General features: G+C 28.9%; 44 protein-coding genes, 2 tRNA genes and 1 other RNA gene (1 of these 47 cut by a window edge). 16 read left to right on the forward strand and 31 right to left on the reverse strand.

Annotation, left to right across the window (positions count from 1 at the left end; genetic code table 11):
• Positions 1-51: 51 nt before the first annotated feature.
• Positions 52-756: a fibronectin type III domain-containing protein gene (locus tag BX611_RS06535; RefSeq protein WP_115879397.1), complete on the reverse strand. Its 705-nt coding sequence runs from the start codon at positions 754-756 to the stop codon at positions 52-54.
• Between the two features lie 2 nt (positions 757-758).
• The gene (locus BX611_RS06540) at positions 759-4,043 is read right to left on the reverse strand and encodes a thrombospondin type 3 repeat-containing protein (protein WP_115879399.1); all 3,285 of its coding nucleotides are present in this window, start codon (positions 4,041-4,043) and stop codon (positions 759-761) included.
• Positions 4,044-4,733: 690 nt separating this feature from the next.
• Between BX611_RS06540 and BX611_RS06545 the strand changes: the two genes are divergently transcribed.
• The 7 genes from BX611_RS06545 to BX611_RS06575 all read left to right on the forward strand — a co-directional run bounded on the left by BX611_RS06545 (position 4,734) and on the right by BX611_RS06575 (position 10,166).
• Positions 4,734-5,414, forward strand: coding sequence for a DUF6799 domain-containing protein (locus tag BX611_RS06545; RefSeq protein WP_115879401.1), 681 nt, complete (start codon positions 4,734-4,736; stop codon positions 5,412-5,414).
• A gap of 157 nt (positions 5,415-5,571) precedes the next feature.
• A complete protein-coding gene (locus tag BX611_RS06550; RefSeq protein ID WP_115879403.1) occupies positions 5,572-6,420 on the forward strand; it encodes a hypothetical protein in 849 nt (282 codons plus the stop codon).
• A gap of 111 nt (positions 6,421-6,531) precedes the next feature.
• Complete coding sequence (smpB, locus tag BX611_RS06555) at positions 6,532-6,990, forward strand: SsrA-binding protein SmpB (RefSeq protein WP_115879405.1); 459 nt, start codon at positions 6,532-6,534, stop codon at positions 6,988-6,990.
• A 4-nt stretch (positions 6,991-6,994) separates the two neighbouring features.
• Entirely contained in the window at positions 6,995-7,903 is a 909-nt protein-coding gene (locus BX611_RS06560; RefSeq protein ID WP_115879407.1) for a geranylgeranylglycerol-phosphate geranylgeranyltransferase, read from the forward strand.
• A gap of 1 nt (position 7,904) precedes the next feature.
• Positions 7,905-8,486, forward strand: coding sequence for a Maf family nucleotide pyrophosphatase (locus BX611_RS06565; RefSeq protein ID WP_115879409.1), 582 nt, complete (start codon positions 7,905-7,907; stop codon positions 8,484-8,486).
• Positions 8,487-8,538: 52 nt separating this feature from the next.
• Positions 8,539-9,492, forward strand: a complete 954-nt coding sequence (locus BX611_RS06570) for a transketolase family protein (protein WP_115879411.1) — start codon at positions 8,539-8,541, stop codon at positions 9,490-9,492.
• A gap of 53 nt (positions 9,493-9,545) precedes the next feature.
• Positions 9,546-10,166: a porin family protein gene (locus BX611_RS06575; protein ID WP_115879413.1), complete on the forward strand. Its 621-nt coding sequence runs from the start codon at positions 9,546-9,548 to the stop codon at positions 10,164-10,166.
• Positions 10,167-10,272: 106 nt separating this feature from the next.
• On the opposite strand, the gene BX611_RS06580 is transcribed toward BX611_RS06575, so the two are convergent.
• Positions 10,273-11,106: an FKBP-type peptidyl-prolyl cis-trans isomerase gene (locus BX611_RS06580; RefSeq protein ID WP_115879415.1), complete on the reverse strand. Its 834-nt coding sequence runs from the start codon at positions 11,104-11,106 to the stop codon at positions 10,273-10,275.
• An 88-nt stretch (positions 11,107-11,194) separates the two neighbouring features.
• Here BX611_RS06580 and BX611_RS06585 point away from each other — a divergent pair, with 88 nt between their 5' ends.
• From BX611_RS06585 to BX611_RS06595, 3 genes are read left to right on the forward strand one after another with little or no spacing between them, the layout of a single operon-like run.
• Complete coding sequence (locus BX611_RS06585; protein ID WP_115879417.1) at positions 11,195-11,560, forward strand: RNA-binding S4 domain-containing protein; 366 nt, start codon at positions 11,195-11,197, stop codon at positions 11,558-11,560.
• A complete protein-coding gene (locus tag BX611_RS06590) occupies positions 11,541-12,143 on the forward strand; it encodes a class I SAM-dependent methyltransferase (protein ID WP_115879419.1) in 603 nt (200 codons plus the stop codon). Before BX611_RS06585 ends, BX611_RS06590 begins: the two co-directional genes overlap by 20 nt.
• 5 nt (positions 12,144-12,148) lie before the next feature.
• Positions 12,149-12,646 (forward strand): phosphoribosyltransferase family protein, encoded by a 498-nt coding sequence (locus BX611_RS06595; RefSeq protein ID WP_115879421.1) that lies wholly within the window; start codon positions 12,149-12,151, stop codon positions 12,644-12,646.
• Here BX611_RS06595 and BX611_RS06600 read toward each other — a convergent pair.
• Entirely contained in the window at positions 12,638-13,147 is a 510-nt protein-coding gene (locus tag BX611_RS06600; protein ID WP_115879423.1) for a shikimate kinase, read from the reverse strand. The genes BX611_RS06595 and BX611_RS06600 overlap by 9 nt on opposite strands.
• Before the next feature lie 118 nt (positions 13,148-13,265).
• On the opposite strand from BX611_RS06600, the gene BX611_RS06605 reads away from it, so the two are divergent.
• The 4 genes from BX611_RS06605 (at position 13,266) to BX611_RS06620 (ending at position 15,235) form a co-directional block, all read left to right on the forward strand.
• Positions 13,266-13,338, forward strand: a tRNA-Lys gene (locus BX611_RS06605).
• 46 nt (positions 13,339-13,384) lie between these two features.
• A tRNA-Leu gene (locus tag BX611_RS06610) sits at positions 13,385-13,469 on the forward strand.
• 100 nt (positions 13,470-13,569) lie between these two features.
• Positions 13,570-14,265, forward strand: coding sequence for a glycoside hydrolase family 78 protein (locus tag BX611_RS06615; RefSeq protein WP_115879425.1), 696 nt, complete (start codon positions 13,570-13,572; stop codon positions 14,263-14,265).
• Between the two features lie 145 nt (positions 14,266-14,410).
• On the forward strand, positions 14,411-15,235 hold the full coding sequence (locus BX611_RS06620) for a carboxypeptidase-like regulatory domain-containing protein (protein ID WP_115879427.1): 825 nt from the start codon (positions 14,411-14,413) through the stop codon (positions 15,233-15,235).
• Positions 15,236-15,294: 59 nt separating this feature from the next.
• Here the strand turns inward: BX611_RS06620 and BX611_RS15035 are convergent, their stop codons facing one another.
• The 7 genes from BX611_RS15035 to BX611_RS06655 all read right to left on the reverse strand — a co-directional run bounded on the left by BX611_RS15035 (position 15,295) and on the right by BX611_RS06655 (position 22,436).
• Entirely contained in the window at positions 15,295-16,167 is an 873-nt protein-coding gene (locus BX611_RS15035; RefSeq protein WP_162879983.1) for an ester cyclase, read from the reverse strand.
• A gap of 18 nt (positions 16,168-16,185) precedes the next feature.
• Complete coding sequence (locus BX611_RS06630) at positions 16,186-17,526, reverse strand: MFS transporter (protein ID WP_115879429.1); 1,341 nt, start codon at positions 17,524-17,526, stop codon at positions 16,186-16,188.
• A gap of 80 nt (positions 17,527-17,606) precedes the next feature.
• Positions 17,607-18,344: a hypothetical protein gene (locus BX611_RS06635; protein ID WP_115879431.1), complete on the reverse strand. Its 738-nt coding sequence runs from the start codon at positions 18,342-18,344 to the stop codon at positions 17,607-17,609.
• Between the two features lie 46 nt (positions 18,345-18,390).
• The gene (locus tag BX611_RS06640; RefSeq protein WP_115879433.1) at positions 18,391-19,725 is read right to left on the reverse strand and encodes an APC family permease; all 1,335 of its coding nucleotides are present in this window, start codon (positions 19,723-19,725) and stop codon (positions 18,391-18,393) included.
• A gap of 96 nt (positions 19,726-19,821) precedes the next feature.
• Positions 19,822-20,763, reverse strand: a complete 942-nt coding sequence (locus BX611_RS06645; protein WP_115879435.1) for a nuclear transport factor 2 family protein — start codon at positions 20,761-20,763, stop codon at positions 19,822-19,824.
• A gap of 334 nt (positions 20,764-21,097) precedes the next feature.
• A complete protein-coding gene (locus BX611_RS06650) occupies positions 21,098-21,862 on the reverse strand; it encodes a hypothetical protein (RefSeq protein ID WP_115879437.1) in 765 nt (254 codons plus the stop codon).
• A gap of 58 nt (positions 21,863-21,920) precedes the next feature.
• On the reverse strand, positions 21,921-22,436 hold the full coding sequence (locus tag BX611_RS06655) for an ester cyclase (protein WP_162879984.1): 516 nt from the start codon (positions 22,434-22,436) through the stop codon (positions 21,921-21,923).
• A 169-nt stretch (positions 22,437-22,605) separates the two neighbouring features.
• Between BX611_RS06655 and BX611_RS06660 the strand changes: the two genes are divergently transcribed.
• Positions 22,606-24,552 carry a sensor histidine kinase gene (locus BX611_RS06660; RefSeq protein WP_115879441.1) on the forward strand — a complete coding sequence of 649 codons (1,947 nt, stop codon included), beginning with the start codon at positions 22,606-22,608 and terminating at the stop codon, positions 24,550-24,552.
• A gap of 15 nt (positions 24,553-24,567) precedes the next feature.
• On the opposite strand, the gene BX611_RS06665 is transcribed toward BX611_RS06660, so the two are convergent.
• The 7 genes from BX611_RS06665 to fabG form a co-directional block, all read right to left on the reverse strand.
• On the reverse strand, positions 24,568-25,311 hold the full coding sequence (locus tag BX611_RS06665) for a LytR/AlgR family response regulator transcription factor (protein WP_115879443.1): 744 nt from the start codon (positions 25,309-25,311) through the stop codon (positions 24,568-24,570).
• A 187-nt stretch (positions 25,312-25,498) separates the two neighbouring features.
• The gene (locus BX611_RS06670) at positions 25,499-26,326 is read right to left on the reverse strand and encodes a prohibitin family protein (protein ID WP_115879445.1); all 828 of its coding nucleotides are present in this window, start codon (positions 26,324-26,326) and stop codon (positions 25,499-25,501) included.
• A 78-nt stretch (positions 26,327-26,404) separates the two neighbouring features.
• The gene (locus BX611_RS06675; protein WP_115879447.1) at positions 26,405-27,544 is read right to left on the reverse strand and encodes an efflux RND transporter periplasmic adaptor subunit; all 1,140 of its coding nucleotides are present in this window, start codon (positions 27,542-27,544) and stop codon (positions 26,405-26,407) included.
• Between the two features lie 2 nt (positions 27,545-27,546).
• Positions 27,547-31,875, reverse strand: coding sequence for a CusA/CzcA family heavy metal efflux RND transporter (locus tag BX611_RS06680; protein WP_115879449.1), 4,329 nt, complete (start codon positions 31,873-31,875; stop codon positions 27,547-27,549).
• Between the two features lie 71 nt (positions 31,876-31,946).
• Entirely contained in the window at positions 31,947-32,336 is a 390-nt protein-coding gene (locus BX611_RS06685) for a hypothetical protein (protein WP_115879451.1), read from the reverse strand.
• A 107-nt stretch (positions 32,337-32,443) separates the two neighbouring features.
• A complete protein-coding gene (locus BX611_RS06690) occupies positions 32,444-34,471 on the reverse strand; it encodes a VWA domain-containing protein (RefSeq protein ID WP_147296404.1) in 2,028 nt (675 codons plus the stop codon).
• A 13-nt stretch (positions 34,472-34,484) separates the two neighbouring features.
• Positions 34,485-35,231, reverse strand: a complete 747-nt coding sequence (gene fabG, locus BX611_RS06695) for a 3-oxoacyl-[acyl-carrier-protein] reductase (RefSeq protein ID WP_115879455.1) — start codon at positions 35,229-35,231, stop codon at positions 34,485-34,487.
• Positions 35,232-35,574: 343 nt separating this feature from the next.
• Here fabG and BX611_RS06700 point away from each other — a divergent pair, with 343 nt between their 5' ends.
• A complete protein-coding gene (locus BX611_RS06700) occupies positions 35,575-38,445 on the forward strand; it encodes a TonB-dependent receptor (protein WP_115879457.1) in 2,871 nt (956 codons plus the stop codon).
• Between the two features lie 57 nt (positions 38,446-38,502).
• Here BX611_RS06700 and BX611_RS06705 read toward each other — a convergent pair whose 3' ends face one another.
• The 13 genes from BX611_RS06705 to BX611_RS06765 form a co-directional block, all read right to left on the reverse strand.
• Positions 38,503-40,902 (reverse strand): glycoside hydrolase family 31 protein, encoded by a 2,400-nt coding sequence (locus BX611_RS06705; protein ID WP_115879459.1) that lies wholly within the window; start codon positions 40,900-40,902, stop codon positions 38,503-38,505.
• A 139-nt stretch (positions 40,903-41,041) separates the two neighbouring features.
• Positions 41,042-42,949, reverse strand: coding sequence for a 1,4-alpha-glucan branching protein GlgB (glgB, locus tag BX611_RS06710; RefSeq protein WP_115879461.1), 1,908 nt, complete (start codon positions 42,947-42,949; stop codon positions 41,042-41,044).
• A gap of 3 nt (positions 42,950-42,952) precedes the next feature.
• Entirely contained in the window at positions 42,953-44,581 is a 1,629-nt protein-coding gene (locus tag BX611_RS06715) for a trehalose synthase (protein ID WP_115879463.1), read from the reverse strand.
• A gap of 2 nt (positions 44,582-44,583) precedes the next feature.
• Positions 44,584-46,524: an alpha-1,4-glucan--maltose-1-phosphate maltosyltransferase gene (locus BX611_RS06720; protein WP_115879465.1), complete on the reverse strand. Its 1,941-nt coding sequence runs from the start codon at positions 46,522-46,524 to the stop codon at positions 44,584-44,586.
• Positions 46,525-46,546: 22 nt separating this feature from the next.
• Positions 46,547-47,809, reverse strand: a complete 1,263-nt coding sequence (locus BX611_RS06725) for a glucose-1-phosphate adenylyltransferase (protein WP_115879467.1) — start codon at positions 47,807-47,809, stop codon at positions 46,547-46,549.
• Positions 47,810-47,921: 112 nt separating this feature from the next.
• Entirely contained in the window at positions 47,922-49,124 is a 1,203-nt protein-coding gene (gene glgA, locus BX611_RS06730) for a glycogen synthase (protein ID WP_115879469.1), read from the reverse strand.
• 389 nt (positions 49,125-49,513) lie between these two features.
• Positions 49,514-51,775 (reverse strand): aconitate hydratase, encoded by a 2,262-nt coding sequence (locus BX611_RS06735; RefSeq protein WP_115879471.1) that lies wholly within the window; start codon positions 51,773-51,775, stop codon positions 49,514-49,516.
• 179 nt (positions 51,776-51,954) lie between these two features.
• Positions 51,955-52,255: RNase P RNA component class A (gene rnpB / locus BX611_RS06740), an RNA gene on the reverse strand.
• Positions 52,256-52,414: 159 nt separating this feature from the next.
• Positions 52,415-53,554 (reverse strand): molecular chaperone DnaJ, encoded by a 1,140-nt coding sequence (dnaJ, locus tag BX611_RS06745; RefSeq protein WP_115879473.1) that lies wholly within the window; start codon positions 53,552-53,554, stop codon positions 52,415-52,417.
• Between the two features lie 54 nt (positions 53,555-53,608).
• Positions 53,609-54,136 carry a nucleotide exchange factor GrpE gene (locus tag BX611_RS06750; protein ID WP_115879475.1) on the reverse strand — a complete coding sequence of 176 codons (528 nt, stop codon included), beginning with the start codon at positions 54,134-54,136 and terminating at the stop codon, positions 53,609-53,611.
• Positions 54,137-54,260: 124 nt separating this feature from the next.
• A complete protein-coding gene (gene murA, locus BX611_RS06755; protein ID WP_115879477.1) occupies positions 54,261-55,568 on the reverse strand; it encodes a UDP-N-acetylglucosamine 1-carboxyvinyltransferase in 1,308 nt (435 codons plus the stop codon).
• A gap of 11 nt (positions 55,569-55,579) precedes the next feature.
• Positions 55,580-56,212: a DUF4290 domain-containing protein gene (locus BX611_RS06760; protein ID WP_115879479.1), complete on the reverse strand. Its 633-nt coding sequence runs from the start codon at positions 56,210-56,212 to the stop codon at positions 55,580-55,582.
• A 64-nt stretch (positions 56,213-56,276) separates the two neighbouring features.
• On the reverse strand, positions 56,277-57,671 hold the 3' portion of the coding sequence (locus tag BX611_RS06765) for an ATP-dependent helicase (RefSeq protein ID WP_115879481.1). 933 nt of this gene lie beyond the right edge of the window; 1,395 of the gene's 2,328 nt are visible here — the last part of the coding sequence; the start codon falls outside the window, past its right edge; it ends in the stop codon at positions 56,277-56,279.

Raw genomic sequence — 57,671 nt, forward strand, 5'->3', positions numbered from 1 at the left:
TATAGAAGAATTAGATAATGTTTTCTATTGGATGGTAGGAATATAATTCAGTTAATCCGTTTTAAAACACCAAACTTGACCAATAGTTTCTCCACCTTTATCATCTTTTACTACCACCTTCCAATAATAATTTTTTGATGATTCTAAGGTCTGATTTAAATTAGTCTCTGAAAGATTTTCTACAACTTTTGTAGTAGGCGGATTTATATTATCTAAAAATACATCAAATAAAAGTGTATCATTTGAATCTACATCACTTGCAGTCCACTCTAAAGTAACTATCGCATCTTGTTCAATTGAATTTAGTTTAGGATTAACTATTACTGGTAAAAATGGCAAATGATTAGATTCTCCATCTCCTTCTGTGTAAAAACTAAAAGTAGAAGAATACATACTTGTTAATCCTTTACTATCTTTTGCTAGTACCCTCCAATAATATGCTACTCCTTTGTTTAAAGTAACAGAAATTGTTGTGCTTGAGCTAGTCTTAGTTAGTAAATTTTGTGTAAACTGATTATCTGTTGCTATTTGCATCTCATAACTAACAGTGTCACCGTCTGGGTCTGAAGCTGCATTCCATTGAAAATCTACCACATAATCAATACACAATTGATTGTTTAAAGGTGTTGTTTGTACCGGAGTACTTGGTGCTTTATTTATTACAGGTGTTGGTTCTGGTACTGGGTAATCTTCTCCACTGCCTCCACAAGAACAAAGCATAAGACTAAAAGCCGTTATAAAAAAAATATTTTTCATGGCTATTTTTTAATTATTTTAAGTGTAATTACGTTTTCAACCAATATTTTTGCTAGATAAACACCAACTGATTTATTTGTTAAATCTAATTGTACCTTTCCATTAGTAATAGGATAAGTTCTTCTTGAAATCAATTGAGAACTATTGTTATACAATTCAATAGTAACTTCTTTAAGATTTAAAGGGATGGCTAACTCAAATAAACCATCCGTAGGATTTGGATATACAGTTATCATATCAAATAACTGAATCGTTTCTGAGAAAACTCCTTCACAAGTAACTTCCGTTTTTACTTCAATTAAATCGCCATGTTTGGTATCAATATCAAAGATTGATGATATTGTTCTTAAAATAGGTATTCCATTTACGTACACCTGATATGGAGCTGTTCCTTTTAGAATCTCTACCGTTGTTTTACTACTTTTTGATGTTAATTTACCAGAAACAATAGTACCTTCACCTATGATAATATTATAGCAGTAAGGTGATGTTTTACCGGTCACAACAATGCATAGTTCATAGTTTCCTGGTGCTAAATTATCAATAGTTTTATTGGTAGTAAAATCATAAATGGTTCCATTAACACTAGCCATATAACTATATGAAGTTTGAGCAGTTATTATTATTTGACCATTATTTTTACCTGGGCAAGTTTCTGCTATTGTTTCAATTGTTAAATTATTGAAAGCCAAGGATATACATCCATTGGCATCAACATCTTCTCCTATTGGGGTATCTGAACATAAATCTTTATCATTCATAATTCCATCGCCATCATCGTCTAATTGGCTATCTGAACAGCCATTAGAATCTACTGCTTCTCCAATTGGTGTATTTGGGCAAATATCAATACTATTTAAAACCCCATCTTCATCCCCATCTTTATCCAATTGGTCATCAGAACAGCCTTTAGAATCTACTTCTTCTCCAATTGGTGTCTCTGGACATTGATCCAAATTATTCATAATGCCATCCTCATCATCGTCTAGCTGACTTTCGGAACAACCATATGAATCTACTATTTCTCCAATTGGTGTCTCTGGGCATACATCTGTATCATTCATAATGCCATCTTCATCATGGTCTAATTGGCTTTCTGAACAGCCATTAGAATCTACTGCTTCTCCATTTGGAGTATTTGGACATTGATCCAAATTATTCATAATACCATCTTCATCATCGTCTATTTCATTTGAACAATCTAAGCTATAATTAGCGGTATCATCCTTTTCCCAATCAACAGGAATCTCATTAAATATTGATTCATTAACTTCAATACAAACTAATTCAGAATTATTTAAGGCATTTAAATAAATTAATTTTGTGTTATTAGTTAGATCAATTGCTCCAGAAATCTGATTATTTTTAATTATTAAATCTAATAGTTCAATATTATTAAAAACCTCTAAACTAGTCAGTTGATTTTCTTCACAATCTAAATAAATTAATTCTGGATTATTACTTACATCTATACTTATCAGTTCATTTAGCCAAACCACCAATGTGGTTAATAAAATATTTTTACTTATATCAAGTGTTGTTAATTGGTTATTGTAACAGTCTAATTCTATTAAAGCATTGTTTTTACTTACATCTATACTTGTCAAAAAATTGACTCCACAAAACAGCGTTTGCAAAGCTGTATTGCTGCTTAAATTTATACTTGAAATTTCGTTATCTTCACAATCTAAATATTCTAAAGCAACGTTCGTATTTAAATTTAAATTCTTAACATTATTTATCCAAATAACTAACCTCGTCAATAAAACATTTTTACTTACATCTATTGAAGTTAATTGATTCCAACTGCAGTCTAATTCAGTTAAAAGTATATTTTTACTTACATCTAAATTTGTGAGTGAATTTACACCACAGTATAATGTTTCTAAGGCTGTATTATTACTAATTTCTAAAATACTAAGTTCATTATCTTCACAATCTAAATATTGTAATAATTTATTTGAATTTAAATCTATATTCGTTATTTTATTTAACCAAACTATTAATGAAGTTAATAATGTGTTTTTACTTACATCAATAAAAGTTAATTGATTGTTATAACAGTCTAATTCTGTTAAAGCAGTATTTTTACTTACGTCTATATTTGTGAGTGAATTTACACCACAATATAAAGACTCTAAAGATGTGTTATTACTTAAATTTAAACTAGTTAGATAGTTTTCTTCACAGTCTAAATATTGCAAAGCTATATTTGTGTTTAAATTTAAACTTGTTAATTTGTTTAGCCAAACAATTAATGCTATTAATTTGGTATTTTTACTCACATCAATTGAAGCTAATTGATTATTGTAACAGTCTAATTCATATAGGGAAACGTTTTTACTTACATCTAAATTTGTTAGTAAATTAATGCCACAATATAAAGATTCTAAAGCTGTATTGTTTGCTAAATATAAACTGCTAAGCTCATTTCCCTCACAATCTAAGTATACTAAATTTTTATTGGAACTTAAATTTATACTTGTAATCTTATTGTAATAAAAATATAATTCCGTTAAAGCGTTATTGTTAGTTACATTTAAACTAGTTAGTAAATTTATACCGCAATACAGCGTTTCTAAATTTTTATTATTATCAGTATTTAAATAGGAAAGTTGGTTGTCATCACAATCTAAATATATCAAATCTAGATTTTTGCTAACATCTAAACTTGTCAGTTCATTTAACCAAACCACTAGAGTTGTTAATTCAGTATTTTTACTTACATCAATTGTGGTTATTTGATTGCTAAAACAATCTACTTCAAGTAAAGCTATATTTTTACTTAAATTTAAATTTGAAAGAAAATTTAAACCACAATATAAAGTTTTTAAAGCAGTATTATTACTTATATCTAACTCTGAAAGTTGATTATCTTCACAATCCAAATATATTAAAGCTAAATTTTTGCTAACATCTAAACTTAAAAGTTGATTTTTCCAAAGTGTTAATTGTTTTAATGCTGTGTTTTTACTTAAATTTATTGTAGAAATTAGATTATCAAAGCAGTTTAATTCTGTAAGTGCAATAAAATCTTCAATTCCAGTTAAATCACTAATACCCTTTGACTCTAAATCTAGTGAATTGATTTTATTAATATTACTTGTTAGCACATAATTATCCAATACATTATCATACCCTAAATCTATTAATGCTTGCTCAAAATTGTTATCAGGCACAAATGTTTGGTCTATAAAAGTAATTTTAGAAAAGGAGTTACTTATTTTAGAAAAGGCATTACTTATTAAAAAAAATGCTATTACGAAGGTTATATAATTATTTTTCAAAACTGTAAAAATTATTTTTTATAGCTTGAAATTACAATGAGAAAGTATAATAATTAATGATATTAATTAATATGATTGGTGATATTAATCATAATTTCTAATTGATACATTGAACAATTTTCATAAAATAACTTTGCTTATAAAAAAGGTAGATTTTCATTTTATATAAATTTTAAAAACCACACCTCAATGCATTAATAAGCTTTTAACAATAAAAGCTAAAATGAGGAATTCTATCTTTTTAAAAAACCTCAATACCTAAAACTAATCCATCATTTTATTACAATCACTAGTTATATCTTTTTTAAAATGCCCAAAATACACTGTTTGGGTTGATAATACCTCCTTCACCAGTGAAATAATATATATTAGGTTTATAAATAATTCGAATGCAATTTTATAGAAGCATTCAACAAGTGCTTACCTGGAAATAGAGATTGCTTCTGGCGGAGGTAGTGAAAACCAAATTATTAACATAAATCCTTAAAACTTTCCTTTAAAAATAGTGTCTAATAAGATGTAAACATATTAGTATCAATTAATACGGTAAATTAATAAATTGTATAATCTGATAATTATCATGTTACTAATTGATAACGATCATTGCAATAAATTTAATCTCTGTATAATTTTGAAACTAAATTAAAATAACAAAAAATAATAAATTTCAATATTAAAAAAACATGAAACATGAAAAAAGTAGTAATTTTTTTAATTTTTATAGTTCTGGGAACTATTGGATTAACAGCTCAAGATAAAGATCAAATTAAAGCTCAGGATCAAGACAGAGACAGAGATCGTGTAATGTTAGTTGACGGTGATCTTCTTCAAATTAGAGATCGTGATCAGATTAGATTACAAGATAAAATAACATTAAACGATGGTACAGTAGTAAATCCAGATGGGACTTATGTAACAAAAGATCAAATTAGATTGCGTTTAAGGGATGGTTCTTGTTTAGATAGTGATGGTGTTTTATATAGAAATGAGTATCAGTACAGGTATAAAGTTCAACAAGAAAACAAAGGACTATCAGAAGCTCAAATTCAGACACGAAATCAAAATAGATATCAAATAATGATGATTGACGGTCAAGTTTACCAAATTAAAAATCAGGAACAAAACCAAATTCAGCAACAAATGCAACTTGGAAATGGCGTAACTATAAATCCAGACGGGACTTATCAAAATCGCGATAGAAAACAACTAAGACTGCAAGATGGTGAATGTATAAATATGGATGGTCAACTATTTAAAAACACCTATATGCAAAGAAAAATGGTGGCACAAAAAAATGCTAAAGCAATTAAAACCATGACAAAGAAAAAAGTGCAAAAGAAAGCAACTGGCACACGTAATAAGAAAAATTAGAAAAAGTTAGTGGCTGTTTTAAATAAAAACACAAATTGTCATTTTGAGTAAATTTTAGGAAGAAATAAAAAAATGATTGTATTTATTCAAAATGACAATTTATAATTACTTTAAAAGTTCTTTTAAGCTTTATAAATTAATCGTTAAATATTTAATAATGAAAGCTTTAAAATTCTCATTTATAATTTTGTTCGTTTTATGTACTTCGAGTATTATTGGACAAAATAAAAAGGAATCATATCTTTCAACAGCTATAAATTACATTAGTGATGCTGTTTTTATGGGTAGAAAAGATTCCATTGCAGCTCCCTATTTATATCCTACTATAGCTTACAACCACAAATCAGGTTTTTACGGAAAAGGATCTTTCTCTTACCTTACCCAACCTGACGAAAGTAGAATTGATTTATATTTATTTACTGCGGGTTTTGATTTTAAAAAAAATAAACTATCTGGAGATTTTTCAGTAACCAAATACTTTTTTAATAATGATAGTTACAACGTGATTTCTGAAGTAACCGCAGATATTTCAGCAAGCTTGAGCTACGATTTTAAAATCCTTAATTTAACTGTAAATACAAGTAACTACTTAAGCAATAACGAAAATTCAGACTTCTTTTTATCTTCAGAAATTAGCCATGATTTTCTAACCTCAAATAATAAATTTCAAATTTCTCCAACTGCAGGAATATATTTAGGATCACAAAATTTTTATGAGGAATACTATATAAATAGTCGAATAAGAGACCGAAAAAATAATTACTCTGAAAATACTTCTGAAACAATTACGGAAGTTGTAATTGAAAAAAGTGAAAGTTTTAATTTAATGGCAATTGAAGTTAGTTTACCTATGTGGTATTCTGAAGATTCATTTACAGTTTCATTCTTACCCGCTTTAGTATTTCCACAAAATGAAGCAACAATTTTAAATGAAGAAACTTTAGTTAAAGAAGAATTAGATAATGTTTTCTATTGGATGGTAGGAATATCATATAAATTTCAATAACAATTCATAAAATAATTTTAAAAGTTCATGTAAAAATCATGAACTTTTTTTGTTTCAACAACTGTAATACCTGCTGAAAATGAATATAATTTGTAGTACATTTGTACCTATATGCAGAAGAAAATTAACATAAAAAATAAAAAAGCTCGATTTGAATACGAGATTTTAGATAAATATATAGCCGGTATTCAACTTACAGGAACAGAAATTAAATCTATTCGAGAAAGTAAAGCCAGAATTACTGAAAGTTTTTGTGAATTTAACGAAAAAGGCGAATTATTTGCAATAAATATGTTTATTGAAGAATACCTTTATGGCCATGCTTATAATCATAGTCCTAAAAGTGAACGAAAATTATTGTTAAACAAACAAGAGCTTAAAAAACTACAGAAAGAAGTTCAAAATGTGGGTTTAACTATTATACCACTACGCTTATTTTTAACGGATAAGGGTTGGGCAAAACTTGAAATTGCGCTTTGTAAAGGGAAAAAAAATTACGACAAGCGTGAGGTTATGAAAGAACGAGACACAAAAAGAGATTTAGATAGAGTAAAAAAGAACTTCAAATAAAATAATGATTTTAACAGTTTATTTAAAATTAATTCGTTGGAAAAATTTACTGTTAATAACCTATATTTTTCTTTTAATTAAGTTGCTGTTTTTTCCTTCTTTTTATTTAGAAACAAAATTAGCTGATTTTCAATTTTTTCAATTATTACTTTCAATTCTTTTAATAGCTGCAGCAGGTTATATAATTAATGATATTGTGGACATAAAAGCTGATTTAATTAATAAACCACAAAAGGTTATTGTTTCTAAAATTATTACTATTGAAAAAGCAACGCATTGGTATAAAATAACAAATACTATAGGGATTTTTTTGGGGATAGTTTTATGTTTAAAAATTGGCAAACCTACCTATTCCTTCTTTTTTATAGGAGGTGCACTACTACTCTATTATTACTCAATAAATTTAAAATCTAAACCACTTGTTGGAAATTTAATTGTGGCCTTTTTAATTTCTTTAAGCATTTTAATTTTAGGTTTATTTGAAATTGATTTTTCTAGTAAAAATCCCTATCAGAATATCGCAATTAATACCCTTATTTTAATATCATTATTTGCTTTTATTATTAACCTAATAAGGGAAATAGTTAAAGATATAGAAGATATAAATGGAGATAACACTTTAAATATAAAAACTTTACCAATTTTATTTGGAATACACAGAATTAAAAATTTGGTTTCGTTTTTATGTTTAATTCCTATAGGTTTAATTGTTTTTTTGATAATTAATTATAGTGTCATTTATAAAATAACAATGGTTTATTTATTAATTTTTTCATTAATTCCATTATTATATGTGCTATTAAAAATTAGGTCAGCAAAAAAAAAGTACGAGTTTTCTAAGTTAAGTAAGTTATTAAAAATTATCATGTTTTTAGGGATAAATTCATTAATCATCTTTTCAATATTTCATTAAAATGCTTCATAATAAATTTAAAAATAAGAATATAATATTAGCATCTGGTTCTCCAAGACGTCAAGAATTATTTAAAGAATTAGGTATAAACTTTTCAATAAAAGTAAAAGAAGTTGAAGAAATTTATCCCTTAACTTTAAAAAAAGAAGAAATAACAAATTATTTAGCCGAATTAAAGGCGCAAGTTTTTGAGAATGAAATTGGTGAAAATGACATAGTAGTAACTGCTGATACCATTGTTTGGCATAATAATAAAGCCTTAGAAAAACCAAAGGATAAATTTGAAGCAATTAATATGTTACAACAATTATCTGGAACAAAACACGTTGTTTTTACCTCAATTTGTATTAAGACCAAAGAAATTCAAAAAGTTTTTTATGATGAAACCATAGTTTACTTCAAAAACTTATCTGAAGAAGAGCTTGTTTATTATGTTGAAAATTACAGGCCATTTGATAAAGCTGGTGCTTATGGAATACAAGAATGGATAGGTTTTATAGGCATTACACGGTTAGAAGGAAGTTATTATAATGTAATGGGATTACCTGTTCATAAATTATATGAAGAATTAATAAAATTATAAGTACGTACCATAAATTATCCTTATTTTTGAACGATTTTTAATAAAATACACAATGAAAAAATACACATACACTGAAAAAAAAGATACCAGATCAGGATTTGGTGCAGGTTTAGCTGAACTAGGAGATAAAAATGAAAATGTAGTTGCACTTTGTGCTGATTTAATTGGGTCTCTAAAAATGGAGAAATTTATTGAAAATCATCCAGAGCGCTTTTTCCAAATTGGTATTGCAGAAGCTAATATGATTGGTATTGCAGCTGGTTTAACAATTGGAGGGAAAATTCCATTTACTGGAACATTTGCAAATTTTTCAACTGGTAGAGTTTATGACCAAATTCGTCAATCAGTTGCTTATTCTGATAAGAATGTAAAAATATGTGCGTCACATGCAGGTTTAACACTTGGTGAAGATGGTGCAACACACCAAATCTTAGAAGATATTGGTTTAATGAAAATGTTACCAGGTATGACAGTTATTAATACTTGTGACTATAATCAAACAAAAGCAGCTACTATTGCAATTGCTGATCACCACGGACCTGTATATTTACGTTTTGGACGTCCTGTTGTTCCTGTATTTATGCCGGAAGATCAAGAATTTATTGTTGGAAAAGCAATTCAATTAACCGAAGGAACTGATGTTACTATAGTAGCTACTGGTCATTTAGTTTGGGAAGCTTTACAAGCCTCAGAGCAATTAGAAGCTATGGGGATTAGTGCTGAAGTAATTAATATTCACACCATTAAACCATTAGATGATGAAGCTATTTTAAAATCTATAGCTAAAACTGGTTGTATTGTAACTACTGAAGAGCATAATATTATTGGTGGTTTAGGAGAAAGTGTTTCTCGATTATTAGTTCAAAACAATTTAGTGCCTCAAGAATTTGTGGCTGTAAATGATAGTTTTGGAGAATCTGGTACTCCAGCTCAATTAATGGAAAAATATAATTTAAACGATAAAGCTATTGTAGCAGCTGCTAAAAAAGTAATTGTTAGAAAATAATATTCTTTTTGTTTCGTTTAAATTATTGTAATAACCCTAAATAAACATTCAATATGAAAAAAAGAACAGTATTATTTTCAATTGCATTTTTAGCAACAATAATGTTAATGAATGCTCAAAGTGATTTTGGTATTAAAGCAGGTTTAAGTTATAATTCTAATGGAGATCTGAAAGAATTTACAACCGAAGTAGATAATATTTACAAAAATGAAGGAAAAGGAAAATCTGGATTTAATGTAGGTTTTTATGGAAAATTAGATTTAGGTCCAATTTATTTGCGACCAGAATTAGTTTATACAAAAACTACTAGTGAATATACCTTAAATACTGGAAATACAGAAGATTATAAATTGTCTAAAATTGATGTTCCTGTTTTAGTAGGCATTAAATTAATTGGTCCTTTAAACGTTTTTGCAGGTCCTGCATTTCAATATGTAATTGATAATAAAATAAAAGGTTTAAGTATTAGTGATGTTGAAAATGAATTTTCTGTGGGTATGAATATTGGAGCCTCAATAGAATTTGGAAGAATTGGCATTGATGTTAGGTATGAAAGAGGTTTAAGTGAGAATGAAGCTAATTGGACAAATGCAGGTGATACTTTTAAGTTAGATTCTAGGCCAGAACAACTAATTTTTAGTTTATCATATAGTTTATCTAAAGGAAAAAACTAGTATTATTAATTTCATTTTTAAGTTTAGAATGAAGTTAATTATTATATAAATACAAAAAAAGCTTCTCAAAATTGAGAAGCTTTTTTTGTATTATAATTAATTTATTTTAATTATCTGCATCCAAATAATCTGGTATTCCATCACCATCTGTATCATCATTTGTAGGATCTCCATCTTCATTAGCATCTTCATCTTTAGTTAAAATTCCATCACCATCATCATCACTATCTAAATAATTAGGTATAGTATCACTATCTGTATCATCATTTTTAACATTACCATCTCCATCAATATCTTCATTAATAGATAAAATTCCATCATTGTCATGGTCTGCATCATTTACAGCATGTAATTCAAACTCAAAAATCAAAGGTGCATTAGCTGGTATTGTTGTTTGCGCAATATTACCATATGCTAAACCAGAAGGAATAAATAAAATTCCTTTCCCAGAGTTTTCATAATAAAAAGACTCATCTTCAGCAATCACCTTATTACCTCCTTTAAAATTTGTAAATCCATAGCTCCAGCCATCTATAACCCCAGTTAAAGAAAACCAAATTACACTAGCACGTGTATCAAAAACTACACTATCTAATCTCATACCTGTATATGTAGCTAAAACGGAGTCAGCAACAGTTGGAGAAACTGTAACCCCTTCATTTTGTTTTAAATAATATAACTTATAAGAAATATCATCTTTAACTACGTTTTGAACATTAAGTCTAGAATCATTCATTAACGGGGATTCATCATTTGTAACTGTCCAAATACCACCATCTTCTTCATTTAAATAATGTGATTGTAAATATTCAATTAATGTATTATCATCCTCAATTGCTTGTGCTGCAGCATCAAAATCCACGGTATTATTATCATCTTTTTTACATGAAAAAATAACTAAACCTATTATTAATAATCCTATTAAATTTTTAATTTTCATTTACTTTTATTTTAAGGTGCGCAAGATACTATTTTAATATCTTTGTTAAAAAGGAATACGTAAAATTTAACTTTATTATAGGAATAAAATGCGAATAGATAAATATTTATGGTGTATTAGGTTTTATAAAACCCGAAGTATTGCAACTGAAGCATGTAAAAAAGGACATGTTAAAATTAACGATACAAGTGTAAAAGCTTCTAGATTAATATTTAATGGAGAAATAATAGCTATCCGCAAAGAACAAATAAATTATAAAATACAAGTATTAGACATTCCATTAAACAGAGTTGGTGCTAAATTAGTTGATTTATACAGAAAAGACTGTACACCGCAAGAAGAGTTTGAAAAATTTGAACTTTTAAAATATTCAAAAGATTATTATAGAAAAAAAGGAACTGGAAGACCAACAAAGAAAGATAGAAGAGATATAGATGACTTACAAGAAGATTAACAATAGTTTTAACAGAGAATTTTGGGAGCATAAATATGAAAATAATAAAACTGGTTGGGATATTGGTTTTGTCTCTACTCCTATTAAAAAATATATTAATCAGCTAAATTACAAAGAATTAAGAATATTAATTCCAGGTGGTGGAAATAGTTATGAAGCTGAATATTTGTTAAATAAAGGTTTTAAAAATATAAATGTATTAGATATTGTAGCGCAACCACTAAATAATATACATACGAGAATACCTGAATTTCCAAAAAACAATTTAATTCATCAAAATTTCTTTGAACATAATAATACTTATGATTTAATAATTGAGCAGACTTTTTTTTGTGCTTTAACTCCAGAATTACGCAAAAATTATGTTGATAAAATGTATGATTTATTAAGTATTAAAGGAAAGCTTGTAGGATTATTATTTGATTTTGATTTGACTGAAGAAGGGCCTCCTTTTGGAGGAAATTTAATAGAATATATTCAATTATTTTATGCTAAATTTGAAATTAAAGTTTTTGAAAAATGTTATAATTCAATAAAACAAAGACAAGGTAGAGAATTGTTTTTTATCTTTGAAAAAAAATAATCATAATGGAAAGTTCAATTATTTTAACAAACGAGCAAATTCAAAATAAAACCAGAAGAATTGCTTACCAAATATATGAAAGCAATTGCAATGAAAAGGAAATAATTATTGCAGGTATTAATGGAAATGGTTATGTATTTGCGCAGAATATAGCAAAAATATTAAGTGCTATTTCTGAAGTAAAAGTTGTTTTATGTGAAGTTAAAATAGATAAGAAAAATCCTATTAAAGAAATTACAACTAGCATACCGGCTAGCGAATATAAAAATAAATCTTTAGTACTGGTTGATGACGTTTTAAGCTCTGGGACAACCTTAATATATGGTATTAAACATTTTTTAGAAGTTCCTTTAAAGCGTTTTAAAACTGCAGTTTTAATAAATAGAAATCATAAAAAGTACCCTGTAAAAGCTGATTTTAAAGGAATCTCGTTATCTACTTCAATGCAAGAACATATAAACGTAATTTTTGATAAGAAAAATTCTTACGCAGTTTTAGAGTAAGACTTTAATTTCTTTAACTATTTGTTCAATTGTTTTATTATCTACAGAAATTATCTCATCAGCTTTAGAGTAATAGGGTGAGCGTTCAAATAAATGCTTAGCAATATATTCCTTCAAATTTTCTTTACCTATTGTAGCAACAAGAGGCCTTTGTGAAGTCTCACTTTTTAGTCTTTCAAAAATAGTATTTATTGTGGCGCTTAAATAAATTGATTTTGAGTTATTTGTAATAATATCCATATTATTTCCATAACAAGGAGTGCCTCCACCTAAAGATATAATACAATCATTTTTCAAATTTATTAATTCTTGTAAGTACTCGCTTTCTTTTTTTCTGAAATAAATTTCGCCTTTTGTTGAAAAAATAGCACTAATTGAAATCCCTTCACAAGTTTCAATATAATTATCTAAATCAATAAAAGGAAGGTTTAACTTTAACGATAACAATTTTCCAATAGCTGATTTACCAGATGCCATATAACCTAATAGTACAATTTTCATGTAAACTTTAATTTGTTTTAATACACGGATACAAATATCGTTTAAAAAACTACATAAAAAAACTTGGTTTTTAAACTTTTGATAGTATATTTGCACTCGCAATTGCAAAAGGACAATTGACCTGGTAGCTCAGTTGGTAGAGCACCTCCCTTTTAAGGAGGTGGTCCTGGGTTCGAGCCCCAGCCAGGTCACAAAAAGTTAAGTTTTTACTTAACTTTTTTTGTATATAAAAGTACTGCGCGTGTGGCGGAATTGGTAGACGCGCCAGCTTGAGGGGCTGGTTTTCGCTTAGAAAGTGCTGGTTCGACTCCAGTCACGCGCACAAAATAAAGTAATTTTAATTTTTACACTTTTAAGGTTGTTTCTAGTTTAAAAAAACAGTAATTTTATCTTTTATTAAATCTCTTATTTTAAAATAAATTATGAAAAAATTTATATATACAGTTGTAATTGGAACTTTATTATGGTCTTGTGGAGGTTCAGGTGGTGATACACCCCCAGATCCAACTCCAGAGAATAATGCTCCATCCGTTCCAACATTGGTTTATCCTTCAGCAAATTTGCTATGTATAGATAACTCAATTAATTTTAGCTGGAATGCATCAACCGATCCTGATGGCGACACTGTATCATATCAAATTCAAATAGCAAAAGATAACCAATTTACTGAAATAGTACAGTCTATTTCAAATACAAGTACAACTAGAACAATTTCTTTAGAAAAAGGTGTTGCTTATTATTGGAGAGTAAGTGCAAAAGATAGTAAAAATAAAGCTAGTAGCTATTCTACTGCTAACTCATTTTATACTGAAGGCGAAGGAGTTTCAAATTATTTACCATTTTCACCTGAAATAGTTTCGCCTACTTTAAACGCTATAGTTACTGAAACTAGTGCAGCTCTTGAATGGAATGCTTCAGATGTTGATAATGATCCACTTACTTTTGATGTGTATTTTGGAACTGAAAACCCTCCAACTACAATTGTTTCAACAAACCAAACTACAAAAACGTATACTGTAGATGTAAATGCTTCAACAGATTATTTTTGGAAGGTTGTTGTTAAAGATGATAAAGGTGGTGAAACTTTAGGTCAAGTTTGGAATTTTAAAACAGATTAAATTTATTTAATTTTTTCAAATAATTTAAATATTAAAAATAAAGCTTCTGTTTTTTTAAATGGAAGCTTTATTTTTTTTTAATAAAGTCATATAATTTTTGTTATTCCTTAACAAAGTTTATAACGAATATTTAGTATAATTGCATATGATAAAAAGAATAATATATATAGCATTATTTTTAATTTCAATAAAAGGTTTTTCACAAGAACCAGTTGGAATTGATACTTTAAAAAACAATGCACTTTCTGTGTCTTTAAAAGGACAAGTTGTAAACCATTTAGATAAAACTCCATTAAAAGGAGCACATTTATTTAATTTGAACTCAGTGTTTGGAACCATTACCAATGATACTGGTAATTTTGAAATAGCTACCGCAGTTAATGATACTATTTATGTGTCTTATTTAGGTTTTCAGTCAATTAAATTAAAAATAACAAACGATTTACTTAAAGGTAACGAGTTAGTTATCGAATTATATGAAAAAACTGAAGAAATTAGTGAGGTTATAGTGAAATCTCATAAATTAATTGGAGTTCTTGAAATTGATGCTAAAAATGTTCCAAAGGATAAGTATGCTCGTATTCATATTAATGGCTTACCACAAACTTATGAAGTTGGTGTAAAACAAAGAAGAGAATTTAACTCGCCTATTGATGCCTTGTTTAGACCTATAGATTTTGTGTATAACAAGTTTGGTAAAAGTCCAAAACAACTAAAAAAGTTAAAAAAAATGCGTGATGATGATCAATTACGTGAACAATTAGAATCTAGGTTTAACCGAGAATTGATGATGGAGTATTTGGATATGGATGCAAATGAATTAAATGAATTATTAAACGAATGCAATTATTCTGATTATTTTATAAAACAGGCAAGTGATTTACAATTAATTGAAGCTGTTTTATTATGTTATGAAAATTACAAGGCTATTAAAAAAGGTAGCACTATAAAAGAAAATAATAAACAATAAAAAAGCAACTAAATCAGTTGCCTTTTTATTTTAATTCAAATGTTTATATATAATAAATTTTATTTTATTGCGTCTGCTATTCCTTTGGTATCTGCAAATTGCTGAAAAGCTATAATTTTACCACCCTTAAGTGTCCATAAATGAGCCATTTGTAAATTTATAATAGCTCCATTTTTTTTGTATTTAGCTTTATAGCGTCCTGTTACTAAAATTTTATTGTTTGTTAATTCGTTATAGTCTAAATCTGTTAGATTCCAATACTCCCACTCTGCTCCAATACGACCAAATACACCAGCACCAATAGCATCAAAGCCTATATAAGGATTTCCATCTGCGTAAGGAAAATTTTCAGCTTCATTCCATATTATATTGGTGTCCATTGCTGCAGCTATTCCTTCAATGTTTCCATTTGAAAAATCGGTATATAGATTTTTAATAATATTAGTATTCTCAGGATTAGATAACAAACCTAGTTGTTGCATAAAAACCATATTATCCATAAAATCTTGTTCTTGAGCAATTTTTCCATTTTTCATTTTAACTAGCGTTGTGCCTTCTACATCAACAAATTCATCAGTTGCGGGAATACCAAAAAAATCACCAGAATGTGTTCCTTTAAATTTCCAGTGTTTAACCAGTTTATCTCCTTGTCCAAACACATCAACAATTGTGAATTCAACATTAGAAAATCCAGTAATGAAGTTCGAATAATAAGCTTTAAAATTCTCAATTCCAACTATATTTTCAGGACTTGAAATTAGGATAATATCTTTATCAAAATTGGTATCATTAATAAGTTCTAATTTTCCATTATTAATAACTTCATCCCAAGTATTGGAATACATTTTAATATTTTTTTCAACTTGTTGATTTCCACAAGAAATAAGTAAGAATCCAATAGAGAATAAGAATAATGTAATTGATTTTTTCATAAGTTTAGCTTTTTTAAATTAATATTTAATTGTAAATTCTTCGATTGATTTTCTATGCTTTTTAAAATTTATTAATTTTATAAAAAGTATGGTTAGTAATGGAGAAATAGCTGTACATAGTAAAACATATTCCCAAGACATTATATCTTTAAGAGTTCCAACAAGGCCAGAACCTGAAGCGCGCCCCATATTTGAAAGTGCCATAAATAGTGTGAATTGTGTTGCTGCAACAACTTCCCAACACAGTTTCATACAAGCTGCAAAAATTGCGATACAAAGAAAGGTATAGAATAAATAGTAAAGCATTATAAACACAAAAATAAATTTATCATTTTTCCAAAATTCAGGTAATAAGGCAAGACTACCTATTAATACAATTGTTGCAATAAGGTAAATGATTATCATTCTTTTGTTTCCAAAAAAATCAACTAAAGCACCACCAACAAACATACCAAAGAAACCTCCTGCAACAGTTGTAATTGAATATGCTTGTGAATAAGATGTGTTGGTCCATCCTAGTTCTTGAATGGTAAAAATAGGCAAAAGTGTATCTATCAAACCATACATTAATCCAATGATTAATGAAGCAACACCCATAATAATAGTAGATGGTAAAATGATTATTTTTAAGAGACTTTTAAATATCTGTTTCCAACTTTTTAGTTGTGCATTCTTGGATTGTTTTGAAGGTTCTCCTTTTGTCCAAGGCATTAGTTTTTCGCCAGGGCGTTCTCTAAAAAAAATAGGTACAAGTATAATAAAAGCGACAGCGATAGATAAAGATGAAATGGCAGTTGTAAATCCTAACATATTAATAAGAGTCGTACCTATTACCAAGGATAAAGCTGTACCAATTGTTTTAGAACCCCACATTAAACCATTGGATCTGGCTTGTTCTTTTATTGGTACTATATCTATTGCCATACCATCTGTTGCAACATCTTGAAATGCCCCAAAAAAACTAATAAAGAAACCTGAAATCATCAACCCATTTAAATTATTTAAAGGGTCTTGTACCAAACCTATAGCTAAAAAGCTAATTATTAATCCTAATTGCCCAAAGATTACCCAAGGTCGTTTTCGTCCCATTGATAAAATGGTAAAACGATCCATAAGCGGTGCAATCAAAATTTTAAAACTCCAAGGAATTCCAATAACCGCAACAAAACTAGCTATTTCAACTGGTGTTTTATTATTCATAGCCAGCCAAGCAGGAATAGCAAAATAAGTAATACCTTCGGGAATGCCTTGTACAAGATACAAGGCAGAAAACGTTAGGTATCTTAATATAGGATTTTCGGTTAAAAACCGATTATTCTCTATTATTTTAGATTTTTCAATTACTAACTTTGAAGCCATACTTTAGTTGTTTATAACTTATTAAAATTGGAAACTCTTAGTTTATTCATTTTAGTTTTCTTAAATCTTCATCAAAAAAATCAAGTAATTGGTAACCGTGCAAACCAATTCGCAAATGCATCCCAAAAAGGAAAGCTTATTTTAAAGAAAATTAAATAATGAAATATAATGTATAACAATAAAAGAAGAGGAAATACCCATCTTCCACTTGTTTGTTTTCGTTCTATAATAATAAGAGAAATAAGTAGTACATACATAAAGGCAACCGTAATTGCTAATCCAAGTATGAAATTTGGCTCAGGTAAAACAGTAAAAATAATAAATCTACCTAAAGTTGGTTCTATAAATACAATGCCGGTTGCAATCATGGCCCTTGCATGAATTTGCATATTACTTCTGTTTACTATTGCAATAGTATACATAATACCTATAATTACTAAATCTTTTACCTGTAGCCAAAGGCTTGAACCTAAATCATCAGTAATTTCACCATTAATTGTGTTATGTTTTAAAAGTATTACTGAAATGAAAAATAAGGGTAAAATAAAATAGCTGAATTTTCCAATTAATTTATGAATAGCTAATTTCTTTTTTCTGATTAAAATGGGTTGTATTATTAAAAGAGTAATCCAAAGCGATGCCATAATAGCATGAAAATGGAAGTAAGAATTAAAGTTTGCTGTTCCATCAATAAATTTGGAAAAGTATGAAGGCCAAAACCCCAATAGCATTAAGATAACCAAAATAGCAAGGTAATATCCTGATTTTTCAAAGCGAATTCTTTTAGACTTTTTTATTTTATTTATAGATTCTGTCATTTTAGTTGTTTTTAAATTTTAATAGGTGTAACCTTCATTTTTAGCACTATCTGCCAAATTCAATATATTTTTTTGTTAGGCGCTTTATTATTTTTGAATTAATTAAAAAGTATAGTAATGTTAGAATAATAATAAATATTCCAATTCCTAAAATTTTATTTTCGGACAGATTAGAAAGAAACCACAGAATAACTATAAATGATAATATCGGAACGATATAACCTCCAGGAATTTTAAATGTTTTTCCATGGGAAACAAACTTTTTACCCCTCCTCAATTTAATTGTTGCCAAGGATATGCCTAAAGATATAAGTAGTGATGAAGCACTTGATAAAATTGCTAATTGTTTAAATCCACCTAATATTGCAAATAAAAAACATAAAGTAACATAAGCAATTATTGCAATGTAGGGAGTTGAGTATTTAATATGAATTTTGGATAATTTTTTTATTGGAATTACTTTGTCTTTAGAGGCTGCAAATAATATTCTTGGGATACTTAGAATTTTGCTGCTAATACCGCCAAACATTGAAACAGCTGCACCAATTGTTAATAAAGTAAACCCAATAGGCCCAAATATTTTGTTTGCTACTTCACCCAGTGGATTTTCTGTAAATGATGGAAGAGACGATCCCAAAACTCCTTGTGAAACTGTTTGGACAAGTACATAAATTACACCAATTATAAATATACTAATAAGGATAGCTTTAGGTATTGTTTTTTGAGGATTACGTACTTCACCACTAACCGAAAGTGCAGATCCTGCTCCTGTAAAAGCAAAGTAAAGAATAAGTGAAGATTCACCAATTTGTTGAATTGATGGTACTGTTTCCAATACTAAATTATTTAGGTTAACATCTTTGAATCCAATAAATGCTATTAATAAAAGAGGTGCTATTTTAATAATCGTAATTATTTTAACAAAACCAATACCATTTTTTAGCCCCTTTATATTAATAAATCCTAATCCAGAAAATAAAAATAGAAAAAATAATATTTTTAATAGTTCACTTTGTAATGAAGGAAGCAATTTAAAAATTATTTCCACAATTGCATTAGCAATAGCAGCATCGGCTGTTATCGCGGATAACAATAAAAGTATAGCAGTTAAAAATCCTGGGAATTTCCCAAATGACTTTTCAATATAAATATAAACACCACCTGTTTCTGTTATTTTACTACCAACTTCAGCAAAACAAAGCATCATTAAAGTAATTAAAATACCACAAAATACATATGCCAATATACTTGCGGACCCAAGACCTGCAGCAATAATAGCAGGCAAAACAAATATTCCAGATCCAATTACAGTATTAATAATATTGGACATTAATCCCAATATTCCAATTTCTCTTTTTAAATTTTCTTGTTTCTCTTTCATGCTGCTTTGGTGATTATTTTACACCGAGAAGTATTTATAAAAAATATAAAGGCAGCTTATTTTGTTTAGGCTACCTTTAGATTTATAATACGTTATTTACTTGGCATTTAACAATGTTTGGCTATAATATGCCATTTCACTAATAATTTTCCCATCTTTATCAAAGCCGTTGCTAAAATGCATAGGAACTGTAATTTCTTTCTTGTCTGATTTGCGAATTAAATGATAGTTCCACCAAGATAATACTTCACGTCCATCACTCATTTCATATTCTAAATAATCAGGATATCCTCTCATTTCAATGCTTACTATTTCAAAATCATCTAAAAATTGCTGCCACATTGGTTTTATTTCAGCTTTGGTATTCCATTTTCCAACTTCATTGTTAATATTTCGAAAAGTTGCATTGTCACTATAATAACTTAAACAAGCATCCACATCTAAATTTTCAAAAGCATACATTGCTTTGCGTACTGTATTAATGTTATCATGATGGTTATAAATAGTACCATTTGTTCTATTTCCATAGCTGAAACCTATTTCATCAAAAACACTTTCATTGTTATAGTTTATAACAGTTAATATTTTATTCTTTTTATTAACAACATAAAGCTTATGCATTGGCATATCAACTTTTACACCCGTTTTTTTGTGAACCCCCTTTAAATCTTCCCAGGTTTGTACCCAAACTACATCCTTTTGGTTGTCTTCTTTATATTCTATAGCATCTGGATAAGCTCCTTTTGAACGCGTAATAGAAAAATAATCTAAGGCATTATTCCACCCTATTGCACTTCTTGAAAATGATGCTTTATCTTGACCTTTATCGTTTATTCTTGTGCCTACTCCATTAAATGATTTAAAATCATCATCTAAATAACTAGCTACTTTAGCAGAATCACCACTTACAAATGCTTTAGTCATAGCTTCAACAGCTACAATAGCTGGATGATCTATAAAAACAGTTCCATTTGATTTTTTTTGTGAATATGTGATGAAAGTTATCATCATCATAAAAATTAAAGCTATTCTTTTCATTTTTAAATTGTCTGTGTTTATCGTGCTGACTCTGCACTGTTTGATTAATTAAATATTAATTTTACATTCTAAACTCATGTATCATTATTTGTTGATTTGTGTATTTTATTAATTTTAGACTTTATAAGTAAATTGGTAGTCAATTTGTTTCAGATGATTTAACCTTTAAAATCAATCATCAAATGGGTTAATCAAACTTTATAAAAACATTTAACCACCAATAATACCTGCAATTTTTTATTTAGTTTATTACAGTTGCTTCTGCCATCTTTTTAGCAACTTCAATTTTTTAAGGAGAAAATAACATCCCCCTAAATTGGTTTAAATTTGTTACTTAATTTGGAAAATAGCTAAGTTCTGGTATCATATAGCCTGTCATTGTTTCAGATTTTAAAAGAACTCCTAATAATTTTTGAAACAATTTACCACCATCTTCTCCTATTAAGTTATTATTTTCTATTCTAGATTTTTCAAATTCAGCTGCATTTTTTGATGCTCTGGCAACCATTATGTAATTACCAGAAGTTCCAAATCCACTATGATATACTCTATAATATTCTTTAGATCCTTTATCTGCATATAATTTTTTAAATTCTTTTGCAATTTGAACAGCTTTATTATAGTTATTAGGAGTAAAATAATACAACGTGTTATGTCGGTAGTTTAATCCTTCAGGAGTTATATTAATTCCTGATGGCATATAAGATAATTCTTTATCTAAAATCATAACATAATCAGAATGAGAATCGTAATAAGGATTAAATTCATTAAATAAACTTCTAAAAGCATCCTTTCCCATTTTTTCTTGCAGATCACTAAAATTATTTTCATCTAATTCAGCCATATTCTTAAGCGGAGAAACATATACATAATTAGTACCATTCATTTTAAATGTTGCCCAGCCTGCTTTGGTTTTATACTTTTTACACTCGTCTGATAATTTTTTTGCAACTATCTCATAATCTGTTAGTTTTGATGGATACACAGGATCAGTATGAAAAACATATGCTTGTGTTGTACTTTCTTCTTGTGCATTAGCTGTTAACGGTATTACCATTAGCATGGCTGCTAATAAAATTGTAATTTTTAATTTTTTCATAATAAATAATTTTTAGTTAGTAATTTGTTTTTATTGTTAATGGTTTTGCATGTTTATCTCATTCAACAACAGGGGTTTTTAAGGTATAACCCAATTGTTGTAATAAGTCTAGTTCATTATAAAAAACTTCTTCTTTATATAATTTTCCCTGGTTATTAAAGTACATATGCGAAAATCCATTTACTGTAACTTTCTTACCTGTTGCCGGATGCTCAGCAAATTCAGCAATATTACTTCCAGTAAAAGTCCAATACATAAATACATCATTATCTTTTATATAACTTTTGTTATTAACCAAGTTAAAATCAGGAAATCCACTAAAAAAGAAATGTATGTTTGCTTTTAATTCCTGTAAATTAGAAGCAACTATTACACCATTAATTTTTCTAACATAGCTTTCTTCTACTATATTTTTAAGTTGAGCTACATCATCTTTTTTATTATGAAAAGTTTTTATAAATAATTCTAAATTGGCATTTATAAGTGCTTCTTTTGCTTCTATATTTGCTTGATCACTATTACAAGAAATAAAGAAAACTAAAAGTAGTACCAATAGAAATTTTATAGCTTTCATTAAATTCATTTTGAATCTAATTAATTGATATTCTTATAAAAAATCAACTAGTTTTGGACGAAACGTTTCAATTATTGTCCGAAATAGTATTTTTTGTTACCAAAGCTATTTATAAACATAATATTTGTATTTTAGTAATCTTAATTTATTATATTTCAAACAATTATATATGAAAAAGGATGTTTTAACCTTGATTTTAACAGGTGTATTCTTTATTTTTAATCATACTTTTTGTTATAGTCAAATTATTGATTTGAATAATAAAAACCCCTATAAGAAAGTTTTTGTTGAAACTGATAATTTTGGCGCCTCTTATTTAAATATTCTTGAGGATGCATTTGATAAAGTTGATAATGATACAATTCAATTCTCTATACTTAATGATTTAGCATATTATTGGCACACACGGAACTTAATTACTGCATTAGACTTTACCAAAAACGGAATAAAACTATCAAAAGAAAAAAATAATACTCTGTGGCTGGGTAGATTTCAAATAACTCAAGGGGCTATTCTGTTACGAATGGAAAAACTAGATAGTGCTTTTTCAGTTTTACAAGATGCAAAATCTATGGTAAAAGTAGCCGATTTACCTTTTTTAAATACACAGCTAGGTTATGTTTTTGAACGAAAAGGACAACTCGATAAAGCTGCTGATTATGTGTTAGAATCTTTAAGGCTTGGTGAAAAATTAAACGACAACAAAGCCATTGCATTAGCATACAGCGATTTAAGTAATCTTTTTTGGAAACAGGCTAAATTTGAAAAAGGATTAGAATACGGACTAAAATCTATTGAGGTTTTTGAAGAACGTGGTATTAATGATTTAGATTATGATTTTACGTTATATGTAGTTGGAAATAATTATTTAGATCTTAAAAAATATGAAGAGGCTCTTAATTATTATGAGCATGCTATAATTGTAGGTGAACGCTATGGGTTTTATAATAATTTAAGTGATGTATATATTTCTTTAGTTGATTTAAATACCTATTTAAATCAATTTGATAAGGCTGAAGAATCTGGTGTTAATGCTATTAAATATGCTGAATTACTTGATAACAACTTTATGTTAATGCGTTCCTGGCTTTCAGTTGGAAAAATGCAAAATTTACAAGGAAAATATCAAACTGCAATTGAAAGTTTACAAAAATGTATTGAAATTGCAACAGATGATTTTGGAGATAATTATTATTTAAGTAAGGCTTATGAAGCTTTAGGTAGAGCGTTTGCAGGAAATCATAGTTATAAAGAAGCATACCAAGCTTTTGCTGAGTATGACAAATTAAAAAATGAACTTTTTACTGTAGAGGCAGATCAAAGAATTTCCTTACTGCAAACCGAATTTGATGTAAATCAAAAAGATAATACCATCCTAAAACAAGAATCTAAAATAAAGGAACAAAAAATCACTCAAACATTAATAATAATTATTTCCAGTTTATTGTTTCTAATTCTAATTATACTTTATATAACATATAAAATTGATAAAAAGAAAAGTAATTTATTAGAAAAACAAAATAAAGAAAAAGAGTTTTTATTAAAGGAAATTCACCATAGGGTAAAAAATAATTTGGAAATTATTTCAAGTCTATTATCATTACAAGCTGCTCAAATAGATGATACTAATATAATTAATGCTATTCAGGTAAGCCAAAACAGAGTATATTCAATAAGTATGATTCATCAACGATTGTACCAGGGAAAAAAATTGGGGTTAATTGAAATGAAAGATTACTTAATTTATTTAGGAAGTCATATTTTAGAATCCTTTGGTTTCGAAAACAGCATAGAATTAGATTATCAGGTCGATTTTATTGAACTTGATATTGATACCTCCATACCACTGGGATTAATTGTAAATGAACTATTAACAAATTCATTTAAATATGCATTTCCAAATAATAGAAAAGGGAAAATTATTATTAGCTTAAAAAAAATTGATCAACATTCACTACTATTAAAAATTACTGATAATGGTATTGGAATAAATGAAAATGAAAAAAATACAGGCTTTGGAACGCAGCTTATTAATTTATTAACACAGCAATTAGATGGTGAATTAAAACTGGAAACAAATGGAGGAACGTCTATTTCTCTTAAATTTAAAGTTTAAAAAAATTATTAAATATTAAATTGTCTGTAATCTGTTTAATAAATCGGTTTTTAATGACTTACTCAATGGAATGGCTTTTTTAGAAATTACTACATGACTTCCAGCAACTTCGTCTATATGAAAAAGGTTTACAATATAAGAACGATGAATACGTAGAAAATATTCATTAGGTAATTTTTCATCAAAATCTTTAAGTGTAATTACTATCAAATACTCTTTATTTTTCGAGAAAATTCTACAATAATTGCGATCAGCTTCAATATAATAAATATCATTAATACTAATTTTAATCATTTTTTCATTACACCTAATAAATATTCGGTCACTTAAAATAATTGGCGAATTGTTAGTTTCACCATTTTTTTCAATTAATTTATCTTCACTCATCATTCTATTTACTGCAAGTTCAATAGCATGTTGCAAATCTAATTTTTTAAAAGGTTTAGATATAAATGCATAAGGTTCTATTTCTTTTGCTCTATTAAAATAAGTATCATTTGTATTAGAAGTTAGAAAAATAATTGGGATTTCATATTCCTTTTGCACCAGTTTTGCAGCTTCAATACCATCTAGTTTTCCTTTTAATTGAATATCTAATAAAATAATATTCGGTGTATCTTTTTTAATACTGTTTAAAATATCTTCACCTCTAGAAACTATCCCACTAATTTTATAACCCAGCTTATTTAACTGCAATGAAATATTAGCTGCAATTATCATTTCATCTTCTACAATAAGTATTTTTATTGGTATACCCATAATTATACTGTTAGTTTTTTAAAATAGAAGGGGTTTAATTCTTTGTGAATTAGACTAAATTAATCTAAGGGTTATTGTAAATATATAAATTTTACTTACATCTTTTAAATAATAGGAATTCAAATAGTTAATAAGCAATAAAAAAGGCAGCCATTTGGCTGCCTTTTTTATAAAATAATTTTAAAAATTATTGATTTCCTAAAATTAAAGGCAATCCATCTTTTCCACTACCAATAACAATTACCTTACTATTAGTAGATTCAGATAATTTAATTGTTGCTTCAATACCTTTATCCTGTAAGATTTTATCTGTTAAAGAGGCACTTAAAATACGGTTTGCATCTGCTTTACCTTGTGCTTCAATTATTTGTTTTTCAGCTTCTTTTGTTGCTGTAACTAGTCTAAACTCATATTCTAAAGATTCCTGTTCTTGTTTTAATTTACGCTCAATAGCATCTTTAATAGTTGGTGGCAATGTTACATCACGTACTAAAACTTCATTTAATTGAATAAACTGATCTTCTAAAATTATTCTTGTTTCTTCAAAAATCTCATTTTGAATTACATCTCTTTTACTTGAATACAATTGCTCAGGTGTATAACGCCCCACAACACTTCTTGCTGCAGATCTCAAAGCCGGTTTAATAATTCTTTCTAAATAGTTTTCACCAATTTGTTGATGTAATTTCCCTAATTCATTTGCTTTAGGTAAATACCAAGTTGAAGTTTCTAATAGAATATCCAATCCATTTGATGAAAGTACTTTCATTTTTTCGTAAAGTTCTTGTTGACGTACTTCGTAAACTATTACCTCATTCCAAGGTGCTACAATATGAAATCCTTCACCTAAAGGTGCTTCATCTGTTACTACACCTCCTGCAAATCGTTTCCATAATACTCCTGCTTCACCTGCATCAATAGTAACAGTAGATTTTGATAAAAATATAATTGCTATAATACCTATAATAATAATTGGCATTATAGTTTTTGGTAATTGTAATTGTCCGTTGCTCATTTTATTTATTTTTTAATTTGTATCAAAAATACAAAACAGAATTTAGATAACTCTTAATTATTATATAATGTTTATAAGTTATTCTAGTGGAATAAAAGCGCCATTTATTAATATTTGATTGTCAGATAATATATTTTCTGAATCCAAAATTTCTATCCAATCTTCGGTTTTTTGTCCTATTGAAACTGCTTTTTTCTCAAATTTATAGAAATCATCATTTTTATCTTTTAAAACAAGTACATAAAAATTACTTTCTTCTTCTAATACTGCATTTAACGGCAACGCATCTTTTTGAATTGAATTAGTTATTATTTCGGCCTCAACAAACATACCAACAATAAAAGGCTCATGCTCGTTTTCTAAATGTCCGTGAACTCTTACAGTTCTGTTTTGTTCATCAATAGATTTTCCGATTAAATGCACTTCAGCCTTATATTTTTTTAATGAATTTTCAGGTGTTTGAAAATAAATAACCTGACCTTCTTTTACATTTAATACATCTTTTTCAAATACTACCAACTCTAAATGTTTATGCTCATCATCAACTATTTCTAATAGAACATCTGAAGCGCTCATAAATTTACCAACGCTAGTGTTTACCTTGGTTATACTTCCAGAAATAGGCGCAAATACAGGAATAACAGATGATATATTACCTAATTTTACATTTGAAGGATCTATATTCATTAATAACAATTTTTGTTCTAAACCGGTATAAGCTGCTTTTGCACTTTTAAAATCGCTTGTTGCTTTTAAAAAATTCTTTTTAGAACTTATTTGCTCTTCAAAAAGTGTTTTTTGACGATTGTATTCACTTTCCAAAAAATTCAATTGCTCAAATAATTCTAAATATTGTTGTTGAATTTCAATAAAATCAGGGTTTTCAATTGTTACTAATAATTGTCCTTTTTTTACATTATTTCCTACCAACAAATTCGATTTTTTAATAAAACCACCCATAACAGCACTTACACTTGCTTTATTTGCTGGGGGCACATCTATAAAGCCATTCGTTTTTATAGATTGGTTAAAATTTTGTTTAGATAAAGTTCCCAATTCCATTTTTGAATTTATGAATTGAGCCGTTGAAACTTCAACTATATTAGCATTTGCCTCTGTGGACATTACTTCTTTATCTGTACTGTTTGAAGAGTTACAAGAAACTAACCAAACTGTAATAATTATTAGATTTATGGTAACTAAAATATATTTTTTCATTTCTATAAGTTTAAATAATTTATTTCTAAGGCAATTTGATTGTATACGTTTACTTGATTTAAATAGTCTATTTTAATTTGAATTGCTGTTTCGAGACTTTGTATATATTGAAAAAAATTAATTTCTCCGTTTTTGTAACTCGAATTTGCTGTTTTTAATATTTCTGAAGCTAATTTCTCACCACTTTCAGAATAGTAGTTTAAAAGAAGTTCACTTTTTTTCAGTTCTTCTAATAAAGTTTTATATTTAGTATTTAGCTTTAATGAGGTATCAAAAGTTAACTCATTTGCAATATCTTCTTCAATTTTTGAAGCCGAAATTGCTGAAGATTTTCCCATAAAAAATATTGGAATTGCAATTCCTGCCTGAAAACTATTTACAGTTGTATTTGCAATTTTATCTTTACTATTGAAAAAATTAAATTGTAAATCCGGCAGCAAACTTTGAGATTCAATTCCTTTTTTAGTGCTTACTAATGCTTTATTTTCAATAAAATATTGCTGTATTAAATGATTCTCAATATCAATAGATTCGACTTTAATTTTTAGTAAATCTGTTTCTGAAACAGTAACTTCTTCCTCAGATTGCAATAAAAAATTTAACTTTTCAAGGGCTATTATTTTATCTTTTTTAAGTTGATTCAATTGCATTTCACTTTGTTTAAATTTAGATTGTGAAGTAATCATTTCTAAATAATTAGATTCTCCTAATTCAAACTTTCTTTTGGCTGCCTTTGAAAAATTAGTATATAAACTATCTATTTCTCTAAAATGTTCTAATTTTTTATTTAAAAAAACAACTTCATAAAACGCTTTTGATACATTTTTAATCAATTCATTTTTTGATATTTCATAATTTAACTCAGCCAAGGTTTTATTTATTTTGGCAGCCTTTTTTTTCGTTATATAAATTGTAGGAAATGCAATTTTTTGTTCAATTCCAAATGTTTCAAAGGGTTTTCCATTAGTACCCAAATTAGTTCTGTCTTTTGTATAATAAAAATTGGTTTTATCAATATCAAAAGCACTACTTATTAATTTAGTACTTTTTTCAACTTTTAACCTATCCATTTTTAATTGTTTGTTATTATTTATTGCTGTTAAAATTGCATCCTCCACAGAGATATTTTTCTTTTGAGAAAATCCAATAGTGGGTATAAGTAATAATAAAATAACCACTAAAATTTTTGATTTATTTGTTCTTTTCATATTAAACTTATTACTTTCAAAAATTGCATATAAAACTGGTAAAACTACTAAGGTTAATACCGTTGCAGTAACCAAACCACCAATAACAACTGTTGCTAATGGTCTTTGTACTTCAGCACCGGCATTGGTTGAAATTGCCATAGGTAAAAATCCTAATGCAGCCGCTGCAGCTGTTAATATTACTGGTCGCAATCTTTCTTTTGTACCTTTTAAAATTCGTTCATTCACATCCTTAATTCCTTGTTCCTTTAAAGATTTTAAATGTTCTATTAATACAATTCCATTTAAAACTGCAATACCAAATAAAGCTATAAAACCGACTCCTGCAGAAATACTAAAAGGCAATCCTCTTAAACCTAAAAATAATACACCTCCTACTGCTGATAATGGAATTGCTGAAAAAATCATAAATGCGTCTTTTATGGAATTAAATGCAAAATGAAGCATTATAAATATTAATAATAAAGCTATTGGAACTGCAATTTTTAAACGTGCTTTTGCACTATTTAAATTTTCAAATTGCCCTCCATAAGACACAGTGTAACCCACTGGTAATTTAACAGAAGTGTTAATAATTTTTTGCACATCTTGCACAACTGATTCCATATCTCTGTTTCTAACATTTACCCCAATAACTATACGTCTTTTAGTGTCATCTCTCGATATTTTAGCAGGACCTTTTGTGTATTCAATTGTTGCCAATTCATGTAATGGAACTTTATATCCCAAAGGAGTATCAACATATAAATTTTTTAGATTTTCGATATTTTTTCTATAATCAGCATGCAGTCTAACTACCAAATCAAATCTACGTTCACCTTCAAATACATTGCCTAAAGTATTACCGGCAAATGCCATAGAAACAATATCATTTAGTGCCTTAATATTTAACCCATAACGAGCAACTTTTTTTCTGTTATAAGTAACTGTCATTTGAGGTAAACCGTCAATTTTTTCAACAATAATATCCGAGGCACCTTCAACGTTTGCTATTTTAGCTTTAATTTCATCAGCCTTTTTTGCTAAAACAGATAAGTCATCGCCAAATATTTTAACAGCTACATCAGCCCTAACACCAGTAATTAGCTCATTAAAACGCATTTCAATTGGTTGTGTAAATTCAAAATCTATTCCTGGAATTATGGACAGTTCTTCTTTAAACTTATCGGCCAATTCATCTTTTGAATCTGCAGAAACCCATTCTTTTTTAGGCTTTAATTTTATAATTACATCACTTTCTTCCATAGACATTGGATCGGTTGGTACTTCAGCTGCTCCAATCCGTGAAACAACCTGATCTACCTCCGGAAAGTTCTCTAACAAAATTTGTTCAATTTGTGTTGTAATTTCTACCGTTTTAGAAAGTGAAGTTCCTGTTTTTAATACGGGTTGAATTACAAAATCACCCTCATCTAAAGTTGGAATAAATTCCCCTCCCATTTTACTGAAAATTAAACTTGTAATAACTAATAAACCTAAGGATGCAATAATTACTATTTTTTTATGAAATAAAGCCCATTTAATTACAGGTTCATAAAGTATATAAAAGAATGACATTAAGCGCTTTGACACGTTATTTTTTGTAACTTTTTCAGGTTTTAAAAATATTGAAGAAATTACTGGAACATAGGTAAAACATAAAAACATTGCCCCAATTAATGCAAAACTAAAAGCCATAGCCATTGGTTTAAACATTTTTCCTTCAACGCCACTTAAGGATAAAATTGGAATGAAAACAATTAAGATTATAAGTTGTCCAAAAATAGCAGAAGTCATCATCTTTGAACTACTATCATAAGTAATTTCATCAATATGTTGCTGCCTTTCACTGCTAGAAAAAGTAATTAATTCGCTTCTTTTAGCTGTAATTTTAAAGGCAATAAATTCAACAATAATTACGGCTCCATCTATAATAATACCAAAATCAATGGCACCTAAACTCATTAAATTTGCATCAATTCCAAAAATATACATCATTGATAATGTAAATAATAAGGATAGCGGAATTACAGATGCAACAACCAAACCAGATCTAAAACTTCCTAATAATAAAATAACAACAAAAATTACAATAATAATTCCTAGTATTAAATTTTCCGCTACTGTAAAAGTAGTTTTTCCAATAAGTTCACTACGTTCTAAAAAGCCATTTATAAAAACACCTTCTGGTAATGTTTTTTGAATTTCGGCAACACGTTGTTTTACAGCTTCAATAACTTTATTTGAGTCACCATCTTTTAGCATCATTACTTGCCCAAGCACCTTCTCTCCTTCTCCATTACCAGTAATAGCACCAAAACGTGTAGCAAATCCATAATTTACTTCTGCAACGTGCTTTATTAAAACTGGAACTCCTTCAACATTTTTTATAACAATGTTTTTAATATCATCCAACGATTTTATTAATCCTTCTCCTCTAACAAAATAACTTTCATTTGTTTTTTCAATATATCCACCTCCTGCAACGCTATTATTCATTTCAATAGCATCTAATATTTGTGCAGATGTAATATTCATAGATTTTAACTTCTCGGGATTTAAAGCAACTTCATATTGTTTTAAAAATCCACCCCAAGTATTTACTTCTACAACACCCGGAATACCAGATAATTGACGCTTTACCACCCAATCTTGAATGGTGCGCAATTCCATAGGTGAGTAACGATTTTTATATCCAGGTTTTGTATCTAAAATATACTGATATATTTCTCCTAAACCGGTTGTTATTGGTCCCATTTCTGGTGTTCCAAATCCTTCTGGAATTTTTTCAGATGCAGTTTTTATCTTTTCAGCAATTAGCTGTCTTGGTAAATAGGTGTCCATTGCATCATCAAAAACAATAGTAACAACTGATAAACCAAATTTTGAAACGGATCTAATTTCTTGAACACCTGGCAAATTAGCCATTTCTAATTCTACAGGATAAGTTATAAATTGCTCTACATCTTGAGTAGATAAATTTCTTGAAGTTGTAATAACTTGAACCTGATTATTTGTAATATCGGGCACTGCCCCAATTGGAATTTGAGTTAATGAAAATAATCCAAAACCCACTATTGCAGCAGTTATTAAAAGTATAATAAGTTTATTATCAATACTTAACTTAATAATTTTTTGTAACATAATTTAATTAATTAGTAATGTATATTATTAAAAATCAATTTATTGATTTTTAAAGTTATTCATAAAAAAATTTAACTATGTAACCTTTGTGGTGGTTGAAAAATATTAGATAAAATAAAATTTGTTGAAGTTTCTTTGTAACTAAAAATATCTTTTTTAGAAACTAACTCATTATTTTTTACATATATATTATTAGAACACAATATTAATGTAAGCTGAAAATGAGAATCTAAATGTTGATGTTTAAAAGGTAATCTCTTGTGTTCATTATGGTCTTTCTCATGAGAATTAGCTTTATCCCCATAATGCATTGTTAGAAAATCGCTAATACTATCACCTTTTTCATAATGACATACAAAATGATTAATAAGAGTAGGTAACTTATTAATGTCTAATAATTCAAAGTTAAAACTTTGAATTAAAATAGTAAATGACAATAATATAGCTGCAATTTTATTCATTAAATGCAATAATACAATTTTTGAAAAAAATGAAATGTTAATTTTATTAAAAAAACAAATTTTTTAACTATAGTGAAATAATTAAAATTTATAGTATTAATATAAAATTATATTTTACCAAAATATTTTCTTAAAAACCACTCTATACTTAGTGAAAGTATTATGAAACCTAACAACCATTTCCAGTTTATTAAAGGAGTTTCAATAATATTTAATTTTAGGGTGCTTTTAAATCTAGTATCATTTTTTAAACTCGCTATTAACTGATCACTTTGGTTATTGTAAAAAATTTCACCTTCCGTTTTTAAAGTCAGATTTTTTAAATGTGAATTATTCCCTTTAGTAAATTGTTGTTCAACCTCAAATGGTAATATTTTAAAACTTCCTGAAACTCTTGGTTTTTGATTTTCAACCGTAACCAAGTACGAAAATTCTCCTGAGGGAATATTTGAAAGTACAGCATTAAACTTATTATTTAAAACTGCAAATGGAATCTTTTTTATATAATTACTTTCTTTATTTGTAATTGTAATCCAGAGTTTTGCCCTGTCATCAAAATTATAATTCTCGTCTAAATAACTTGCAGTAACCTCAATTGTTTCATTGGTATAATACAAATTATTAATAGTTACATTTAACCTGTTATTTTTTAAATCTGAAGATAAATATTGTATTAAATTTGAAATAAATCCATCAAATAACTCAAAAGATTTATTCTCTGAAAAACTATTCATTCTCCACCTCCAGCTATTTTCTCCAAATAAAATAGCAGCTTTTTGAGTGTTTTTATGAAATGTTGCCAACATTGGTTTTTCAGTTTCAAAAGAACCTATTTTTTGAAATAACAATGTATTAATTGGAACTGAAAAAGTAACGTTTCCAAATATATCTTCAATTGGTGCAAAACTTGAAAACCCAATATTATTACTAACAAAACTTTCATAAGTTGAATTAAAAATTGGTTGATATTCTTCTGTTTGACTTAATACATTTTTTTTGAAATAGGTTTGAAGTTTATTTAAGAATTCCCAATCTGTACTCAACCCTGAAATAATTAAATAATTTGTTTTTTTATTTGTAATTTGTTTAAATACATTTTCAAATAAATTTGTTGGCTGATACAATATAACCAACTGATAATCTGAAACATTACCCTTAAATTTATTTACATCAAATATAGTAACAGAACGCTGCTTATTACTTTCAATTGATTTTTTTAACATCCCTAAATCTGGATGAATTATTGAGGTTAAAATTAGAATTTTTGAATCTTCACCAATAACATTAATACTAAAATTTTTAGTATTATTTAATATATTTTGCTCATTTTCTAACGTCTCAATTGTAGCAGTATAATAGTGTGTTCCTGCTGAAGATGCCGTTAAATAAAAAGATTCAATTTTTACATTATCATTTGTTGAAAAATTTAATGTTTTTGAATAAACTTTTGTTCCTTGATCAAAAATATTCAGTTTTTTTGAAACATTTTTATTTCCATAATAATTAACAAATAATTCTACTGGCAGTTTGTTGTTTATATATGTATATTTATTAACGTTTAATTTACTTATAGAAATATCTTCAAAAATTGTTGTGTCTCCAACCATATAGGAAAACACGGGACTTTTATAATTTATAAACTCAACACCAGTTCCTTTAGTTTGGTTTCCATCTGAAACTAAAATAGTAGGATTTATACCATCTTTATACATCTTTGAAAACTCCAAAAAAGGTATAGACAAATCGGTTTGGCTTTCATTAAAACTTAAAGAATCTAAAACCTGTAAACCATTTCCGAATTTAAAATAGTCAATGGAATATTTATTATTTAATACATTGTCATTTTTTAACTTTTTAATTAAATTTTCAATGTTTTTATCTTGTAAATTATAATGTATCGATTTAGAATTGTCAACAGCAATAAGTAAATTAGGTTTTACTATTTCAATATTATTTTTTTTAATAGAAGGATTAATTATTAGTAATAACAACGTAAATACACTTAAAAATCTTAAAAAAGAAAGCCAATAATTTAATTGGCTTTTTTCTTTATTTTTAAAAATGTACTGAAAAACAGCGATTGTTAATGCTGAAAATACAGCCAAAATTATATATAACAATGTTTCTGTTTCCAAATTAAACAATTTATTAGGTTAGCATACCACCATCAACACTAAGTGTTTGTCCTGTAATATACGAACTCATATCAGACGCTAAAAATACACACGCATTTGCTATATCTTCAGGAGTTCCTCCTCTTTTTAAAGGAATTGAATTACGCCATTCTTTCACAGTTTCTTCCGGTAAACTTTCTGTCATTTCAGTTTCAATAAAACCTGGGGCAATTACATTACATCTAATATTTCTTGATCCTAATTCTAAGGCAACCGATTTTGAAAATCCTAAAATTCCTGCTTTTGAAGCAGCATAATTAGTTTGACCTGCATTTCCTTTTAAACCAACAACCGAACTCATATTAATTATTGACCCTGCACGTTGTTTCATCATAGGTCTAATAACCGCTTTGGTTAAGTTGAAAACGGATTTTAAATTTACTTCAATAACTTTATCAAAATCATCTTCAGAAATACGCATTAATAAATTGTCTTTAGTAATACCGGCATTATTAATTAATATATCAATACTGCCAAATTCTTTTAAAACATCTGCAGCAAGTTCTTGTGCGGCTTCATAATTTGCAGCATTAGATTGATATCCTTTTGCTTTTACTCCGTATTCTTGCAATTCCTTTTCAAGTTCAATCGCTGCTTCTACAGAAGAACTGTATGTAAAAGCCACATTTGCACCTTGTTTTGCAAAAACTTGAGCAATTCCTTTTCCTATACCTCTAGTGGCGCCTGTAATTAATGCAGTTTTATTTTCTAAAAGTTTCATCTTTTTTAAATTTTAGTTTTCAAAATTATAATAAATCAAATATACACATTTGATATAAAAAAAGCCTCCTTAAAAGAAGCTTTCTAGTTTGTTTATGAATTTTAAATGAATAGTTTTTTTCACGATACCATTTTTAAATAAAACACTCTAAACGGTGTGTTATTAAAATAAAGCAGTTTAAAAGTATAAATTTTACGTTGTTGGTTTTAACAAAATTTATCTAATAAGATTTGATTTTTTTTCAAGAAAAGCATTGTTATTTTAATAAATGTGTAACATGTTACACAAATAACAAGTTATTTTGTTTAATTTAAACGAATTAATTAACAAAAAACTACACTACATGAATTCAAAAAAACAATTTATTTTAGCGATTTTATCGCTATTTACGATGGCAATCTATGCTCAATCGTATCAAGTTTCTGGAACGGTTACCGATTCAGATAATCAACCTTTGCCGGGGGTTTCTGTGACTATAGAAGGAACTTCTAGAGGAACTACAACTGATTTTGATGGTAAATACACTATTAAAGTTGAGTCTAGTGAAAATCTTATCTTTTCGTATGTAGGATTTAACGATAAGAAATTACAAATGGATGGAACCCAAACATTTAATGTTATGATGGTATCTGGAGTTTCTTTAAAGGAAGTTGTTGTTGTTGGATCAAGAAATCCAAACAGAACAGCTGTAGATACTGCCGTACCTGTTGATATTATTGATGTTACTGAACTAGTAACAGCTGGTCCACAAGTTAATTTAAATCAAATTTTAAATTATGTGGCACCTTCATTTACATCAAACACACAAACAATTTCTGATGGTACCGACCATATTGACCCTGCTTCTTTAAGAGGTTTAGGTCCTGATCAGGTACTAGTTTTGGTAAACGGTAAAAGAAGACACACTTCTTCTCTTATTAATGTAAACGGTACATTTGGACGTGGAAGTGTTGGTACAGATTTAAACGCAATACCTGCTGCTTCTATTGAGCGTATTGAAGTTTTACGTGACGGTGCCGCTGCACAATACGGTTCTGATGCCATTGCAGGTGTTATAAACATAGTATTAAAAAGAAGTACCAATGAATTAATCTTGAATGTTACCTCTGGAGCTAATTTCTCAAAAAATGCAAATTCTCAAACAGGTGGTGTTGACGGCGAAACTACTAACGTAAGTGCTAACTACGGTTTACAATTAGGTGATAAAGGTGGATTCTTAAACTTTACTGGGGATTTTGATGTTAGACAAGATTATAACAGAATGAAAGAATGGGAAGGTAATATTTTTAACCTTTACAATACTGTAGAAAGATTTGCTAATAATGCAGGGTATGATTTATCTAATTTATTGGATGATGATGTATCTGATGTAATTCAGTACGGGAATGCAGCTGGATTAGGATTAAGTTCTACAGCTACTAAATCTGAATTGCAAAGTATTCTATCTGCTGATAACACAGCTACTGAATTAGCTGCTCGTGGATTAGAAAAAAGTGATTTTAATATGAGAGTTGGTCAATCTGCTTTACGTGGTGGTCGTTTCTTTGCAAACTTTTCATTGCCTTTAAATGATGATGGCACTGAATTATATTCTTTTGCTGGTGTTAGTTCAAGAGTTGGAAACTCAGCAGGTTTTTACAGGTTACCTAACCAAAGTAGAACATATACTCCTGCTTATATCAATGGTTTTTTACCTGAAATTAATTCTGCTATTACCGACAAATCTTTTGCTGTAGGTATTAAAGGTAAAATAAATGATTGGGATGTAGATTTTAGTAATACATACGGGAAAAATGAGTTTTTGTATACAATTGGCAATACATTTAATGCTTCTATGCAAAACGCTTCACCAACAAAATTTGATGCTGGTGGATTTTCATTTGCACAAAATACCACTAATTTAGATATTAGTAAATTCTATGATGATGTAATGTCTGGTGTGAACGTTGCATTTGGTGCTGAATACCGTGTTGAAAATTACGAAATTGTTGCTGGAGAGGAAGCTTCTTACGCACAATATACTGCTGAGGGACAAGTTATTACGTTAGCTTCACAAACTCCTTCATTAGATTTCTTTGGAGCAGGAAGACCAGGTGGTTCTCAAGTATTCCCTGGATTTAGCCCTAACAATGAATTATCAAGAGGAAGAAGTAGTGTTGCAGGTTATTTAGATATGGAGGCTGATATTTCTGAAAACTTTTTATTAAGTTTTGCTACTAGATATGAAGATTATTCGGATTTTGGCTCAACACTTAACTTTAAAATAGCATCAAGAATTAAAGCTGGTGAAAACACCAATATTAGAGCAGCCTTTAATACAGGTTTTAGAGCTCCTTCTTTACACCAGTTAAACTTCAATTCTACATCAACAATATTTGATCAAAATGGAGACCCTCAAGAAGTAGGTACTTTTGCAAATGATAGTAGAGCTGCACAATTATTAGGTATTCCTCAATTAAAAGAAGAAACTTCTAGTAGTATGAGTGTAGGTTTTACAACTAAAATGCCAGATGCTCATTTAACTATAACAGTTGATGGATATTTTGTTTCAATTGATGATAGAGTTGTTTATACGGGTCAATTTAAAGGTCCTGGAACCGGAACTGAATTAGACAATTTATTAGCTCAAGCAAATGCTTCAGCAGCATCATTTTTTGCAAATGCAATTGATACTGAATCTAAAGGGATTGATATTGTATTAACCCATGATGCTTTAATTGGTGAAAGTGCTAAATTAAAATCTGATTTATCTGGGACATTCTCTAAAACTGTTCAAGTGGGCGGCATAAAAGCCTCTGATGTATTAGAAAATGCAGGTTTAGTGGGTACTTACTTCCCTGAAGACAGTAGAGTTTATTTAGAAGAAGCTGTGCCAAGAACAAAAATTAATTTATCTAATAGCTTAACAACTGATAAATTCAATGTGTTTTTAAGAAATGTTTGGTTTGGTGAAGTTACGGAAGCAACTACAACTGTTGCTAACCAACAAGTTTTTGGTTCTAAATTAGTTACAGACTTATCATTTGGTTACAAAATGTCTGAAAGCACTACCATAACTGTGGGTGCAAATAATTTATTTGATATTTATCCAGATAGAGCTGCTGCTGAATATAATAATAGAAGTAGTGGACGTTTTGATTGGTCAAGAAGAGCGCAACAATTTGGAGTTGGAGGACGTTTTCTTTTTGCGAGATTAAATTTTGTTCTTAAATAAAAAAACTTACAAAAAAGCTCCTTTTTTAAAGGAGCTTTTAGTTTTAAAATAGAATTTTTATTTTGCAATAATATATATTTCTCTAAATTCTTTTGTTACAAAAAATGTAACATTCCCGTTTATTTTAGAAATATCAATTTTTTCGTTATCCACTTCAATACTTTTAATTTTAAATGGAAGACCGTGTATATTTATTTTAAAATTCTCATAACTAGTAATATACTTACCTGATTTAAATTGTTGAATTGTTAAAGAATCTTTTTTACCTACTTGGTTAAAATTTCTTAAACTATACCTTCCTTTTTTATAGTCGTAACCATCGTGAGCATCTTCATATACTTCAGAAGATTCTTTGCCTTCTTTAAAATATACATCTAATTCCAATTCTTTAATTTCTTTTTCTCCAACATACTGTTGAACCAGATATTTTGGAATAATTGCGCCTTCTTTTACAAATAATGGCATACTATCAATATCTGCATCAACCCATTTTTCTTCACCACCAATTACAATTGTATTATCCCAGAAGTTATACCATTTACCTTTTGGGAAATACATACGTCTACCTTTTGAATTTGCTTCAATTATAGGGCAAACTAATATTTTTTCACCAAAAATAAACTCATCATTTCTAAAATGTGTGTGCGGATCTTTTTGATCAAATAATACTAACGATTTTAAAATTGGGATACCCTCACCTGAATACCTCCAAAATGTTGTATATAAATAAGGTAATAATTGGTATCTAATTTCAATGAATTTTCTCACTATATCAGTAATGGTATCTCCAAAAACCCAAGGCTCTTGTTCTCCGTGATCACCTGATGAGTGCACTCTACAAAAAGGATGAAAAACTCCTAACTGAATCCAACGTGCAAATAATTCTCCATTTGGTTGCTCTGCAAAACCACCAATATCAGATCCAACAAATGAGAAACCAGACATACACATACGTTGTGCTTGCTGATTTGCAATTGATAGGTGATCCCAAGTTGCAACATTATCTCCTGTCCAAGTAGATGTGTATCTTTGTGTACCAGAATAGGCTGCTCTTGTAATTACAAAAGGACGTTTTGGATAACTGAATTTTTTTAAACCATGGTATGTAGCACGTGCCATTTGCATACCATAAATATTGTGCGCTTTTCTGTGGCTACAAGGATTACCATCATAATCATGGCGAACATCATCTGGAAAAGTTTTACCAGGAACATCCATAACTGCTGGTTCATTCATATCATTCCAAACACCTTTTACACCAATATCTTCAATAAGTTCTTTATATAAATCAGACCACCACTCACGTACTTCAGGTTTCGTAAAATCTGGAAAATAGCATTCTCCAGGCCAAACTTTTCCTTTCATGTAAGGTCCGTCTGCACGTTTACAGAAATAGTCTTTTTCTAATCCTTCTTTAAAAACACTATATTCATTATCAATTTTTATTCCTGGGTCAATAATAGCAATTGTTTTAAACCCATCATCAGAAAGTTCCTTTACCATTCTCTTTGGATTTGGAAAATACTCCTTATTCCAAGTGAAACATCTAAAACCTTCCATATAATCAATATCCAAATAAATAGCATCACAAGGTATTTGTAATTCCCTAAATTTATTGGCTAACTTTTTTACATTAGCTTCTGGATAATAACTCCATTTACACTGATGATATCCTAAAGCCCATAATGGCGGCATATGATGAGGTCTTCCTGTTAAATCTGTGTAATTTGATACAACTTCTGTCATTTCTGGACCGTATATAAAATAATAATTCATTTCACCTCCTTGCGCCCAAAAACTAGTTACATTTCTACGTTCTCCACAGAAATCAAAATAAGAACGAAAAGTATTATCAAAAAATATTCCGTAAGATTTATTATGATGTAATGCAGTATAAAATGGTATTGCTTTATAAATAGGGTCTTGACCGCGACCATAAGCATAAGAATCTGTTACCCAATTTTGAAAACGTTTTCCTTTTAAATTATTTTCTACAGGTTTATCTCCTAAACCGTAAAAATTTTCGCCTTGTTGAGAAATTAAGGACATTTTTACGATATCTCCACCAAATTCATAGCTCTCTTCCCAATGAAAACCTATTTCATCTTCACAAATTAGAGATTTGTCCTTTGCATCATAAATTGATTTTCTCATATCCTTTTTAGAAATATGGCAAATCAATTTTGAAGTTGTAATTATATATTTATCTGTTGCTTCTTCAATTTCTAAATGATTAAATCCTTTACTTGCATACATTGTAATTGCATAAGAAAAATCATTTTCAAACATTCCTGTAGTGCTGTATCTAAAACGTAATACACTATCCCGTTCTACAGTAAGCTGAAGAACAACGTTATTTTCACTTTTAAAATAAAGCATATTAACATGCTTCTTATAAAACACTATTTTTGAAGGAAATAAGTTTCCTTTATATTCTAATTCGGTATTTAAAATCATAAATTATTTGATTAAAACGAAATGCAAACTTACTAAATTTAACAATCTCATTATACTATATATTAATAAAAAACCGGCTACAATTTTAACAATAATTTAAAATTGTAGCCAGTTAATTCTTATTTAATATATATATGTGTTATTTTAACTCAAAAATATTAATTCCTAAAGGGGATAATTTAATTTCTGCAGAATAGGGTCTATTATTCCAAGGTTTTTTCTTTATAGTTATTAGTTTTGAATTTACTTGCCCACTTCCTCCAAACTCTTCGGAATCACTATTAAAAATTTCCTTTAATTTTCCTTTAACCGGGAAACCAATTTGATAATTTTCAATAATAGCAGGTGTAAAATTACATACTACTAAAACATTTTGAGAAGGTTCATTTCCTTTTCTAATAAAAGATATTACCGAATTTTCGCTATCCTCATAGCTAATCCATTCAAACCCATCTTGGCTAAATCCTTTTTCATACAAAGCAGGTGTTGATCGGTAAATTTGATTTAATGCTGAAAAATATTTTTTTGTATTTTGATGAGGTTGATAATCGAGTAAATACCAATCTAAACTTTCTTGAAAATTCCATTCTTCATACTGCCCAAATTCTCCACCCATAAACACTAATTTTGTGCCTGGGTGTGTAAACATATAACCATATAACAACCTTAGATTTGCAAAACGTTGCCATTCATCACCTGGCATACGTCCCAAAATAGATTTTTTACCGTAAACAACTTCATCATGAGATAATGGCAGCATAAAATTTTCTGTAAACGCATAAGCTAAACTAAATGTAATTTCATTTTGGTGGTACTTTCTATAGATTGAATCTCTTTTAAAATACTCTAATGTATCATGCATCCACCCCATCATCCATTTCATACCAAAACCTAGCCCTCCCATAGATGTTGGCTTGGATACCATTGGAAATGCTGTAGATTCTTCGGCAATTGTTTGAACATCAGGAAACGATTTATAAACTTCTTCATTTAATTCTTTCAAAAATGAAATTACTGCTAAATTTTCATTTCCACCATACATATTTGGTTCCCACTCACCATCTTCACGAGAATAATCTAAAAATAACATAGATGCAACTGCGTCCACTCTTAAACCATCTACATGATACTGTTCTAACCAAAAAATAGCATTACTAATTAAAAAAGACCGCACCTCATTACGTTCATAATTAAAAATTAAGCTTTTCCAATCTTGATGATATCCTTTTCTTTTATCAGGATGTTCATACAAATGTGATCCATCAAAATAACCTAATCCATGTGCATCTTCAGGAAAATGTGAAGGAACCCAATCTAATATAATTCCAATGCCATTTTCGTGAAATTTATCAACTAAATACTTAAATTCATCTGGATATCCAAAACGCGAAGTTGGCGCAAAATAACCTGTTATTTGATATCCCCATGACGGATCGTAAGGAAATTCCATGATAGGCATAAACTCTACGTGGGTAAAATTCATTTCCTTAACATACTTTACCAACTCATCTGCCAATTCGAAATACGATAAAAATCGATCCTCTTCAAATTGTCTTTTCCAAGAACCTAAATGAACTTCATAAACTGAATAAGGTGCATCTAAAGCATTATGTTTTTTTCTGGTTTTCAGCCAATTCTTATCTTTCCATTTATAATTATCCTCCCATACAATAGAAGCTGTTTTTGGAGGATGCTCATAACGTCTTGCATATGGATCAGATTTTTCAGAAACATATCCATTATTATTTGAATGAATTTTATATTTATAAGACATTCCTTTTTCAACCAAAGGAATAAATCCCTCCCATATTCCTGATGAATCCCAGCGAACATTTAAAGCATGTTCTCCATCAACCCAATGATTAAAATCACCAATTACAGATACCTGGTTTGCTGTTGGAGCCCATACTGCGAAGTAAACACCTTTTACACCATCAACTGTAACTAAATGAGAACCAAACTTTTCATAAAGTCTATAATGTTTTCCTGATTTAAATAAATCAACATCAAAGTCTGTAAATAGACTATATGGTTTTACTTTTGTCATAAATTAATTATTAATAAGATTTGAAATACCTTTTAATGGTATTATTGCCCAAGATGGACGAGAATTTAGTTCATAGCCTAGCTCATATACTGCTTTTTCAAGTAAACAATATTCTAACATAAAATTGCGCTCTTGGCTATAACCAATATTTAAATTTCCCTGTTGAACTTCATAAATATAAGTACCTAAAAAAATACCCGTAAAGTATCCATATAAAAGTTCAGCAGCTGTAAACATATCTTCTTGTGAGTGCTTATACTTAGCTTTATTATTAAATATTGTAGCATAAATTGCATAATGAAAAGATCTGAATAAACCTGCTACATCTTTTAATGGAGGCTGCTTTACTTGTCTGTCTCTAATAGTACTTTCAGGTTCTCCTTCAAAATCCAGAATGAAAAAATCGTCATTTTGAACTAAAACTTGCCCTAAATGATAGTCACCATGAACTCTAATACGCTCCCCTTTTAATTTTGTCCAATCAAAATTTAAAAATTTACTACGAATTAAACTTTTTTTACTAAGCAAATCATTTGCCAGTTCCAAACTATATCCCTCTAATTTGTGTAAATTATTTTCAATAATATTTAGCCTATTTTGAAATTGATAAATCATTCTGTTTTTCAACCAAACCGCATAATCTCCATTAAAATGGGTTGGTGTAAATGCAGTATCTTCAAATTCGGATCCCAGATTAATATGCATTTCAGCAGTTCGTTTTGCTAAAATTTTTATTTTTAAAAATAAATTTAATCCTACCCAATCAATAATTCTATGTGGAATATCATGAATCCTTAAGCGTTCATATAATATAGGCTTAGGTAAGTTATTTATTTCAATATTTTTAGATTCTAGTGTTTCAAAAACTTTATCAATTTCCTTCAAAAAAAATTCCCAAGCATCTCCTTGATTCGGAATTAATTGTTGCAAAACAGCAATGGTTATAAATTGTTGTTCTTGACCAATAAAGTTGATACTCCCTAAATATTTAGGTGTATTTTTAAAATCTTTTTTATCGGTTAAAAACCGATTCATTTCATAATCAGGGTTTTTATTTGAAAATATCCGTCTAAAAAATTTTATAACATATTTATCATTAAATATTAATGAAGTGTTACTTTGCTCCAATCCCATAAATCGAGATGATTCATAGACTACATTAGAAAATTCCTTGCTTTTATGGTATTGTACTTTGGTTTTATCAACTAACTCTGCATTTGCAATTCGTTCAAAAACCAATTTTCTAAATGCTTCTAAATTAACAGCGTCTATTATAAAACCCTCCTGATTTTTAATACTTATAGGTAAAATTCTTTCTTTTTTGGCGAAATTTTCATCTGAAACAAACGCAATTGGCAAAAAATAATGATGATAAAATGCCTCAACAAAATCCACTTCTAAAATCAATCCAAAATAAACTTCATCATTTTGTTGAATTCTAAAATATTCTGAAAGTTCAATATACTTAACCTTACTTGCTTTACCACCGTACCAACGCTGCTTAATGATATATTTTTCAAGTATATCAGACAAAAAAACCTTTAGAAATTCTTTATTCTCTAATAGTTCTTCCCAAGGAACATCAAAATTATATTTTGTGCTATTATTAGAAGAAATAAGGTCTTCAGACATAATTATTTATTTATTGTGAATATATGAAAAGGTAAAGATGCATGCAATTTAATAAAATTCCATTCATCGTACCAATTGTAAGAATTTTTTGTAATTAAATCTGTTACTTTTATTCCGTGCCCTTGATTTATTCCTAATTCATGTAGAGGTAGCTGAAGCATTCCCTCTTGTGTATTTTGGTCATCAAGATTTATAATAATTAATACTTCACTTGTTTTAGAATCGTTCCATTTGTAAAAAGCTATTAAATTATCATTATTAATGGTACAGAATTTAATATTATTTGTTTGCTGAAGTGCTTCATTTTCTCTACGAATATTATTTATTTGCGAAATAATAGTAGTTAATCTATTCTCTTTAAACCAGTTATAATTACAAATTTGAAATTTCTCTGAATTTAGATATTCTTCTTTACCTGGAATAGGCTGACTAATTAATTGTTCAAAAACAGGCCCATAAATTCCTGTATTAGAGCTTAAAGTAGCAGCTAAAACATACCGTTGAATATGTTTAGATTCATTTGCTCCTTGTAAATGAAAAGGGTTAATATCTGGCGTATTAGGCCAAAAATTAGGTCTCATATATTCACGTTGTTCAGTTTTTGTAAGTTCCTCAACATATTCAGTTAATTCATGTTTATTATTTCTCCAAGTGAAATATGTATACGATTGTGTATATCCTTGTTTTGCAAGTTGTTGCATTATTTTTGGCATTGTAAACGCTTCAGCCAAGAAAAGCACATCTGGATGTTTGGATTTTACTTCGGTAATAATCCAATTCCAAAAATAAAATGGTTTGGTATGCGGATTATCTACTCTAAATACATTAATTCCACAGTTTATCCAATAATATAACGTATCTAAACATTCATCCCATAGGTTTTTAAAATCTTTACTTTCCCAGTAAATTGGTAAAATATCCTGATATTTTTTAGGCGGATTTTCAGCATATTGTACTGTGCCATCTGGTCTCCATTTAAACCACTCTGGATGTTCTTTAACCCAAGGATGATCTGGAGCTGCTTGTAAAGCATAATCCATCGCAATTTCAATACCTAATTTTGAAGCTTTTTTAACCAATGATTTAAAATCTGTTAACGTACCTAAAGCAGGATTAATTGCTTTGTGCCCACCTAATTTAGATCCAATTCCCCAACAAGACCCTACATCTCCTTCCAGCGCTTCTGTAGTGTTATTTTTCCCCTTTCTATTTACTTCGCCAATTGGATGTATAGGAGGAAAATATAAGGTGTCAAATCCCATTTCTAGAACTTTAGGTAATAACTTTTCACAATCTTTAAAGGTTCCGTGTACATTATCCTCTTGAGACGCTGAACGCGGAAAAAATTCATACCAAGTACTAAACCTTGCTTTTAATCTATCAACATAAACTCTTAATTCTTTAGAGGAATTTGATAATTTTTTTTCAGGGTATTTTACAAATATCTTATGTAAATTTTCACTTATAGCTTCAACAATAGCGTAATCATAAGCTTCAGTATTTGTAAATACATTAACCAAATTCTTTAAATATATTTTTTCTGAAATAGTAGCTTTTGAAATACACTTTTTCAAAAAATCAACTCCCTCTAAAAGTTCAGAAGTTACAATTTGATTGTTTTCAATTTTACGAGAAATTCCATGTTGCCAGTTTAATGCATAATCTACCCAACCTACAACTTTATAAGCATAAAAACCTTGCTTTTCAACAACAAATGAAGTACTCCAATTGTTATTATCAAGTGGATTCATTCTTACTTCTTTCCAGTTTTTAGCTTTTTCGTGCTTGTATAAAACTGTAGCTGCAATAACATCGTGACCATCACACAATACATCAGCATTTACTGTAACAATTTCATTTACAACACGTTTAATGTAAAACTCTCCATTATTTAATTCTGGAGAAACATTTTCAATTACAACCCTTCTTTGATTTTTTTGCATAAAAAATAATACTTAAATAACTTTAAATTGTAAATCCATTAGGAATAACTGCACCCTTTTTAATAACTACAATACCATCTCTAATTGCATAAGTATCTGTTTCAGTATCTTCCAAATGCCTTCCTCCATTAATTCTTACATCATTACCTATACAACAGTTTTTATCTAAAATAGTATTTTTAATAAAGCAACGAGAGCCAATTCCCATAGATACTATATTATCATTTATAATATCTTCCAAAGGTTGATAGTAATCGCTACCCATCATATATGTATTGATAATTGTAGATTCTTTATCTATTCTTGATCTTACCCCAATAACTGAATGTTCAATTTTTCCAGCATTAATAATACATCCATCAGCAATTACTGTCTTATCTAAAATTGTTCCAGATATTTTTGTTGTAGGTAACATTCTTGCGTGTGTATATATACGTTTTTGTCTGCTATATAAATCAAATTTAGGGAAGTCATCTGATAATCCTAAATTTGCTTCAAAGAAAGAATCAATATTACCAATATCTGTCCAATAACCTTCATATTGATAACTCAAAGTAGGATGTTCGTCAATGGATTGAGGAATAATTTCTTTTCCAAAATCAATGGTGTCAGGGTTTTCCATTAATTTAATTAACAAATCTCTATTAAAAATATAAATTCCCATAGAAGCCAAATAATTTCTTCCTTCAGCTTTCATACTATCGCTTACATCAGATGTCCAATCTGGTAACAAATCTGCACTTGGTTTTTCAATAAAAGAAGTAATCCTATTTTTTTCATCAGATTTTAAAATTCCAAATGAAGTTGCATCTTTTGCATTAACGGGAATTGTAGCAATTGAAATTGATGCTTTGTTTTTTTTATGAGCTTCAACCATTTTGGCTAAATCCATTTGATACAACTGATCTCCAGATAAAATAAGTGCATAATCAAAATCATGTCTTAAAAAATGATGCATACTTTGGCGTACTGCATCTGCTGTACCTTGAAACCAACCTTTATTTCCTGGAGTTTGTTCTGCAGCTAATACATCAACAAAAGCTTCACTAAAAAAACTAAAATGATAGGTGTTTTTGATATGCCTATTTAAAGAAGCGGAATTAAATTGTGTTAAAACATACATTTGTTTAATGTTTGAATTAATACAATTTGAAATTGGAATATCTACTAAACGGTATTTACCGGCAATTGGTACTGCAGGTTTAGAACGTGTTTCAGTTAATGGGTGTAATCTTGATCCTTGTCCACCACCTAGTATAATTGATAAAACTTTACTTCCTGACATAGTTATTTATTTTAAAGGTTTTATGATTTGTATAATTTGATTTTTTGACGAAGAGCTTGTACTATTTTTAGCTCAAATAATTTATGCTATTTTTTATGAAAACAATGCTCTTTTAAATTAAAGATTTATACAATGCTTCAACTTGTTTTGCAATGGCAATCCAATCGAAGGTTTCTTCTACCCTTTTTCTTCCATTTTTAGCCATTTTCATTCTTAATTCTTTATTGCGTATTAATTTATTTACTCCATTGGCTAAATCCTTCGAAAACGTATCAGGATCTATTGGTTCAAATGGTGCTACTTTTTGTTGTTCTAAAGGAACTAATATTCCTGTTTCACCATCAACTACTACTTCTTTTATACCACCAACAGCACTTGCAACAACCGCTGTTTCACAAGCCATTGCTTCAATGTTAATTATTCCAAATGGTTCGTATATAGAAGGGCAACAGAACACGTCTGCATGAGAATACAATTGAATAACTTCATGTTTTTCCAACATTACATCAATCCAAATAACGTTATTTCTTGTTTTTTTAACCTCATTTACACTCGTTTCCATTTCCTTTGCAATATCTTTTGTATCTGGTGCTCCGGCACATAAAACTATTTGAGTATCAGGATCAATATATTTAATAGCATTTACTAAATGTATAATTCCTTTTTGTCTTGTTATTCTTCCAACAAAAAGGACATACGGTTTTGAGATGTCAATTCCATATTGCTCTAAAGTTGAAGTTTCATTGGTAACAACATATTGCTCAAGGTTTATTCCATTATAAATTACCTTAATTTTATCTTCATTTACATTAAAATACTTTAAAACATCCTCTTTTGTTTCTTTTGAAACTGCAATTACTGCATCAGCCATTTCAATTGCAGTTTTTTCAACCCAAGAAGACGCATCATATCCTCTACCCAATTGCTCTCTTTTCCAAGGTCTAAGTGGTTCTAAAGAATGTGTGGTAATTACTAAGGGAATGCCGTAACATAATTTCGCAACAATACCAGCAAATTGTGCATACCAAGTATGACAGTGAACAATATCTGCATCAATTTCATCGGCATTCATATGTATACAAGTACTTAAAGTTTGCAATACCGCTTTTAATTTATCATTTGAATTGTTAAAGATTGGATTATCATAAGGAAAGCCTTTAACTGTTAAATTTCCTGTTTTTTCATCCTGGTCACCAAAACTTCTTACTTCAACCTCCATTAATTTAGCAAGTTCAGCTGCTAAATATTCAACATGTACTCCTGCTCCTCCATAAACATAAGGTGGAAATTCTCTTGTATAAAACAGTGCTTTCATAAAAAAATACTCTAAATTATTTAATAATTATGTTATATAAATTGATTGTTATTGAAATTTTGATTTAAAAATTTTAATATAAAAAGCATCAATAATTTTAGATAAAACTTTTTAATTTTTTATTGTATTTTAAAAAATCTTGTGAATTTTTTAAATATATGGATTATAAAAATTAATTTCAAAATTAAGAGAAAAAGTTACAAAAAATTTATTTATGAAAACATATATTTACGAAAACGTTAGAATCTAATTTGTTTTGTATTGTTTTTCAATTAATTACAAGTACAAAAATATAATACATAGCTATTTTAAAGTATTTTATAATAAAAAAGAGGCGTTAAAAACGCCTCTTTTTTATTATAATTTAGTTTCTTCTAAATTAATTTACATTAAAGATTTTGTTTTTTTATCAAATTTAATGCAGATCCTTCATTATACCAATCTATTTGACTTTGATTGTAGGTATGATTTAATTTAATAATATCTTTTGATCCATCAGAATGAACAGCTTCTAAAGTTAATTGTTTTTCAGGAGCAAATTCATTCAAGTCTAAAAAGTTAAACGTATCATCTTCCTGAATTAAATCGTAATCTGCTTCATTAGCAAAAGTTAAACCTAACATTCCTTGTTTTTTCAAGTTGGTTTCATGGATACGTGCAAATGATTTTACAATTACAGCAGCTACACCTAAATGACGTGGTTCCATAGCAGCATGCTCACGCGAAGAACCTTCACCATAATTATGATCACCAACTACTATTGAATAAATTCTAGCAGCTTTATATGCTCTAGCTGTGTCTGGAACAGCTCCAAACTCACCGGTTAATTGGTTTTTTACTTTATTTGTTGCTTTACCAAAAGCATTTACAGCACCAATTAAGCAATTGTTAGAAATATTATCCAAATGACCACGAAAACGCAACCAAGGACCAGCCATAGAAATATGGTCAGTTGTACATTTACCAAATGCCTTTATTAATAATTTAGCATTTTTAATAGAATTTCCAATAGGTGTAAATGGAGTTAATAATTGTAAACGTTCTGAATCATCTTTAACAATAACATTAACACCTGAACCATCAGCAATTGGTGCATCATAGCCGGCATCTTCTACAGCAAAACCCTTTGGAGGTAATTCCATTCCTGTTGGTTCTTCCAACATTACTTCATCTCCATCCTGATTTATTAATTTATCTGTTAAAGGATTAAAATCCAATCTACCTGAAATTGCAACTGCGGCAACCATTTCTGGAGATGCTACAAATGCATGTGTATTTGGATTTCCATCAGCTCTTTTAGAAAAGTTTCTATTAAAAGAATGTATAATTGTATTTTTTTCTTGCTTATCAGCTCCTTCTCTTGCCCATTGACCAATGCAAGGGCCACAAGCATTGGTGAATATTTTTGCGTTTAATTCTTCAAAAATAGCTAATAAGCCATCTCTATCAGCAGTATAGCGTACTTGTTCCGATCCCGGATTAATACCAAATTCTGCTTTAGTAACTAATTTTTTATCAACCGCCTGTTTAGCAACAGATGCTGCTCTCGATAAATCTTCATAAGATGAATTTGTACAAGAACCGATTAATCCCCATTCTACTTTTAACGGCCAGTCATTAGCTTTTGCTTTTTCAGTCATTTCACCAACAACTGTAGCTAAATCTGGAGTAAAAGGTCCATTAATATGTGGTTTTAATTCATCTAAATTAATCTCTATAACCTGATCAAAATAGAGCTCTGGATTTGCATAAACTTCATCATCTCCTGTTAGATATGATGCAATTTTATTAGCTTCATCCGCTACTTCATTTCTATCTGTTGAACGTAAATAACGTTCCATAGACTCATCATATCCAAAAGTTGAAGTTGTTGCTCCAATTTCAGCACCCATATTACAAATAGTTCCTTTACCTGTTGCCGACATAGATTTGGCACCTTCGCCAAAATATTCTACAATGGCACCAGTTCCTCCTTTAACTGTTAATATACCTGCAACCTTTAAAATCACATCTTTTGGTGCAGACCAACCAGATAATCTTCCAGTTAATTTAACCCCAATTAATTTAGGAAATTTTAATTCCCAAGGCATTCCAGCCATAACATCAACAGCATCTGCTCCACCAACACCAATTGCAATCATTCCTAACCCACCAGCATTTACCGTATGGGAATCAGTACCTATCATCATTCCACCAGGAAATGCGTAATTTTCCAATACAACTTGATGAATAATTCCTGCTCCCGGTTTCCAAAATCCAATTCCATATTTATTTGAAACAGAAGCTAAAAAATTAAAAACTTCACTACTTGTGTTTAATGCATTTTGTAAATCCTTATCTGCACCAATTTTTGCTTGAATTAAATGATCACAATGAACAGTTGTTGGTACAGCAACTTTGTTTTTCCCTGCTTGCATAAATTGCAATAATGCCATTTGTGCTGTAGCATCCTGACAAGCAATACGATCAGGTGCAAAATCTACATAATCTTTACCACGTTTATATGCAGATGATGCATTACCATCCCATAAGTGATTGTATAATATTTTTTCAGCTAAGGTTAAAGGTTTTCCAACTACTTCTCTAGCAGCATCAACACGTTCTGTCATTCTAGAATAAACCCCTTTAATCATTTCAATATCAAAAGCCATATCTATATAATTTTGTTTAGTTATATTAATTCAGCGAAGGTACAAAAAATGATTTTTTTAATTAACCTATTCGTTGTTCGCAATGCATTTTTAGTGATATAAATACTAAAAAGCACTATTATTTTTAATAATATAAAAATCCGTAACGAAAACGTTGTAAATATTAAGAATATGATAATAAAATAAGTAGGTCTGTAAGCCGGATTTTGTACTTTAAAAAGTTCTTATCATTTATCTAGACTATAAATTGCTTTATAGTTCAAGCTGCCTACCCCTTGAAATAGAGCGAGTAACTCTAAAATTTCAATATACGTGGCATTTCACCGCATAGAGTTTACCTGGTTTCACTACAGCCTAACTGTACTTGCTTTCTGTTGCACTTGTCCTCAGCTTACGCTGGATGGATGTTATCCATTATGCTACTCTTTGGTGTCCGGACTTTCCTCTTTAATAAATTAAAGCGATAAGACAACCTACTTATTTTTGCAAAAATACGCTATTAAACGTTATAAAAAAACCCACTCAAAATTTGAGTGGGAAAATTGCTATGAAAAAGAAAAAGTGTTATTAGATATTTCGCTAATAACATTTCAAATATAACTTAAATATTATTATAATTTATAAAAAAAATAAAAAAAATTACGAAAACATATCTTTTACTTTCTCAAAAAAAGATTTATCTGTTTTTGATGGATTTGGAGTGAAATTTTCATCAGTTTTCATTTTTTCAAAAAATTCCTTTTGTTCTTTTGATAAATTCTGAGGAGTCCATACATTTATATGAACGAGTAAATCTCCATTTCCATAATGATCTATACTTGGCAAACCTTTCCCTCTTAACCTTAATATTTTTCCAGATTGAGTACCAGGTTCAATTTTAATTTTTACTTTTCCTGTAACAGTATCAATATTTTTATTTATTCCTAAAACTGCTTCAGAAAAATTAATATATAAATCGTAATGCAAGTTAGTACCTTCTCTTTTTAAAGTTTCGTGCTTAATTTCCTCAATTACTACAATTAAATCTCCATCAACAGCATTATTTCCAGGTGCAGAATTTCCCTTTCCATTCACTTTTAATTGAACACCTTCCGTAACTCCTGCTGGGATTTTAATTGAAACTGTTTCTTCTTTTTGTTCTAAACCTTGTGCATCAGCATTTTTTGGTCTTTTATCTAAAATTTCACCTGCGCCATGACAAGTTGGACAGGTTGAAGCAGATTGCATACGCCCTAAAATAGTATTAGTAACACGCATTACCTGACCACTTCCATTACAGGTTGTACATGTTTTAAAAGTTGCCCCAGCAGCTTTAACTTTTCTACGAACTTTTACTTTTTTCTCAACTCCATTTGCAATCTCTTCTAAAGTTAGCTTTACTCTAATTCGCAAATTGCTGCCTTTTACACGAGCTCTCCCTCTTGAACCGCCTCCGCCAAAGCCACCAAAGCCACCTCCGCCTCCAAAAGCACCTCCAAAAATATCACCAAACTGACTAAATATGTCATCCATATTCATTCCGCCACCACCGAAACCTCCGGCACCACCACCATTTTCAAATGCAGCATGTCCATATTGATCATAACGTGCTTTTTTGTTTTCGTCGCTTAATATTTCATAGGCTTCTGCAGCTTTTTTAAATTGTTCTTCTGCTTCCTTATTGTCAGGATTTTTATCCGGATGGTATTTTATTGCCATCTTTCTATATCCTTTTTTTATTTCTGCAGGAGTTGCATTTTTTGAAACACCTAATATTTCGTAATAATCTTGTTTTGCCATATTCTTTTTAGTCTCAGTTTTCAGTATTCACTGTTACCCTATACTATACTTTTTTTACTGTCCTACTACTACTTTCGGATATCTTATAACTTTATCGCCCAATTTATAACCTTGTTCAACAACATCAATTATTTTCCCCTTTAAATCTTCAGAAGGAGCTGGAATTTGTGTAATTGCTTCGTGTAATTCAACATCAAAAGTTTCACCATTTTTCACTTCAATATGACTTAAACCTTTTTGAGTTAAAGAATTATAAAGTTTATTTTTAATAAGTTCCATACCTTTTAATAATTCTTTGTCATCAGCTTTTTTAATTTCATTTAAACCTCTGTCAAAATCATCTAAAATAGGCAGTAAAACTGTCATTAATTCCTCATTGGCAGTTCTAAATAACTCAACCCTTTCTTTTGAAGTACGCTTTTTATAATTTTCAAATTCAGCGAACAACCTTAAAAACTTATCTTTTTCTTGAGCAACATCTTGTTTTAATTGCTCTTCAATACTAATTTCCTGCTTTGGTTGCTGAGTTGTTTCGTTATCTATAACTTCTTTTTCTTCCTTTAAATCTTTCTTTTTACTCATAATTTTATTTAAAAAATTTTTCAATTAAATAGTTAGCAAAAGTATTGCCATTTTTTTAATTATGCCAATATGACATTAATAAAAAAATCCCGCATTAAGCGGGATTAATTTTTTTTAACTAAGGCTATTCAATTCTGGTAATTTTAGCCCCAATAGCTCTTAAACGTGTATCTATATTTTGATACCCTCTATCAATTTGTTCAATATTATGAATTGTACTTGTTCCTTTTGCTGATAGCGCTGCTATTAATAATGAAATACCTGCTCTAATATCAGGTGAAGTCATAGTTGTAGCTTTTAAACTAGATTCATGATTCATACCAATAACAGTAGCTCTATGTGGATCACACAAAATTACTTTGGCTCCCATATCAATTAATTTATCTACAAAAAACAAGCGACTTTCAAACATTTTTTGATGAATTAAAACGCTTCCTTTTGCTTGAGTAGCAACAACTAAAATAATACTTAAAAGATCAGGTGTAAAACCTGGCCAAGGAGCATCAGAAATTGTCAAAATTGAACCATCAATAAAATTTTGAATTTCGTAACTATCTTGTTCAGGAATAAAGATATCATCCCCTTTTCTTTCTAAATTAATTCCAATTTTTTGAAAAACACGCGGAATCAATCCTAAATCGTCCCAACTTACGTTTTTTATTGTGATGGAAGATTTTGTCATAGCAGCCATACCAATCCAGCTACCAATTTCGATCATATCTGGTAAAATTCTATGGGAGCATCCACTCAAAATTTCAACACCTTCAATAATTAGTAAATTAGAGCCTACTCCTCTAATTTTTGCGCCCATACTATTCAACATTTTACATAATTGTTGTAAATAGGGTTCACACGCAGCATTATAAATTGTTGTAATACCTTTTGCCATGACAGCAGCCATAACAATATTTGCAGTTCCAGTTACCGATGCTTCATCTAAAAGCATATTAGTTCCTGTAAGGTAATCTGCTTCAACACCGTAAAATTTTTCGTCTTTATTATATCTGAATTTTGCTCCTAATTTTATAAATCCCTCAAAATGTGTATCTAACCTTCTACGTCCAATTTTATCACCACCTGGTCTTGGAATATACCCCTTTCCAAAACGTGCTAATAATGGGCCAACAATCATAATAGAGCCTCTTAAAGAACTACCATCTTGTTTAAACTTTTCAGATTCTAAATATTTAAGATTAAGGTCATCAGCTTGAAAAGTATAAGTATCACTTTTAATTTTTTCAATTTTTACCCCTAATTCACTAAGAATATAAATTAGCTTATTAACATCTCTAATATCTGGAATATTACTTATTGTAACTTTGTCTTTTGTTAACAAAACCGCACAAATAACTTGCAAAGCTTCATTTTTAGCTCCTTGGGGAGTTATATCCCCACTTAGTTTGTGACCTCCTTCAATTACAAATGTTGCCATCTTTTACTAAATTATTTATATTTAATATTTTTTTTTCTCGAATCGTTTTGTCTACTCTTATTGGTAGGTTTTCTTTTACGCATTAACTCTTTTACTTCAGACAATGTTTCCGTACTTTCTGTAAGATCAATTTTTTTGTGAGATAACTCCTTAAGATGCTTAAATATTACCTTATCTTCAACAGTATCTTTATTCCAGTTTAAATAACACTTTTTCATATGATTTGCAATTGCATAATACAATGCTTCACGTGCTTCTCCTTCTTCCCAGGTTAAAGCAACATCAATCATAGTTTGAATGTTATTTCCATAAAAACGATACTTTGAAGCTGATTTTGGATACGCTAAAGGCTCTGGTTTTGCTTGAAGCTCTTCTTTTAGTGGTTTTTCATATGGAGATTCTACATCAAGCTTAAAATCAGACATTATAAATAACTGATCCCAAAGTTTATGTTTAAAGTCTGGAACATCACGTAAATGAGGCTGTAAATTTCCCATAACATCTACTATTGCCTTTGCCATTTTATTACGTTCTTCAACATCTTCAAGACTCACACAGTAGTCTACTAATTTTTGAATATGTCTGCCATATTCTGGTATTATTAAATGTGGTCTTTCACCATTGTATTCTAAATCAAATTCCATGTATCTTTTCTTCTTTATTAATTTATGCAAATTACAATATAAATATCGGTTTTACAATGCTATTTTAGCTAATAATTGTAAGCTTCGCAAATTGTAATAGTAACTTTTTAACACCTACGGAAGCAAATCTTATTTCAGCTTTTTGGTTAGCACCACTTCCTTCTAAACTAAGAACTTCTCCATTACCAAACTTTGTATGATTTACAACGTTTCCAACCACAATATTATTGTCGAATAAGTTTGATTTTGAAACAGTAGCTTTTGTAACTTTTTTTAAGTTTTTTGGTGGCTGAAACTCAATTTTTTGTGTTGTATTTTTTTTAATTGGAGTACGTTGAACTGGTTTTTTAAATCGTATTTTATTTTGAGGAACACTACCAAAAATATCTTCATTAATAAACTTATTTTGCATTGCAGCAGGTTCTTTAACAGTCAGATATTCCAAAAATTTATCATCTATTTCTTCCAAAAACCTACTTGGTTCACAATCAACCAATTTACCCCAACGATAACGCGTTTGTGCATACGTTAAATAGGCTTGTTTTTCTGCCCTGGTTAAAGCTACGTAAAACAATCTTCGTTCTTCTTCCAACTCACTACGTGTATTCATACTCATTGCTGAAGGAAACAAATTTTCTTCCAAACCAACAATATATACGTATGGAAATTCCAATCCTTTTGCTAAGTGAATAGTCATTAATGAAACCCTGGGTGTATCATCTTTTTTATCGCTGTCAAAATCGGTTGCTAATGCAACATCTTCTAGAAAAAATGCCAATGAATCATCCTCCTCTTTTTCTTTTTGAACTTCAATAAAATCTTTTATACCATTTAATAATTCCTGTACGTTTTCAACTCTGCTCACTCCTTCTGGAGTTCCGTCTTTCTCCAAATCTTTTATTAGCCTAGTTTGTTTTACAACAAATTCAGCAACTTCAAAAGCATTTTTAGTTTGCGCTTCAATTTGAAAATGCTGCACCATTGTTATAAAATTATCCAGTTTATTTTTTGTTCCTGAATTTAATTTTAAATCGTACTTATTTAAATTTTGAAGTAATTCAAAAATTGATATTTTATAATGGTTAGCAGCAACTGAAAGTTTATCAATAGTACTTGCGCCGATACCTCGCATTGGATAATTTATAACTCTTTTTAAAGCTTCTTCATCATTTGGGTTTATTAGCAAACGTAAATAACCCAACGTATCTTTTATTTCTTTTCGTTGATAAAAAGACAATCCTCCATAAATTTTATGTTTTATGTCTTTTTTTCTAAGCGCATCTTCCAGCGCTCTAGACTGGGCGTTTGTTCTATATAAAATTGCGAAATCAGAACCTTTTAATTGCAAATTCATCATATTATCAAAAATAGAATTTGCTATAAACCTTCCTTCTTCCCCTTCAGTATAAGTACGCATTACTTTTACTTTAGCTCCTTCATCATTATCTGTCCAAACTTC

The sequence above is a fragment of the Lutibacter oceani genome, assembly GCF_003384935.1.
GTDB lineage: Bacteria > Bacteroidota > Bacteroidia > Flavobacteriales > Flavobacteriaceae > Lutibacter > Lutibacter oceani.

What these genes read in the sequence shown, in the direction of transcription:
- BX611_RS06545 (WP_115879401.1), top strand. Translation starts at nt 4,734, where the DNA reads ATGAAAAAAGTAGTAATTTTTTTAATTTTTATAGTTCTGGGAACTATT.
- BX611_RS06630 (WP_115879429.1), bottom strand. Translation starts at nt 17,526, where the DNA reads ATGGCTTCAAAGTTAGTAATTGAAAAATCTAAAATAATAGAGAATAAT.
- murA (WP_115879477.1), bottom strand. Translation starts at nt 55,568, where the DNA reads ATGGCAACATTTGTAATTGAAGGAGGTCACAAACTAAGTGGGGATATA.
- BX611_RS06620 (WP_115879427.1), top strand. Translation starts at nt 14,411, where the DNA reads ATGATAAAAAGAATAATATATATAGCATTATTTTTAATTTCAATAAAA.
- BX611_RS06575 (WP_115879413.1), top strand. Translation starts at nt 9,546, where the DNA reads ATGAAAAAAAGAACAGTATTATTTTCAATTGCATTTTTAGCAACAATA.
- BX611_RS06615 (WP_115879425.1), top strand. Translation starts at nt 13,570, where the DNA reads ATGAAAAAATTTATATATACAGTTGTAATTGGAACTTTATTATGGTCT.
- BX611_RS15035 (WP_162879983.1), bottom strand. Translation starts at nt 16,167, where the DNA reads ATGAAAAAATCAATTACATTATTCTTATTCTCTATTGGATTCTTACTT.
- smpB (WP_115879405.1), top strand. Translation starts at nt 6,532, where the DNA reads ATGCAGAAGAAAATTAACATAAAAAATAAAAAAGCTCGATTTGAATAC.
- BX611_RS06640 (WP_115879433.1), bottom strand. Translation starts at nt 19,725, where the DNA reads ATGAAAGAGAAACAAGAAAATTTAAAAAGAGAAATTGGAATATTGGGA.
- BX611_RS06715 (WP_115879463.1), bottom strand. Translation starts at nt 44,581, where the DNA reads ATGTCTGAAGACCTTATTTCTTCTAATAATAGCACAAAATATAATTTT.
- BX611_RS06760 (WP_115879479.1), bottom strand. Translation starts at nt 56,212, where the DNA reads ATGGAATTTGATTTAGAATACAATGGTGAAAGACCACATTTAATAATA.
- BX611_RS06645 (WP_115879435.1), bottom strand. Translation starts at nt 20,763, where the DNA reads ATGAAAAGAATAGCTTTAATTTTTATGATGATGATAACTTTCATCACA.
- BX611_RS06720 (WP_115879465.1), bottom strand. Translation starts at nt 46,524, where the DNA reads ATGCAAAAAAATCAAAGAAGGGTTGTAATTGAAAATGTTTCTCCAGAA.
- dnaJ (WP_115879473.1), bottom strand. Translation starts at nt 53,554, where the DNA reads ATGGCAAAACAAGATTATTACGAAATATTAGGTGTTTCAAAAAATGCA.
- BX611_RS06680 (WP_115879449.1), bottom strand. Translation starts at nt 31,875, where the DNA reads ATGTTACAAAAAATTATTAAGTTAAGTATTGATAATAAACTTATTATA.
- BX611_RS06670 (WP_115879445.1), bottom strand. Translation starts at nt 26,326, where the DNA reads ATGAGCAACGGACAATTACAATTACCAAAAACTATAATGCCAATTATT.
- BX611_RS06600 (WP_115879423.1), bottom strand. Translation starts at nt 13,147, where the DNA reads ATGAAAATTGTACTATTAGGTTATATGGCATCTGGTAAATCAGCTATT.
- BX611_RS06735 (WP_115879471.1), bottom strand. Translation starts at nt 51,775, where the DNA reads ATGGCTTTTGATATTGAAATGATTAAAGGGGTTTATTCTAGAATGACA.
- BX611_RS06725 (WP_115879467.1), bottom strand. Translation starts at nt 47,809, where the DNA reads ATGTCAGGAAGTAAAGTTTTATCAATTATACTAGGTGGTGGACAAGGA.
- BX611_RS06590 (WP_115879419.1), top strand. Translation starts at nt 11,541, where the DNA reads ATGACTTACAAGAAGATTAACAATAGTTTTAACAGAGAATTTTGGGAG.
- glgB (WP_115879461.1), bottom strand. Translation starts at nt 42,949, where the DNA reads ATGACAAAAGTAAAACCATATAGTCTATTTACAGACTTTGATGTTGAT.
- BX611_RS06650 (WP_115879437.1), bottom strand. Translation starts at nt 21,862, where the DNA reads ATGAAAAAATTAAAAATTACAATTTTATTAGCAGCCATGCTAATGGTA.
- BX611_RS06580 (WP_115879415.1), bottom strand. Translation starts at nt 11,106, where the DNA reads ATGAAAATTAAAAATTTAATAGGATTATTAATAATAGGTTTAGTTATT.
- BX611_RS06595 (WP_115879421.1), top strand. Translation starts at nt 12,149, where the DNA reads ATGGAAAGTTCAATTATTTTAACAAACGAGCAAATTCAAAATAAAACC.
- BX611_RS06750 (WP_115879475.1), bottom strand. Translation starts at nt 54,136, where the DNA reads ATGAGTAAAAAGAAAGATTTAAAGGAAGAAAAAGAAGTTATAGATAAC.
- BX611_RS06665 (WP_115879443.1), bottom strand. Translation starts at nt 25,311, where the DNA reads ATGGGTATACCAATAAAAATACTTATTGTAGAAGATGAAATGATAATT.
- BX611_RS06565 (WP_115879409.1), top strand. Translation starts at nt 7,905, where the DNA reads ATGCTTCATAATAAATTTAAAAATAAGAATATAATATTAGCATCTGGT.
- fabG (WP_115879455.1), bottom strand. Translation starts at nt 35,231, where the DNA reads ATGAAACTTTTAGAAAATAAAACTGCATTAATTACAGGCGCCACTAGA.
- BX611_RS06635 (WP_115879431.1), bottom strand. Translation starts at nt 18,344, where the DNA reads ATGACAGAATCTATAAATAAAATAAAAAAGTCTAAAAGAATTCGCTTT.
- glgA (WP_115879469.1), bottom strand. Translation starts at nt 49,124, where the DNA reads ATGAAAGCACTGTTTTATACAAGAGAATTTCCACCTTATGTTTATGGA.
- BX611_RS06570 (WP_115879411.1), top strand. Translation starts at nt 8,539, where the DNA reads ATGAAAAAATACACATACACTGAAAAAAAAGATACCAGATCAGGATTT.
- BX611_RS06705 (WP_115879459.1), bottom strand. Translation starts at nt 40,902, where the DNA reads ATGATTTTAAATACCGAATTAGAATATAAAGGAAACTTATTTCCTTCA.
- BX611_RS06550 (WP_115879403.1), top strand. Translation starts at nt 5,572, where the DNA reads ATGAAAGCTTTAAAATTCTCATTTATAATTTTGTTCGTTTTATGTACT.
- BX611_RS06535 (WP_115879397.1), bottom strand. Translation starts at nt 756, where the DNA reads ATGAAAAATATTTTTTTTATAACGGCTTTTAGTCTTATGCTTTGTTCT.
- BX611_RS06585 (WP_115879417.1), top strand. Translation starts at nt 11,195, where the DNA reads ATGCGAATAGATAAATATTTATGGTGTATTAGGTTTTATAAAACCCGA.
- BX611_RS06660 (WP_115879441.1), top strand. Translation starts at nt 22,606, where the DNA reads ATGAAAAAGGATGTTTTAACCTTGATTTTAACAGGTGTATTCTTTATT.
- BX611_RS06700 (WP_115879457.1), top strand. Translation starts at nt 35,575, where the DNA reads ATGAATTCAAAAAAACAATTTATTTTAGCGATTTTATCGCTATTTACG.
- BX611_RS06560 (WP_115879407.1), top strand. Translation starts at nt 6,995, where the DNA reads ATGATTTTAACAGTTTATTTAAAATTAATTCGTTGGAAAAATTTACTG.
- BX611_RS06685 (WP_115879451.1), bottom strand. Translation starts at nt 32,336, where the DNA reads ATGAATAAAATTGCAGCTATATTATTGTCATTTACTATTTTAATTCAA.
- BX611_RS06655 (WP_162879984.1), bottom strand. Translation starts at nt 22,436, where the DNA reads ATGAAAGCTATAAAATTTCTATTGGTACTACTTTTAGTTTTCTTTATT.
- BX611_RS06675 (WP_115879447.1), bottom strand. Translation starts at nt 27,544, where the DNA reads ATGAAAAAATATATTTTAGTTACCATAAATCTAATAATTATTACAGTT.